The organism is Arthrobacter sp. QXT-31 (genome assembly GCF_001969265.1).
Classification (GTDB): Bacteria; Actinomycetota; Actinomycetes; order Actinomycetales; family Micrococcaceae; genus Arthrobacter.
Map to the genome: position 1 here is coordinate 4,895,447 of NZ_CP019304.1, position 57,272 is coordinate 4,952,718.

A 57,272-nucleotide genomic window follows, 5' to 3' on the forward strand; every position below is an offset into this window, starting at 1 on the left:
GCGTTCCGCTTGGCCATGCCCCGCACCGTCCTGCGCTACGCCGGCGGCCGCGAACTCACCCTCGGCGACCTCGGCACGCGCGACGGCCTCCTCGGCGGCATCAATGCCGTGATCGTCGGCAACTACCTCACCACGTTGGGGCGCCCGGCGACAGCCGACCTGAACCTGCTGGTCGAGCTGAACATGCCCATCAAGGAACTCCAGAAGACGCTGTGATCCCCAACCGCCCCCTAACCTCGCAAGGCCCCACCGGCTCCCAGCCTTCGCAAGCTCAGGCCGGGGCCCTCGCCGGCGTGGGCCCACGGCCAGGGAACCCTGCGGTCGTGGCCCCAGGTTTCGCCGGCCCGGTCTTTTGCGGGCACTGCGGTGAGCCGTACGACGGCGGCGGCGGGCCGCCGTCGGACGCCCACCTCCAGTGCGGCGAACGGCTCGCCATGGAACCGCCCCGCTACTGCACCGGCTGCAGGCGCCGGATGAAGGTCCAGGTCACGCCGCTGGGCTGGTCCGCCGAATGTTCCCGGCACGGGGTGCTGGTCCCGTGAGGCAGGAGAGGGACCTCATCCGGCGGGACCGTGCACGGTTGTGGCACCCCTACGCTCCGGCGTCCCCGGACCTTCCGCTGTGGGAGGTGGAGGCGGCCGACGGCGTGCGGCTGCGGCTCCGGGGTGAAGACGGCAGCCGCCATGAGGTGATCGACGCAATGTCCTCGTGGTGGTCGGTGATCCACGGCTACCGCCACCCGGCCCTGGACGCCGCTGCCGCCGCGCAGCTGGCGAAGTTCAGCCACGTGATGTTCGGTGGCCTCACCCATGCCCCGGCCGTGGAACTGGCCGAGAGGCTGGCGGCCATGGCCCCTGCCGCCCCCGGCCGGCCAGGGTTGGAGCGGGTCTTCCTGGCGGACTCGGGCTCGGTCTCCGTCGAGGTGGCGCTCAAGCTGGCGGTGCAGTACCAGACCGCGGTCGGGCGGCCCCGGCGGCAGCGGTTCCTCAGCCTCCGCGGGGGCTACCACGGCGATACCTTCGCGGCCATGGGGGTCTGCGATCCGGTGGACGGCATGCACTCGGCCTTCCCGGGACTGCTGGCCGGCAACATTTTTGCGCCGCGCCCGCCGGCGGCGGCGTCGGCAACACCGGAAACGGTAAAGGCGTGGGCAGCCGGCGTGGCGGACCTCGCGGCCAAGCACTCCGCGGAACTGGCCGCGATCGTCGTCGAACCGGTGCTGCAGGGCGCGGGCGGCATGCACGCCTACCCGGCCGAATGCCTGGCCCTGCTCCGGGAAGTGGCGGACCGGCACGGGCTGCTGCTCATATTCGATGAGATCGCGACGGGCTTTGGCCGCACCGGCGAGCTGTTCGCGGCCGATCATGCCGGCGTCGTGCCTGACATCATGTGCGTGGGCAAGGCCCTGACCGGCGGCTACCTGACCCTCGCGGCCATGCTCTGCACGGCCGCGGTGGCCGCAGCCGTGTCCGGCGGCCAGGCCGGTGCCCTGCTGCATGGCCCCACGTTCATGGGCAATCCGCTGGCGTGTGCCGTGGCCAATGCCAGCCTCGGCATTCTTGAGGCCGGCCGGTGGCGGGACGATGTGGCCCGGATCGGCGCCGGGCTGGCGTCCGGGCTCGCTCCCGCCCTGGAACTGGAAGCTGTGCGGGATGTCCGCACCCTCGGCGCCGTCGGGGTCATCGAGCTGCACGACGCCGTCGACGTCACCGCTGTCACCGCCGCAGCCATCCGGCACGGCGTCTGGGTACGCCCGTTCCGGAACCTCGTCTACACGATGCCGCCGTACATCAGCACCCGGGCCGATATTGCACAAGTCACCGCCGGGATGGTGGCGGCGGTGGCCGAGGTTCATGAAGCCCGGGTCCTCAAAATGCGGGTCCACGAAACGCAGGTCCACGAACGGGTTCCGGCCCGCTCCGGAAGCAGCTCATGAGCGCCTCGATGACCCAGTGGCTTGAGCGCCAGGCCGCCGTCAGGGAACGCCGCGGCCAGGTCCGCCGCCCGCTCGCGCGCGCCGCGCATGAACAGTTCATCGACCTGGCCAGCAATGACTATCTGGGCCTTGCAACGGACCCGCGGGTTGCCGGGGCAGCGGCTGAGGCGGCTTCACAGTGGGGCGCGGGGGCCACCTCCTCGCGCCTGGTCGCCGGAACCACGCAGCTGCACCTGGACCTCGAGCAGGAGCTGGCCGCGCTGGCGGGGATGGAGACGGCGCTGGTCTTCTCCTCCGGCTATCTGGCCAACATCGGTGTGATCACGGCACTGGGCGGCCCCGGGACCCTGATCGTGGCGGACGAACACTGCCACGCCTCGATGATCGACGGCTTCCGGCTCAGCCGGTCCCGCACCGAATCGTTCACCCACAACAGCGTCGAGGAAGCCGGCCGCCTGCTCGCCGGCCGTAGCGAACCGCGGGCGCTGATCGCCGTCGAATCCGTCTACAGCGTCCTCGGCGACGAGGCACCCCTCGCCGGCCTGCTCGCCCTGGCCGGGCAGCATGACGCCATGCTCCTCATCGACGAGGCCCACAGCCTCGGCGTCACCGGCAGCGGAGTCTTCCAGGGCCGGGGCTCGGTGGCCGGAACCGCCCTTGCCGGGCATCCGAATGTGATCGTGACCGCCACGCTGTCCAAGGCGCTCGGCAGCCAGGGCGGTGCCGTCCTGGGGACACCGTTGCTGCGCGAGCACCTCCTCAACAGGGCCCGCAGTTTCATCTTCGACACAGGCCTGGCACCGGCCGCCGGCGCGGCAGCCCTCGCGGCGGTGCGGATCATCAGGGATGAACCGTGGCGGGCGGGCTCCGTCCGGGGCAACGCGGCTGCGCTGGCCGCCGGGCTTGCCCCCGCCCTTGCGAGGCTCGGCGCCACCCCTGACCGGACCGCCGGCGCCGTGCAGTCGCTCCCCATGCCCTCCGCGGAAGCTGCCCTGGCCGCCGCCGAGTCCGCACGCAGGCAGGGCGTCCGGGTGGGCTGCTTCCGGCCGCCGTCGGTTCCGGACGGGATCCCGCGGCTGCGGCTCACCGCCCGTGCCACCCTCACGTCCGAAGAAATCGAAGACAGCTGCGCAGTGCTGCGCGGCATCCTGGAGGAACTTCCATGAGCCTGTCCCCCGTCGTTCTGGTCACCGGAACGGACACCGGCGTCGGAAAAACCATCACGACGGCGGCACTCGCCGCCGTCCTCAGCGGCATGGGCCGCAGCGTGGCGGTTTACAAGCCATGCCAGTCGGGCGCCGCCGACGGCGACTCCGACGCCGCGGAGGTTGTCCGGCTCGCCGGCGCCATAACCGCTGAGGCCGGGGTCGTCCTCCAGGAGCCAATGGCGCCAGTCGCGGCTGCCGCCATCGACGGGACACGGCTGCCCGCGGTGACTGCGCATGCAGAGCGGATCCGTGATCTCGCGGCAAGGCACGACCACGTCCTGGTGGAGGGCGCCGGCGGTCTCCTTGTGGAGCTGGACTCCGACGGCGGCACGCTGGCGGACCTCGGAGCGCTGCTGCGCGCAGTCTTTGTGATTGTCGCCCGGCCCGGCCTCGGCACGTTGAACCACACGGCCCTCACGCTCGAGGCGCTGTCCACCCGCGGACTGGACGTGCTCGGCGTCGTACTGGGAAGCTGGCCCGTCAGCCCCGGCGCCGTCCACCACAGCAACCGGCGGGCCCTCGGTTCCCTGCGGGTTCCGCTGCTTGGTGCCCTTCCGGAGCAGGCCGCCGCGCTGTCACCCGCTGATTTCCGTGCAGGCGCAGCGGCCTGGCTGAACGGAGTGCCGGCATGATGCCGCTGCCCGGCGGAGCTCTGGCGCCAATGGCCGGGGCTGAAGCTCCCGACGCGTCCGCGTGCCCATACCTCGTGGTCCGTGATCCGGAGTCTGTCCGGGATGTCCTGCACCGGCCTGCCGACTTCAGCCCGGCCAACGCGCTGGTGGCGGTGACACCGCTGGAGGGGCCGGCGTTGCGCGTGCTGCAGCGCGTGGGCTTTGCGTTGCCTCCGGTACTGGCCAGCAACGACACCGGCACGCACGGCGGCATCCGCAAGGTGGTGGCGGGCTTCTTTACTCCTGCGACCGTCGCCGCCATGGAGCCGCGCATCCGGGAACTGGCCCGGGAGGCTGCGGCGCAAGCCGGGGAGCAACTCGCCGAGGCCGGCTTGACGGACCTGGTGCAGACGGTGGCGGCGTTTCCGCCCGCCGTCGTGATGCTTGAACTCCTCGGGCTGCCCGCGCGGGACCTTGAGGACCTCAAGCGGTGGGGGCTGGACTCCATGGAGCTGTTCTGGGGCTGGCCCGACGCGGACCGGCAGCTGGAGCTGGCCCGGAGCGCGGCTGAGTTCTACGTATGGTTGCGCCGGCTAGTCGGCCAGTCCATGGCGGCGCCCGGGCGCAATCTGTTCAAATCATTGTCCGCCCATGGCCTGTCCAGGACAGAGCTGTGTTCGCTTGGCTACTTCCTGCTGATCGCCGGACAGGAAACCACCACGCAACTGATCAGCACCATCATGTTCAGGCTGCTGGAGCGAACCGGGCCGGTGGGCTGGAAGGAAGCCGGCACGGATGAGGGCGCCCGGGCAGCGGTGCGGCATGTGCTCGCCACTGAATCGTCCGTTCCCACCTGGCGGCGCGTCGCGGCGCACGATGCGCGACTCGGCGGTCACCTCATCCCGGCCGGAACCGAGATACTCCTTGAGCTGTCCGGCAACCGGATCACCGCGGGCGCGGGACCTGATACGCCGCCGCTCCGGGACTCTGCACGCGGCGCATCAACCGGCCTCGTCTTCGGTTCGGGCATCCACCGCTGCCTCGGCGCAAAGCTCTCCGAACTGGAGGCCGCCGTCATGCTCCAAGAGGTCGCAACGGCGCTGCCCACCGTCCAACTGCAGGACCGTGAGCCGGACTGGATCCGGTTCCTGTCCTTCCAGGCACCCCGCACGGTCAGCGTGGCGAACGGGCCGGGCTAACGGGAACCGGCCGGCTGGTCCGCGGCTGGGCGGGCTGACTTGGAGCGCCAGTAAGCCGTCCGGCGCCCGGCACAAAAAAGCCCTGCCTCCAGCCGTAGCGGTGCTGTGCCGCCAACCTGCCCCCAGCCGCTGGCGGGGGCTAGGCGCGCAGGTGCGCCGGTGCCTGGGTGGCCTTCTCTATGTCGCCCGCAGTGACCTCGATCAGCTGATGCGCCAGGTCAGCCAGCGCGCGGGCGGTCGCCAGTTCGTCCCCAATCTCGGGGACGTCGGAATCTGCCGGATTCAGCCTGGCCATCCCGACGCCTTCCAGTGCGGGCCGGCCTCCGGCCTGCAGCCGCGCGGTGGCCCGCGTCTGGCCATCATGTTCGTCGAGGGCGATGTTCACCGACCAGCTTTTCTCTTGCATTTTGGTCGCCTCCTCCATCCAAAATCCACGATGCCAAGCCCGGGTCAGGCCGTCAAGGGTCGAAAAGTTCGCTCGCGGAAGTGGCTCCACAGTAGTGGCGGGGTGGCGCGCTCAGCTGTTCCGGGCCGCCGGCGGGACGCGCAGGCTCCCGTACCGTTCCATGCGGTGCCAGCGCAGGTGCACGCCTGCCAGTGCCGTGACGACCGACTGGATGACCACCAGGTACATCAGCTGGCGGTAGACGAACTGCTGGAGCGGGAGCGTCCACAGCGGGCCCAGGCGTTCCTTGTCGAGCCGGAACGCGTAGGCGGCCATCAGCACCTGAACCACCAGGAAGACCAGCCACAGGAGGGCGATGCGCACCGGGTCGAGGAAGATCAGCCCGTAGAGGGCGAAGACGTCCACGACCGGCGCGAACAGCGGAAGAAGCACCTGGAGCACGAGGAGGTAGCCAAGTCCCCGGCGCCCGAGCTTGCCGGCCTGTCCTCCCTGCACGATCGCGCCGCGGTGCTTCCACATGGCCTGCAGTGTCCCGTAGCACCAGCGGTACCGCTGCTTCCACAGTGCGCCGAGCGTCGCTGGAGCCTCGGTCCAGGCCCGGGCGTCGTCCTGGTACACGACGCGCCAGCCGTCGCGGCAGAGCGCCATGGTCAGGTCCGTGTCCTCGGCGAGGGTGTCATCGCTTACGCCACCGACGCGGAGCAGCGCGTCGCGGCGGAAGCCGCCGATGGCCCCCGGCACGGTAGGCATGCATTCGGCGACGTCGAACAGGCGGCGGTCCAGGTTGAAGCCCACCACATATTCAATGTGCTGCCATGCCCCGAGAATCCCGCCGCGGTTGGCCACTTTCGTGTTCCCCGAGATTGCGCCCACCCTGGGATCGGCAAACGGCTGAATGAGCGCCCGGACGGAGTCGGGCTCAAAAACAGTATCGCCGTCCACCATGACAACGAGGTCGTGGGTAGCGGCCTGCAGCCCGGCATTAAGCGCCGACGGCTTGCCGCCGTTTTCCTTGCGGATGAGCGTCACGCCTGGGAGTCCAAGGGCCTCAACGATGTCCGCGGTGCCGTCCGTTGAGCCATCGTCCACGACAATGATCTCCACGGGATGGGTCGAGGCGGCGATGGACCGCACGGCGGCCTCGATCCCTGCCGCTTCGTTGTAAGCCGGAACGATGACCGTCACGGGCTCCGTGATTGCCGTGCCACCAGGGGCGCGGCTGGCCGCCTGCTTGCCCCGTGCCTGGCGCCGGTGCCGCACTGCGGCGCCCATGACGAGGACGGCCCGGATGAAGGTCACAACCCCGCTTGCCACCAGCGCCCACGAAATTGCGGTCACCAGCCAATCACTGAGCCGGATGCCCCAGACGAAGGCAGTTCCGCTGGCTTGTTCGACGGGTGTGGCCTCCCGGGTACTGGACACGCCAATGGCTTTGCCGACCGTGGTCACCCGGTAGCCCTGCGCGTCCATCCGGGAGAGAAATGAATCCAGTGCCGTGACAGTCTGGCTGCGGTCACCGCCGCTGTCGTGCATGAGCAGCACCTGGCCCCGGTTTCCCGAGAGAGCAAGGTTCCGCTCAATGGACGCAGCCCCTGGCTGCTTCCAGTCCTGACTGTCCTTCGTGCTCAGGACGGTGAGATATCCCTCGTCAGCAGCAGCACGGATAGAGGACCAGGTCGAGTCATTGACGGCGGTGTTTCCGGAACTGAACGGCGGGCGCAGCAGAGACGCTGCCTGCCCGGTCACGCCCATGATCACCTGCTGGGCCCCCTGCAGTTCCAGTTGGCGGCGCCAGTCCGGTGAACTGCCAAGGTCAGCGTGCGTGAGGGTATGGACCCCGATCTCGTGGCCTTCATCGACAATGCGGCGGGCAAGGTCCGGGTTCTCGACCGCTGCCGAGCCGACCATGAAAAACGTGGCCTGCACCTTGTGCTTCTTCAGGACATCGAGGATCTGCGGGGTCCAAACCGGGTCCGGGCCGTCGTCGAACGTCAGCGCCAGCGTGCGGTCCTGCGGAGCCACGGTACGGACGTTCCCGCCGCGGGCGTCTATGACCGGTCCCCCGCTGGAAACGGAGGCGGGCACTCGGGCAGCTGAACCGGAGACCGGAACGGAGTCATCACCGATGCCGCCGAGGTGATGCATATACCCCTGCACCACCAAAGCGAATGAAATGGCGAAGAGAACGGCGGAAAGAACCAGCCAGTGCGCGCGTACCGCGGCGGCGTCCCTTAGTTGACGGTGCCGGCTCACGGGTGCGAGGGCGGAGTCGGACGGGCTGTCTGCCCCGGAGCTGCGTCGGATTTCCCGGGCTCGGTCGAAGTCTGTTGGCCCTGGCCCTGAGCCGCGGGTGCCGGCGCCGCGGCGGCGTTGCCCTGGACTGTGTTGCCGGCCGTTGTGGGGGTCTGGGCACTGGAGCCGGGTGCGGCGGGAGTTGCAGGCGCTACCGCAGCCGCTGGTTCTGCAGGCACTGGGGGATTGCCCGGTACCGCTGGCTCGGCCGGAATTGCTCCTGCACCGGGGACGGTGCCGGGCTTGGCGGCGCCTTCCGCAGGGGGCTGGGTGGAGGCCGGCGGATCAGTTGGTGCGGGCTTCTCGGCGTGAGGCGCCGCCGCCGGAGGCTTTGGAAGATACGGCGCCACGATGTCGGGGCCGCCGAAAAAGGCCACGAAGAAAAGGACGACATATCCGGCCACGAGAGCGAGAGCCACGAGTCCGGCAGCGCGCGCATGGCGCAGTCTCCGCCCCGAAGTGTCAAGGAAAACCGGGCCGGGTGCAGGCACCGCGGACCGCTTGGAGGTACTTGTGAAAGGCGCCATAACGGTAAACATCGTAGGCGAGCGGCCAAACGTATCCCAAACCTGCAGGCGGGACAGGTGGCAGGGATTACTGCCGATCGATTTAGCCGGGACCTGCGCCCGGCGGGCCGTTGAGCACGGTGGGGATGTACTCGAGCAGCTGGAGCCGGCCATCGAAGGTCCGGCTGTCCACCATGTCGAGAGAGACGTCGGGATAGCCGTCATAGATCCGTTCCCGGCCCGTGCGGCCGGTGATCACCGGGAAGACGACCAGCCGGAACCGGTCCACGAGGCCGGCGGTCAGCAGTGACCGGCAAAGGCTGAGGCTGCCCAGGGTGCTCAAGGGCCGGGTACCGGTCCGCTTCATCTCCCTCACGGCTTCGACGGCGTCCCCGGTGACCAGTTCCGAGTTCGGCCAGGTGAGGGGTGCCTGCAGGGTGGACGAGAAGACCACCTTCGGCACGGCGTCGAGTCCGGTCAGGGCGGCTCCCTCATCCTTGGAGAACCCCGAGTCCCCGGCCGCGGCTTCCCCTGACATGCTGGACATCAGCCGGTAGGTGTTCGCCCCGAGAAGGAACGTGTAGCCCTTCTCCCCTTCCTGTTCGAGCCAGGCCAGGTATTCGGGCCCTTCCAGGCCCCACCAGCCGGGCCACCCTTCCGCCGAGGCATACCCGTCCAGGGAGATGATGAGGTCCACCATCAGGTCAGCTGAATTCCCGGAAGTTGTTTTGGTCATGACCGTCTCCTCGTTCTGATCGACGCTGGTGGCCGCCGGGACACTGCGCCTTCGACGGCGGTGCGCGCAATGCTATCCGTGCGGCGACGGCCGGTTCAAGGGCCCGCACATCGTGCCCGGCCCTGCGGAAAGCGCTCTGGAATCTGCCGCCGGAAGGTGCCAAGGTGAAGCCGTGGAGTGAACCGTCCGGCACTCAAGCAACGGAGGATGTCATGAATCCCGACGATCTGGTCTTCCACCCCTGGACCGTGCAGGGGCCGCGCGATGTGCCGACGTTGATCGGCGGCTCAGGGAGCCACGTCGTCGACGTCGACGGGCGGCGCTACCTGGACTTCAGCTCGCAGCTGGTGTTCACCAACCTCGGCCACCAGCATCCGCGTATTGTCGCTGCGATCAAGGAGCAGGCTGACCGCCTGTGCACACTCGCACCCGGCCATGCGTCCGATGTGCGGGGCGAAGCAGCCCGCCTGATTGTGGAGGTCGCGCCGGAGCACCTCGGGCACGTGCTGTTCACCACCGGCGGGACCGAGGCCATCGAGCATGCGGTGCGGATGGCACGTCTGTATACGGGACGGCACAAGGTGCTCGCCGCCTACCGCTCCTATCACGGATCAACGACCACCTCGATCCACCTGACGGGCGATCCCCGCCGCTGGGCCTCGGACACGGGAACGGCAGGCGCCGTCCATTTCTTTGGTCCATTCCTGTACCGCTCTGCCTTCGGCTCTGCAACCCCCGAGGAAGAGTCCGAGCGGGCGCTGGCCCATCTCGAGCAGGTGATCCTCCTGGAGGGCCCGTCGACGATCGCCGGCCTGGTCCTGGAATCCGTCGTCGGGAGTTCGGGGGTCATCGTGCCGCCACCCGGCTACCTGCGCGGAGTCCGCGAGTTGTGCAGCCGCCACGGCATCGTCTACATCGCCGATGAGGTGATGGTCGGCTTCTGCCGCACGGGTGCCTGGTTCGGCGTGGACCACGATGGTGTGTCACCCGACCTGATGGCTTTCGCCAAAGGCGTTAACTCCGGGTACGTTCCGCTCGGCGGCGTGCTGATCAGCGACCCCATTTACGAAATGTTCACCAAACGCCCCTATCCGGCGGGCCTGACCTACAGCGGCCACCCTCTCGCCTGCGCAGCAGCCGTTGGCGCCATCAATGCAATGCACGAGGAAGGCACCGCGGCGGCTGCTGCCCGCCTCGGCACCGATGTCCTTGAGCCAGGACTCAGGAAGCTTGCCGGAAAGCACGAGTCCGTCGGGGATGTGCGGGGCATCGGCGGCCTCTGGTGCCTGGAACTGGTCCGCAACCGGCTGACGAAGGAGCCGCTGGTGCCCGCCGGGGCCAAGGGCGCCGATAACGCGCCGGTGGCCGCAGTCGCCAGGGCGTGCCTGGACAGGGGGCTATTGCCGCTGGTCCAGGGCAACCGCGTCAATGTCGCTCCGCCCCTCAACGTGACTGACCCAGATGCGGCAGCGGGGCTGGCAATCCTGGACGAGGCATTGTCCGTGGCCGACACATACCTGAGCTGACCCGTATGCATTCAGTACGCCGGCCGCGGCCGGTTCAGGACAACACGCGGTAGGTCACGTGCGTGACCAGGCTCGCTGCCCGTGAGCTGATCTGTTCGAGTTTCAGCGGCGGGACGCCGTCGAACAGCCGCGTGCCTGCGCCGAACGTGAGCGGCGCTATATGCACGCGCAGCTCGTCGATCAGCCCGGCGGCGAGGTACTGGTTGATGGTGGCGGCGCCACCGCTGATTGCGACATCACCGTCCCCGGCCGCTGCGCGTGCCTGCGCCAGTGCCGCCTCGATGCCGTCGGTGATGAAGTAGAACGTGGTGCCGCCAGCCATCGGCTGTGGCTCGCGCGCGTGGTGCGTCAGCACGAAGACCGGCGCGTGGAACGGCGGATCGTCGCCCCACCAGCCGTTCCACTGACGGTCCCATTGGCCGCGCACAGGACCAAACATGTTGCGCCCCATGATGAAAGCTTTGGCGCCAACAATTTTCTCGATCTCGGCCCGGTTCTCGTCGGGCGTCTTGAACATCCAGGCGTGCAGCACGTCACCGGTGCCGTCGCCGCCGTCATCGCCGAACGGGCGCTGCTCAGTCTGGTTGAGCCCGGCAGAGTACCCGTCGGCCGTGACCGTGATGTCACAGACGACCCTGCCCATACGTTCTGTCATTGCTCTCTCCTCCTCGCAGCGATCGTACCTGCGCATGAGAAGACCCTCACAGGGTTCTCATGGCTGTCTCAGGTGCCCCAGTCACCATGGAGGTGTCGAAGGCGATGAAGTCATCCGGGCCTTCCCCAGGCCCGGGCATCGGGACAGTCGGGACAAGAAAATGCTGAAAGCTCTGGAGAAAGCCACCCACCAAGCCGATTCGCCCGCGCCACCGTTCCTGATCGACCAGGTGGCTGCGCTGCTGTGTTACGACCCCAGCGTGCGCTCCGGCGAACAGAACGCCTCGAGCGCCATGAGCGCCGCCGCGGGCCGGGTCTGGTCAGTCCTCGGTGACCGCAGGCTGTTCGACAGGAGTGCGGTGGACCAGCTCCGCCTGGAGCTGACGTGGCTCACCGAAGCCCTGGGTCCGCTCAGCCACTCCGCCCCTGTGCGCGGACAGCCGCAATCCAATGAGCGCGCGTATGAAGCGGCATACGATACGGCGCTGACGGCCCTCGAGTCCGAGCGGTACTTCCGGCTGGTGGCCGATCTTCAGCAGTTCTGCTCCACTCCCCCGGTCAGGCAGCCGCGGCTCCGGCATCTCTATTGGGGATGACCCCCTCAGCCGGCAAAGCATCAAATCCCGCCAGGCAGCACGTATGATTCTTCCCCGGTGGGTTTCTCCTTCCCGGAACGGCCCGGAGCAGGGCTGACCCGAGGGAAGGAAACAGTGATGAGCAAATGACCGCAAAGCTTCCTCTGGGCGGCGCGGTGCGGCGCGACGATGTCCTGCTTCGCATCGGGCGCTGGCTGGGAGATGAGTCCGGGGACCGTACCCGGCCGGTCATCCTGGCGGTCGTGCTGGTTCTTGCAGCGCTCGGCCTGATCGAGGTTGCTTCGGCCTCGTCGGTGGAGTCAGTGGCGGCCGGAAAGAATCCGTACGACCTCCCGCTGAAGCAGGCGATGTGGACGGCAGCCGGGGTGGGCATCATGTTTGGCCTGGCCCGCCTCAGGACGCGGCACATCCGGTGGCTTGCCTGGCCGCTCCTGGGGGCCGCCGTCGTAGCCCTCGGCCTGGTGTTCACGCCCCTGGGCATGACGGTGAACGGCAACCGGAACTGGCTAAGCTTTGGCGGGTTCACGGTCCAGCCGTCCGAGTTCGCCAAGCTCGCCCTCATTGTTTGGGCGGCGGCCGTCCTGTCCCGCAAGCAGGGTTTGCTGCACGAGTCGAAGCACGCTGTGGTCCCGCTGCTCGTGCCCGGCGGCTTGATCATCATCGGGTTTGTGGCGCTTGGCCATGACCTCGGCACCAGCATGATCATCATGATGATCCTTGCCGCCGTCATGTTCTACGGCGGTGTGCGGATGAAGGTTTTCGGCGTCGCCGGCATTCTTGCCGCAGTGGGAGCCCTGATCCTGGCAGCCACCAGCGGTAACCGGGTGTCCCGCATTTCGTCGTGGCTCGGCGCTGGCTCGGCGGACGATTCCCAGGGAGTGGGCTACCAGGCGCTGCACGGCCAGTACGCCCTGGCTTCGGGCGGTTGGTTCGGAGTGGGGCTGGGGCAGAGCCGGCAGAAATGGAACTGGATCCCCGAGGCCCACAACGACTTCATCTTCACGATCCTCGGTGAAGAACTCGGCCTGGCCGGAACGCTCATGGTGCTGGGGCTGTTCACGGTCCTGGCAGTCGCTGTTTTCAAGGTTATTGCGCGAACCGAGGACACGTTCGCCCGCATTGTCTCCTCGAGCGTGATCACCTGGATCATCGGCCAGGCTGTGGTGAACATCGCCATGGTCACCAGCCTGCTCCCCGTCATTGGCGTGCCCCTGCCGTTCATCTCCTACGGTGGCTCTGCGATGGTCTCATCGCTGGCCGGCATCGGCGTGATCCTGGCGGTCACCCGCCCCCAGCCCGTCCACACTCGGTCGAAGAAGCCGCGCCTGGCGGCGTCGCGGGGCTGACAACCACGGGGCGCTGGTGGATGTCAGCGGGGGCCGGACTTTTCGGTATACCCCCAGAAAATACCGAAAATCCGGCCCCCGCTGCCGTGGCGGGAAACTCACCACGTGCAACCTAGTCAGACCCGCGGCGTGCGCAGTGCCTGACCAGGTACGGTCAGGCGTTGAAGATGACGAAGAACTTGCGGATCCGCTCCTGGATGTCCCAGGTTCCCTGCCAACCGATCGGGAAGAAGCCGGCAGTGCCAGCTTCCAGGGTGACCGGTTCGCCTCCGTCTTCGGTGACCACCATGCGTCCCTCGAGGACGTGAATCACCTCTCCGCGCTCCAGGAATTCCCACCGCGACAGGCCCGGTTCCGCTTCCCAGACTCCGGAGAGGATTCGGGAGTCCTCGCTGGTAAAGGGAATGCCAATGCGCGTGGGAATCTCGTCACCAAGCACCTCGGCCAGCGGAGGGCCGAGCGGGGCCTCGTCCAGTTTCCCCCTGAAGAGTTCTGTGGGCTGGAAGGTTTTGCTCATTGGATGTACCTTTCTACTGCTACTCGCCGCTATTGGAATGCACTTCCCTCCCCCAAAGGGTGGGCCTGACATCCATCGTCCTGTTTTTTCCAACGGCGCAAAACACTCATTCGGGACAGTTTTAACTACCCTTTTGGGTTGGTAAGGTACTCAGCGTCAGACTTTCGCTTCAGCGGCCATGCTGAGCAGATCCACTCCGTGCATGGCGTCGGCGGCCCGGACGAGTGCCAGATGTGAGAACGCCTGCGGGAAGTTGCCGGCCATCCTCATCGCCTTCGTGGCGTACTCCTCACTGAGCAGCCCCAGTTCATTGGCGAAGCCCACGAGTTTGTCCATGAGGTCCTTCGCCTCGGACATGCGGCCGGTGCGCGCATACTGCTCAACAAGCCAAAAGGAACATGCGAGAAAGGGGTGTTCGCCGGGGTCCAGTCCGTCAACGCCGGTCTCGGTGCGGTACCGCAGCAACAGTCCGTCTTCGGTGAGGAGTTCCTCCTCCAGCCGGGCAACGGTTCCCAGCATGCGCTCATCGTTGTACGGAAGAAACCCCACCTGGGGCATGACCAGCAAGGCCGCATCGGTTTGCTGCCCGCCATAGGTCTGCGTGAAGGAATTAAGGTTCTGGTCGAATCCCTCACGGATGATTTCCCCGCGCAGCCTCTCGCGCAGCTGTTCCCAGTGGTCAGCGGGTCCGTCCAGGCCATGGTTCCGGACCGCTCGGATGCCGCAGTCGAAGGCAGCCCACATCATCACCCGCGAGTGCGTGAAGAACTGCGGGTCCCCGCGCATCTCCCAGAGTCCAAAGTCCTTGTCCTCGATGTGTTTTTCAACAAAACCGAGCAGGATCTGCTGAAGCGTCCAGGAGAAGTGGTCCTCCTTGCCTCCTGCCATGCGGAGTCTTTCCAGCGCCACCATCACTTCGCCCACGACGTCGGCCTGGAACTGTGCCACGGCAGCATTTCCGATGCGGACGGGCCGTGAGTCCAGATAACCGGGAAGATGGTCGAGGACGCGCTCCGGCAACTCACGTTCCCCGCCGATGCCGTACATGATCTGCAGATCCTCGGGGTCGCCGGCGAGGGCCCGGAGGAGCCAGTTGCGCCACTGCAGCGCCTCAGTTTCGTAGCCGTGGGTAAGCATGGATTCCAGGGTCAAAGCCGCGTCGCGCAGCCAGCAGAACCGGTAGTCCCAGTTCCGGGGGCCGCCGAACTCCTCCGGCAAAGACGTGGTCGGGGCTGCAACGATGCCACCGGTTTCATAGTTGGTCAGCGCCCTGAGCACCAGCAGTGAACGCTTCACCGCTCCTCCGTAGGGACCATCCGAACGGCAGTGGCTGCCCCAGCGCGTCCAATAATCGATCGCCTGTTCGAGTGCGGCGTCGATGTCCACCGCCGGAGGGACGGGCCGGTGCGAAGGGAACCACGTCAGCTCAAAGTCGAAAACCTGTCCCCGCTCCACGGCAAATTCCCCTGAGTGCCCGTGCGCGTGGGCCTCCGGCAAGTGCGGTCCACGCAGCGCAACAGCGTCCGGTCCCGCCATGGCCAGAAGCACTGTTCCACCCGGAGGGGCGCCATCCTGGATCCGCCTGCTCCAGGGCACAACCGTGCCATACCCCAGGCGGATGATGAGCTCCTGGTACATCTCGACGCGCCCCTCCAGTCCGGTGACCCGGCGCAGAATTGACGAACCCGTATGCGCCACCGGCATGAAGTCCGTGACCTGGACCTGCCCCGTCGGCGTCTTCCAGACTGTTTCCAGCACAAAGGTTGACTCGACGTAGCGCCACCCCACCACCTCCGCCTCGGATTGCCGCGGCGCCAGCAGCCAGCGGCCGTGGTTCTCTATCCCGAGCAGGGAACTGAACAACGACGGCGAGTCGAACCGCGGGAAGCAGAGCCAGTCGATGCTGCCGGATCGGGAGATGAGGGGCCCGGATTGGAGATCCGACAGCAGTGCGTAGTCCTCAATGGGAGCGGCCATGGATTTACTAAAGCACAACTGGCTTCTTCGCGTCAGACTGCGCGGGAAATCGTCCCGGGTCTGTGACTTCGCTGGTCAGCGAGATGCACTCGGTCGGGTTTCCCAATAGTCTGGCGGGGTGGATACAAGCACCGTGAACTCCGGCGAACAGCTTGGCAGGCAATCGCGCATTCTTGAAGCCGTGCTGGAACTGCTGTCGCGCCACGGCATTTCCGGTGTCAACATGCGCGCCGTGGCGCGGGAGGCCGGCGTCGCCCTGGGGCTGGTGAACTACTACTACGAAGACAAGTCCAGCCTGATCCGCGCCGCGCTGCACCGGATGGACGAGCACGACCTCATGCTCGTCGCGCCCGACCCCAGCTCACCCCCGGACCAACACCTCCGCAAGGCCCTGAAACGCGTAGCCGCCGCCGACCTCCTGACCACGCGCTACCTGTCGCTGCGCCTCCATCTTTGGGCGCTCGCGCAAGCCGACCAGGATTTCGGGCAGATCAACGCGGCCGCGTTCGACCGGTACCTCGACGGGCTTGCCGCGCTGATCGGGAACGCAAAGCCCGAGCTGCCCTGGGATGAATGCAGGCGGCGCGCAGACGATATCGTCGTCATACAAAACGGCATGTGGCTGACTGCGCTCCTTGGCATCGACAACACAGCCATCCAAAGAAGTATCGCCCGCACGGAGCAGATCGCCTTCGCCCCTGCCGAGTAGGTCATTACCACCGCCAGTACGTCACCAGCGCAGTAAGCCCGCCCCCGCCCGGGGCAGCGGCCGCCGCCCCTGCGTCAGCCCGTTCCAATCTCTTCGGAGCCCTCTGCCGCAGCAGTCTTAAATGCAATCTTGAACATTTGTTCATGCGAACCCTTGAACAGTTGTTCAACTTCTACTAATCTGCATTTATGACCTACGCCACACCAGCCCGGTGCAGTGTGGCCATTCCATCCGTCGCAGGCGTCCCGCCCAATGCCGAGCGGGAACCCGACTGCAAGCCCGTCGCCGTACTACCAGAGGAGACACTATGACCGATTCCGCATCCACCCTGTTCATCAACGGCTCGTGGGAGCCGGCCAGGTCCGGCGCGGTGCGCCAGATACGCAACCCGGCCGACGGCGAACTCGTCGCCACAGTGTCCGAGGCCGGGCGGGAAGATGCCGAACGTGCCATCGCTGCGGCCCGCGCGGCCTTCGACTCCGGCGTCTGGGCCGCGGTCCCGGCACCCGAGCGAGGCGCCTTCCTGCTCAGGGTCGCCGCGGAACTGCGCGAACGCCGCGAGAAGTTCGCCCGCGCCGAGTCGCTGGACACCGGAAAACGGATCATCGAAAGCCGGATCGACATGGACGACGTCGCCGCCTGCTTCGAATATTTCGGAAGGCTCGCCGGCCAGCAGGCGGGCCGCATGGTCGACGCCGGGGATCCCGCCGTCGTCAGCAGGATCGCCTACGAACCGGTGGGCGTCTGCGGCCTGATTACGCCGTGGAACTATCCGCTGCTCCAGGCAGCGTGGAAGATCGCACCGGCGCTGGCCGCCGGCTGCACGTTCGTCCTCAAGCCGTCCGAGCTGACCCCGTCCACCGCCATCCTGACCATGCAGCTGCTGCAGGATCTGGGCCTGCCGGACGGGGTCGCCAACCTGGTGACCGGTCCCGGCGCGGAGGCGGGCGCACCGCTCTCGGAGCACCCCGCCGTCGACCTTGTCTCTTTCACCGGCGGGCTGGAGACCGGCAAGCGCATCGCCGCCGCCGCGGCCGGCACCGTGAAAAAGGTGGCGCTGGAGCTGGGCGGCAAGAACCCCAACGTCGTGTTCGCCGACGCCGACTTCGACGCCGCCGTCGACAATGCGCTGAACGGTGCGTTCGTCCATTCCGGGCAGGTCTGCTCTGCCGGGGCGCGGCTGGTGGTTGAGGAATCGATCGCCGAACGCTTTGTTGACGAGCTGGTCCGCCGCGCGCAGGACATCCGCCTTGGCGGTCCGTTCGACGAGGGCGCCGAAACCGGGCCGCTGATCTCCGCGGCCCACCGCGAGAAGGTCCACGCCTACGTGCAGCGCGGCGTGGAGGAGGGCGCGCGGCTGCGGTGCGGCGGCGCCGCACCCACTGAAAAGAAGTACGACGCCGGTTTTTACTACCAGCCCACCGTCCTGGACCGCGTGCGCAAGGGAATGTCCGTCGTCGTGGACGAAGCGTTTGGGCCGGTGGTAACGGTCGAGACGTTCCGCACCGAGGATGAGGCCGTGGCCACCGCCAACGACACGATCTACGGGCTGGCCGGCGCCGTCTGGACCCAGGACGCCGGAAAGGCGCAGCGCGTTGCAGGCCGGCTGCGGCACGGCACCGTCTGGATCAACGACTACCACCCTTACCTCCCCCAGGCCGAGTGGGGCGGCTTCGGCCAGTCCGGCGTCGGCCGCGAACTCGGCCCCAGCGGCCTGGCCGAGTACCAGGAAGCCAAGCACATCTACCAGAACACCAGCCCCCAGGTGACCGGCTGGTTCGCTGACCACAGCAAGGAGAACTAGATGCATACCGACAACATCGAGAACCTCAACGACCGGGAATTCGACTACATCGTCATCGGCGGCGGATCCGCCGGCGCAGCAGTCGCCGCGAGGCTGAGCGAGGATCCGGCCGTGACTGTCGCCCTCGTGGAAGCCGGCCCGGACGACCGCAACCTGCCCGAGATCCTCCAGCTCGACCGCTGGATGGAACTGCTGGAATCCGGCTACGACTGGGACTACCCGATCGAACCGCAGGAGAACGGCAACTCCTTCATGCGGCACGCCCGCGCAAAAGTCATGGGCGGCTGCTCGAGCCACAACTCCTGCATCGCCTTCTGGGCCCCACGCGAGGACCTGGATGAGTGGGAATCCAAGTACGGCGCCACCGGCTGGAACGCTGAGGCCGCGTGGCCGCTGTACCAGCGCCTGGAGACCAACGAGGACGCCGGGCCGGACGCGCCACACCACGGCGACTCGGGCCCCGTGCACCTGATGAACGTGCCCCCGGCGGACCCCGCCGGCGTCGCACTCCTGGACGCCTGTGAACAGGCGGGCATTCCGCGCGCGAAGTTCAACGACGGCACCACCGTCATCAACGGCGCCAACTTTTTCCAAATCAACCGACGCGCGGATGGCACCCGCTCCTCCAGCTCGGTCTCGTACATCCACCCGATCATGGAGCGCCCTAACTTCACTCTGCTGACCGGCCTCCGCGCCCGGCAGCTGGTGTTCGACGCAGACAAGCGCTGCACCGGCGCCGATGTTGTGGACTCGGCATTCGGCAGGACTCACCGGCTCTCCGCGCGCTGCGAAGTTGTCCTGTCCACCGGCGCCATCGATTCGCCCAAGCTGCTCATGCTCTCCGGCATCGGCCCGGCCGCGCACCTGGCGGAGCATGGCATCGAGGTCCTGGTCGACTCCCCCGGCGTCGGCGAGCACCTGCAGGACCACCCCGAAGGCGTGGTGCAGTTCGAGGCCAGGCAGCCGATGGTGGAGACGTCGACGCAGTGGTGGGAGATCGGCATCTTCACCCCCACCGAGGACGGCCTGGACCGCCCCGACCTGATGATGCACTACGGGTCCGTCCCGTTCGACATGAACACTCTGCGGCATGGCTACCCCACCACGGAGAACGGCTTCAGCCTCACCCCCAACGTCACGCACGCGCGTTCCCGCGGCACCGTCCGGCTGCGCAGCCGCGACTTCCGCGACAAGCCCATGGTTGACCCGCGGTACTTCACCGATCCCGAGGGCCACGACATGCGCGTCATGGTCGCCGGCATCCGCAAGGCACGGGAGATCGCCGCCCAGCCCGCCATGGCTGAATGGACCGGCCGCGAACTCTCCCCCGGCATCGAGGCGCAGACCGACGAGGAACTCCAGGACTACATCCGCAAGACGCACAACACGGTGTACCACCCCGTCGGTACCGTGCGGATGGGGCCCGACGACGACGTCATGTCGCCGCTCGACGCCGAACTGCAGGTCAAGGGCGTCACCGGCCTGCGCGTTGCCGACGCCTCCGTCATGCCGGAGCACGTCACGGTCAACCCCAATATCACCGTCATGATGATCGGCGAACGCTGTGCGGACCTCATCCGCGCGAGCCGGAGCGGCGAATCAGCGACGGCGGAGGCGGAGCTCAGCGCAGCCCTCGCCTGACCGGGAGCTTCATGCGCCGGCAGCAGGCGTAACGAGCACTGAACACTTGTTCATAACAGCTCTTGAACACATGTTCAGCATCGACTAACCTGCTCAGTATGATCCACGCCACACACAATGGAGTCCGGCGGCGTGTGTCCATAACTTTCAGCAGCTAGTCACCAGCAATTGGGGGAAGACGGCCGGGCGCTGCAGCGCGGTGCCCGGCCCGTCGATTTCAGCAGTGTGATTTAATCTGCGTCCAATGGAGGCCGCGGGTAATCACCAACGTGCTTTTCTGACTTAGGAGTTCAGATGTTGGAACCCAGCAAGAGTACTGATTCAAGCGGTATGGACGAATTCGGCTATGCCCAGACCCTGGACCGGAGCATCGGCAAGTTCGCCAGCTTCGCCGCCGGGGTCAGCTACATCTCCATCCTCACCGGTGTTTTTCAACTGTTCTACTTTGGTTTCTCCATGGCCGGCCCGGCGTACGCCTGGTCCTGGCCCATCGTTTTCGTCGGCCAGCTGATGGTGGCGCTGTGCTTCGCCGAACTGGCAGGCCGCTACCCGGTGGCCGGTTCGGTCTACAACTGGGCCAAGCAACTTTCGTCAGGGACGTTCGCATGGCTGGCCGGCTGGCTGCTGCTGATCTCCTCCATGGTGGCGCTCGGCGCCGTCGCCCTGGCGCTGCAGCTCACCCTGCCCCAGATCTGGTCCGGTTTTCAGATCGTAGGTGACGGCACCGGCACCTACGACTTCGCCCTCAACGGCGTCCTGCTGGCGAGCATCATGATCACCATCTCCACCCTCATCAATGCTTTCGGCGTGAAGCTGATGACCAAAATCAACAGCATCGGCGTCTTCGTGGAGCTTGCCGCGGCCGTGCTGCTGATCCTTGCCCTCGGCTGGCATGTGGTCCGTGGCCCCGAGGTCCTCTTCGACACTGCCGGCTTCGGTGAGGGGCACGACCTCGGGTTCTTCGGAGTCTTCCTTATCGGCGCGATGGCTTCCGGCTACGTCATGTACGGCTTCGACACCGCCAGTTCCCTCGGTGAGGAGACCAAGGACCCGAAGAAGACCGCTCCCAAGGCGATCCTGCGGGCAATCACGGCGTCCTTCATCCTCGGCGGCCTGATCCTGCTGTTCGGCATCCTTGCGGCTCCGGACCTTAGCGACCCCAAGCTCGGCTCTGCAGACGGCGGCCTGCAGTACATCGTGCTGTCGGTCCTGGGCGGGCCGTTTGGCAAGGCCTTCCTGGCCTGCATCGTTGTTGCGGTGTTCGTCTGCACCCTCGCAGTCCACGCCGCCGCTATCCGGATGATGTTCGCCATGGCCCGGGACAACAACCTGCCCTTCAGCCGGCAGCTCAGCAAAGTCCATCCCGAGCGTAAGACGCCGACCGTGGCGGCCATCACCATTGGAGTCATCGCCATTGTTCCGCTGATCGTCAACGTCTCCCAGCCTGCGATCTTCACGATCCTGTCCAGCATCAGCATCGTGCTCATCTACCTGTCCTACCTGCTGGTTACCGTGCCCCTGCTGCGGCGGCGCTTCCTGAAGAAATGGCCGCTGTCCGACGAAACCCACGGAAAGGCCGGGTTCAGCCTCGGCCGGTGGGGCCTGCCCGTGAACATCCTCGCGGTCCTGTGGGGCGGCGCCATGACGATGAACCTGATCTGGCCGCGCCAGGAAATCTACAACTCCGTGCCGCCGTTCGAGTGGTACCTGCAGTGGGGCGGAGTCATCTTCGTCGCCGCCGTCACCGCAGGCGGGGCCCTGCTGTACCGCCTGAAGATCAGGCACCAGACCGGCGTCCTCGCCGAGCACGCAGCGGCCGCCGCAACAGATCCCTCGCCGGACTCTGTCGAGGCTGTCGAGGTGGCAGCTCAGTCGACCACGCAGGAGCCAGCCAAAATAATGGGCACGGTATAACCGCAGCCGCAGCCCCGGAGCGCATCCCTTTGCCGGTAGCAACCGGCGAAGGGATGCGCTCCGGCGTCTGTCCGGCCTCTGCCGGGCCCCTTGGGTGGCCATGAAGTGGCAAGACCCGAGCACTGAAGACATCCGTGCCCTGTTGCACCGGTGCCAGGCAGGGTATGTTGCACGAATGGACGATACATATCAGGTCATCGTGGTCGGCGGAGGGTTTGCCGGCATGACCGCGGCCGAGCACCTGGGCCGCAAGGGCATCCGTGTACTCCTCATCGACGCTAACAACTATCACCAGTTCCAGCCCCTCCTCTACCAGGTGGCGGCGTCGCAGATCGGGGTGTCAGCCGTGGCCCGGCCCTTGCGCTCGGTTTTCCGCGGCTCGAAAGGCGTCCGTGTGCTCACGGCAGAAGTGACGGCGATCGATTCCGCCACCCGCACTGTCACCACGGTCGACGGGACCCGCTACCAGGCGCAGATCCTCGTCATTGCCGCAGGCGCGGTGCCGAACTTCTTCAACACTCCGGGCGCCGAAGAACATGCCTACCCGCTGTATTCCGTGGCCGACGCCACGCGGCTGAGCGCTGCCCTCACTGCTGTGCTGGATGAGACAGACCGCGCACATTCAGGCAATGCCGACGTGGTGGTTGTCGGCGGTGGCCCGACTGGCGTTGAGACCGCGGGCGCACTCGCCGAGAACATCAAGTACCTCGTGCCGAAGTACTTTTCGCCGGACCTTGCGGCCCGGTGCCGAGTCCACCTCGTGGATATGGTGCCGAACGTGCTGATGGCGTTCTCTGAGAAATCACAGGAGTACACGCGCGACCGGCTGGTGAAGCTCGGGGTCCAGCTGCACATGGGCCAGGGTGTTACCGAGGTCCGCGACGACGGCGTGACACTGGCGGACGGGACGGTCATTCCCGCGCAGATCGTGGTGTGGGCCGGCGGCCTGAAGGCCGGGAAAGTTGTCGCCGAATCGGGACTGCCGCAGGGGAAGGGCGGACGCATCGACGTGCTGCCGGACCTGACCGCGCCCGGCGCCGAAGGCGTCTACGTGCTCGGTGACGCAGCCAACATCACCGATGCCAGCGGCGCCAAACTCCCCCAGCTCGGCTCGGTTGCCGAGCAGTCCGGCAAATGGGCCGCCCGCAACATTCACGCCGACCTGACCGGCGGCACACGGCAGCCCTTCGCCTACTGGGACAAAGGCTACATGGCCATGGTCGGCCGCGGGGCCGCCGTCGCCGAACTGGGCCGCAAGCGGATCCAACTGCAAGGGCCGCTGGCGTTCCTCTCATGGCTCGGTGTCCACCTCGCCTTGCTCCCCGGCACCCAGCAGAAAATCCGCGCGCTCTCCTCCTGGGTTACCGGCTACGTTACGCACAGCCCGTCCCACGTCGTCGTCGGCCGGCCGGATTAGAAGGTTCAAAACCGCCGTCGACATCAGCGCTGGCCCCGGCGTAGGCTGACAGCATCGGCGCATGTGCCCGGTGACCCTGCGTCGATACCTCAATCGATGAAGGAGGACCAATGAGTGCTGTACGTGAATTCATGACTACGGATGCGCAGTGTATTAAGGAGAACCAGTCTCTCGTAGATGCTGCACGGATGATGCTGGATCTGGACTGCGGATCGTTGCCGATCTGTGGTGACGACGGCAAGTTGAAGGGCATGATCACTGACCGTGACATCACGCTGAAGTGTGTGGCCACTGGCCGCGATCCACGTGAGATGCTGGCCCGTGACCTCGCCATGGGCAGGCCCCACTGGATTGAAGCCGATGCCAACGTTGACGCCGCCATCGAAATGATGGAGAAGTACCAGGTCCGTAGGCTCCCCGTCATTGCTGACCACAAATTGGTAGGCATCATCAGCCAGGGTGACATCGCGCGCAACTACACAGAGCAGCGCGTGGGCGAACTGGTGGAGCACATTTCGGAACGCAGCCGAATGCAGACGAGCAGTTCCTAAGTCAGGCAATTCCTTGGCAAACAGCGCCGCGGAGATACTCTCCGTGGCGCTAATTTTTCTGCAGGCTTTGGACCTGGTCCCGGCACCTGCCCCGCTGAGGAGATTCGCCTAGGCTGGCTCCATGAGTATCGAGTCTTTGACCGCCCAGTTGCGCCACTTTGCCCAGGACCGCGATTGGGAACAGTTCCACACGCCCAAGAACCTGGCCATGGCCCTGAGCGGCGAGGCCGGCGAGCTGCTGGCGCTCTTCCAGTGGCTACGGGACGAGCAGGTCAGTGAATGGTTCGAGGACCCGGCCAACAGGACCGCCGTGGAACATGAGATGGCCGATGTCTTTGGTTACCTCCTGCGGCTCGCCGACGTCCTGGACATCGACCTCGAATCATCCCTCCGGGCCAAAATCGGTATCAACGCGCAGAAGTACCCCGTCGAACTCGCCCGCGGCAATGCGCTGAAGTATACGGCGCTGGCTGCCATGCGGCCAGCGGACAGCTAGGTGTATTGACCACGGACGTTAGTGACGCTCGGCGTGGTTCGGTGACATGAAGAAGACCTCCGGGTGGAGTGGGGCTTGTCTAGAGTCCAATTCCACGCACGGAGGTCTTCATGTCCCACCCTAACGCTCTTCTGACGCCCCGTGGCCGGCTGCAGCTCGCGCAGTGTGTCGTTGACCAATGTTGGAGTCTGCGCCGGGCCGCGGAACGGTTCCAGGTCTCGGTCCCGACCGCTGCGCGCTGGGCTGAGCGCTACCGCGAGCATGGACCGGAAGCAATGGAGGACCGCTCCAGCCGCCCGCACTCTTCGCCTCGGCGGACTGCCACGCGTACCGAGCGGCGGATCATCGCCCTCCGTGTGAACCGCCGGTGGGGCCCTGCCAGGATCGGTTATCTGCTGGGCATCCACCCCTCCACCGTCCATCGTGTGCTGTCCCGCTACCGGCTCGCGAAACTGGCCTGGCTCGATCGCGGCACCGGCAGGGTGATCCGCCGCTACGAACACGACAAGCCCGGGGACCTGGTCCACGTCGACATCAAAAAGCTCGGCCGTATCCCCAATGGCGGCGGACACCGGGTCCTGGGCAGGACCGCCGGGTGGAAGAACAAGACCGGCACCACGGCCAACCGCCGGCCCGGCTATCACTACCTCCACAACGCCGTCGATGACCACTCACGTCTTGCCTACAGCGAGATCCTCACCGACGAGAAAAAGGAAACAGCAGCAGCCTTCTGGTCCCGGGCCAATGCCTGGTTCAACGCCCACGGAATCACCGTCCAGCGCGTCCTGACCGATAACGGGAACTGCTACCGGTCCCGCGCTTTCGCTGAAGCCCTGGGCCCGGACATCAAGCACAAACGCACCCGCCCCTACCGGCCACAAACCAACGGCAAGGTCGAACGCTTCAACCGGACCATGCTCGAGGAATGGGCCTACATCCGCCCGTACCGCTCAGAGGCCGAGCGTGTCGCCGCTTTCCCCGACTGGCTCCATGCCTACAATCACCACCGAGCCCACACCGCCCTCAAAGGTCAGACACCGGTCAGCCGCGTCACCAACCTCTCAGGTCAATACAGCTAGGCTCGCCTGCACCCGCGGTGGTAAATAGTTCGTCCCGGCAGGTGCCGGCAGGTCCGGCAAAAATTTTCCGCCCCAAAACAGGGCGTGTCTGATATATTAGTTTCGTCCTCTGATATATATTAGTTCCACATGGGATCTGAAGTTCTCGGAGGATCAATCGTCAACTCGATGAGGAGTGGAACAGCATGCAGCAACTCGCGCACCGGCTCGAACGCCTAGGCACCGAAACCGCCTTCAGCGTCGCGCAAGCCGCCGCGGCCTGGAAGGCGAAGGGGAACCTGGTGTACCCCTTCCACCTGGGCGACATCAACATCCCCACCGCGCCGAACATCGTGGAAGCGATGAACCGGGCGATCGCAGATGGCTACACGGGCTACTGCCCCGGCCCCGGCATCCCGCAGCTGCGTGAAGCCCTGGCTGACGACATCGGCTCGCGACGCGGTATCGAATTCTCCCCCGAGAATGTGGTGGTCATGACCGGCGGCAAGCCCGTCATCACGAAGTTCCTGCAGGCGGTCATGAACCCCGGCCAGGAAGTGCTCTACCCCAACCCCGGCTTCCCGATCTATGAATCGCAGATCGAGTACCTCGGCGGCACGGCCGTACCGTACCGCTACGTGCCCACCAGCACGGGCTTCGCGATCGACCTGGAGCAGATCCGCGCCTCGATCACCCCGAACACGGTCGCCATCATCTACAACGACCTGCAGAACCCCATTTCGGCGGAGTCAACGGCGGCCGAGCGCGAGGCCATTGCGCAGCTCGCCATCGAACACGACCTCTGGGTCCTCTCCGACGAGGCCTACTTCGAAACCCGCTATGAGGGAGTCTCGAGCTCGATCACCTCGATTCCCGGCATGGCCGAGCGCACCGTGATCCTCTACACCTTCAGCAAGAAGTTCGCCATGACCGGCTCACGCCTCGGCTGCGCCGTCGCCCCGCGCGAGATCGCCCAGGTGCTCAGCACGCTCAACACCAACGACGAGTCCTGCACCACGCACTACGTGCAGTGGGCCGGCATCGAAGCACTCCGCGGCCCCCAGGATTCCGTGCAGCAGATGCTCGACATCCTCCAGACGCGCCGCGATACCGCGTGCGAGCTCGTGAACTCCATCCCCGGCATGCACGTCGCCGTGCCGCAGTCCACGTTCTACCTGTTCCCGGACGTCACCGAGGTCATGGAGCGCCTGGGCTACACGGCAGTGGGCGACTTCGCCAGCGATGCCCTGTACAAGACCGGAGTCTCCTTCTGCACCCGCGAGCACTTCGGACGTCGCCTGCCCGGCGAGGACCGGCAGTACATCCGGCTCGCCTACTCGGGCATCGAAGCGGCAGATATCCGCGAGGGTCTGGGACGCCTGCGCGAATGGATCGAGACCGCATGAGCCGCGTAGTCGTCACAGGACGGATTCCTGACGCCGCCCTCGAAAAGATCCGCGCTGAGCACGAGGTCGATGCCTGGGCCGGCCCGGAGTCCATCAGCCGCGAGGAGCTCCTGCGCCGCGTCGCCGGCGCCGACGCCATCGTGAGCCTGCTCACCGAGCGCGTCGACGGCGACCTGCTGGACGCCGCGGGCCCCCAGCTCAAGGTTGTCTCCAACGTCGCCGTCGGCTACGACAACATCGACGTGCCGGCATGCACCTCCCGTGGCGTCGTCGCCACCAACACCCCCGGCGTGCTCACCGAGGCCACCGCCGACATCGCGTTCGGGCTCATCCTCATGGCAACCCGCCGGCTGGGTGAGGGCGAACGGCTCATCCGCGCCGGCCAGCCCTGGAAGTGGGGCATGTTCTTCCTGCTCGGCTCCAGCCTGCAGGGCAAGACTCTCGGCGTCGTCGGCATGGGCGGCATCGGCCAGGCCACGGCACGCCGCGCCAAGGCCTTCGGCATGGAGATTGTCTACCAGTCCCGCAGCGAGATCGACCCCGCGATCGCCGCGGAACTGGGTGCCCGCCGGGTCGACCTTGACGAGCTGCTGACTGTCTCCGACGTCGTTTCGCTGCACTGCCCCTACGGCCCGAACACGCACCACCTGATCGGCGCGGAGCAGCTCGCTGCGATGAAGAGCTCGACCTACCTCGTCAACACCGCACGCGGACCGATCGTCGACGAAGCGGCACTCGCTGCCGCGCTGCGCGACGGCGTTATTGCCGGTGCCGGGCTCGACGTCTTCGAAAAGGAACCGCAGGTCCACCCTGACCTGCTGGACCTGGAGAACGTGACATTGGTGCCGCACCTCGGCTCGGCCACCGTCGAGACGCGCACGGCTATGGCTGTGCTCGCCGCCGACAACACACTCGCCGTGCTCCGTGGCGAGCAGCCGCCCACACCAATCAGTTAGTCAGCGGCACCGCCAACGCATAAACGAGTATGAGCCCCGTCCCCCAAAGGACGGGGCTCATACTCGTTCCCGGGGTGACCGCCTCATGGCGAATCTCACAGGTCCCCCATGCCGTCTTTAGCATGGACGGCTGGCAAAATTGAAGAGAGGAGTTCAACCCAGCGATGGCCATACTGAACGGCCGCGGCGCACCTGTCACCCGGTACCTGAGGTCACAACCTGCAGTTCAGTACGGATTCCGTCGCGGCGCCCGGATGTCCAGGCGCTTCCCTTGACCAGTGTGGTGAACGTGAGATCCGGTCATCAATCGTCAGTTAGGAACCGAAATGCTTAAAGAAACACTCTACTGCGACGTCTGCTGGACGAATCCTAACCACGCCCACATCCGGGACTTGCCCATCTGCTCTTCCTGCATTGAAGAGTTCAACATGACCGGCCTGCACCGTCTGGTGTACCTAGATAAGGAACCGTACGAGACGCCGGACGGGAAGCGGATGACCGACGCCGAGGCGAAAGAGAGCAGCGAACCCGCGCTCTTCACGCCGCGCAACAGCGAAGAGCTCGTTGCTGCCCGCTTTGAAGCCCTCATAGCAGCATTCTGACCTAACCGCAGCCGGGTCGTCGCCGCCTATGACTGGGCCGCACCCAGGCCCCGTCCTTTTTCAGGCGTGGTTAGAGTAGCAGCGTGAAGACCCTGGGCATTGACCTGGCTGCTGATCCAAAGAGAACTGCTGCTGCCGTCATTGAATGGCGTGACGGGCAGGCCCGGCTTGTCCACTTGGTGCTCGGCGTAGGTGACGAACCCGTCGTCGAGCTTTTCGGAGCATCAGACGTTACCGGGATCGACTGCCCTCTTGGCTGGCCCCGGCCCTTCCTTTCATTCCTGCTGGGTCATTTCCGGGAGGATCCGGATGCGGTGCTTCGTCATGACGGGTTGGCCGGACGCCGGGAGCTTGCCTACCGGGCCACCGACCGGTTTGTCACGCAGCAAACGGGCATGATCCCGCTGAGCGTCTCGGCCGACCGGCTGGCGCATCCGGCCATGCGCTGCGCAGTCATTCAGGCCAAGATCGCTCGCGTCTGGGGCGTTCAACGCCGGGACGGGACGGGGCGTCTTGTCGAGGTCTACCCCGCAGCGTCGCTCCGGATTTGGGGTATTTCTGCCCGGAGGTACAAGGGGCGCGGTACGCCGGAATCCGTAGTCCGGGCAGGCATTCTTGGCCAGCTCGCCGCCGCCGCGCCCTGGCTGGACTTTGAGGCCTACCGCGACCAACTGACCGCCTCGGATGATCTGCTCGACTCGGTCATCGCATCCCTGACAGCCCGCGCTGCGGCCCGTCGGGCAACCCTGCTTCCTGGCCCCGATCAGGATCTTGCAGCCCGTGAGGAGGGCTGGATCCACCTGCCAACAGGATCACTCACCGGGCTGAACACATAGGGACCAGCCGGCCCGAGACATCCAGCAGTCCGTCATGAACGGAGACCTGCCCGTTCCAGGGTCCTGGAGAGCTTGTCAGCCAGCATCGCTCCGGAGCGTGCGTCGTGACCACGAAGATGTTCGAGGGCCGCCAGCGCCGTGAGCGCAACATCCAGCAGCTCCTCCTCAACATCGCTGGCCGTATGCGTGACGCCTTTTCGAGGGTTCTGCCCCGTCGCGCCGATATAGGCAGCGACAACTTCGCCCGCCTCTTCCGTGATTTTCGAAAGCCGCGCCCAGGTCGCGGCTTCGGGATGCCTGCCAACGTTTCCCTGATCGATCCATGAGCTTAAGGCAGCCACTCCCTGGGAGAAGTTGTCGAGCCCTGCTGTCCCTGTTTCCTGGCGTTCTTTCATACGGTCACACTCTTCTCTTCCACTGTCGTCAGCGACACAATACCGCCCTGTAGAAGAAGCTCGTGCGGGCACTCCCCTGCTCGACGCATTCCCAGCACATCACGATAAACTGGACCGGTCATGATGGGTGTCCAGCTCCGTCTTCTGGCCTGGTTCGTCAGCCTGGCGACCCTCCTCTCGGGTTGCGTACCCGCCACGAGACTGGATGAGGTCGCCACCGATCGACCGGCCCAGAGCTCCTCCGCCCCGGCAGCTGCACGCGACAATGTCCCCGCTCCGCACCGGACAGCCTCCCCCACTCCGACATCGGTTGCCACGCCGCCCCCGGCGTCAAAGCCGGCCCCGGCGCCAAAGCCGGCCCCGGCGCCCAAGGCGTTCGCCCTGAACCTGTACCAGGAGGGGGACTTCGTTCCGCAGTACACGTTTGAGTGGTGCGTGGCGGCGAGCATCCAAATCATGCACAACCTCATCGACGATACGGGGACCGGGAAGTGGGCCGATCGTGTTCAGCAGGGCGAGCTGTGGGAGATGGCACGGGCACGGTCGTTCAACTCGTTCAACGGTGCCAACCCCCTGGGATGGGCGAAGGTGCTGAACGAGGTCGGAATGGGGCCGTATACCGTGGTCAGCATCGCCGACTATGAGGAAGCGCTGCGGACTGCTGCGCGTGCCATCGCCGACACCGGCCGGCCGGTGGGGCTAGTCATGTGGCGTGGCCGCCACGTGTGGGTGATGAGCGGCTTCCAGTCGCTCGGCGATCCCGCCAAGTTCCCGAAGTTCTCGGTCACCGGCATCCGCGTGCAGGATCCGCTCTATCCCTACGGCGATCAGCGCTGGGGACCGTCGCCCGCGCCCAACGCCCTGCTCACCCCCGAGCAGTTGGCCACGCAGCTCGTCGTACGTGAGCCGCGGCGTTGGAGCAGCAATATGCCGGCCGGCTACATGCTGGTACTGCCGCGCGGCAAGGCCTGACCGGACCTTTGTGCTAATCGCCGGGCACAGCATGGAAACGCACGTCCCCGAGGTCTGTGGCGTGCGAGAATACCGCATGACCTACGAACCGCAGTCCACCGCCAATCCGGCGCTACATGCAGCGCATGACCTCGCTTTCGAAGCCGCCTTCAAAGCCGCCCAGAAGAGCTTCAACGAAGGCGGTATCCCTATCGGAGCCGCTCTAGCCCGTGGCGGCGAGGTCATGGCGAGCGGACACAACGAACGAGTTCAAAACGGCGACCCCATTGCGCACGGGGAAATGTCCGCACTTCGCGCGGCCGGCCGGCAAAAGACCTACCGGGACACCACGCTCTACACCACCCTCGCCCCGTGTGCCATGTGCACCGGAACCATCATCCAGTTCAAGATTCCCCGCGTGGTGGTCGGTGAAGCACGCACGTTCGACGGCGAGTTCGAACTTCTGCGATCACGCGGCGTTGAGGTGGTGGTCTTGGATGACCAGCGGTGCGTGGACATGATGCGCACCTTCCAGGACAACAACCCGGACTTGTGGGCGGAGGACATCGCCGACTAGGACCAGGTTATGCGTGGGCTCCGCCTTGCGGCTTCAGAGCCGGGCCCTCAAGGCATTATGAAGATTGACGTGGATTTCCAGCCGCTCCAAAGCGGAAGTATCGATGAGGGACCTTCCAGGTGGCGGGCCTGGTGAAAGACCTCTTCAGAGCCCGATTCTGTGTTAATGGGAGGGCGGACATTGTGAAGGGTCACGGCTTGGCCTGCGCCTAAGAAGAAACTTTTATAGGAATCCCGGATGAGCTGATTAGGTCCGGGTACGTCCACCTCCCAGATCCTGTGCTGGACTGTCAGGGACCGAGCCTTCGTGCAATAGACCCTCACGGGGTAATCCGTAAGCTTCTGGCCACTCGAGCTGAAGCCGGCGAAGGTGGGTTTCAACGGCGTGACGCTGCAGGCAAAAATCGACGGGACGGCGGCTTGGGCAGGACCGGCCAGGGTGACAGGAACTGCCGCCATAGCAAGCGCGGCAGCAGCGAGCACGGCGGCCCTTTTGGCTGAGGTTGTGGACTTGAACATCGGATCTCCTGTAGACGTCCGGCAAAAGAGTGCCGGCGGTTGTACGGCAAAGGCGCACCCGCAGGGTGGCACGATATGGGGCTGGCCTTTGGCGGCCGCTCCTGAATGTGATTCGTACGCTCCATATTCGGGCCATGCCCAGGCTCAGCGCTTCCGTGCTACCACCGTTATCGCGCAGCTTTAGGGTCTGCGCCGCCCGCAGCGCGCCGCCGTCGGGCACTCCACCCTTTCCGTCAACGCGGCGCATGCTAAGTGTGCTTAGTATGTTGGGGTGACCTGTCCGAAACGACGACCGGAGGATTCCGGTGGGAAGAGGTAACCATGGCCACGATTCCAGTTGTAAAGCCGAAGAGGGCGGGGGAAGCATGGGTTCCGTAGTGATTTTTGCCCCGTCACCCGTCCTGACCGTCACCGTTGAGGACGTTGCAGGCACCGCAGACATCCACCTCCACGCCGGGGGCCAGGGCGTTTGGCAGGCCCGCATGCTGAAGGTGCTCGGAGCCGAAGTGACGATGTGCGCGGTCTTTTCCGGCGAAACCGGAAGCGTCCTGCAGCACCTGATCGATGACGAAGGCGTAAAGCTGTTGCCGGTGTCCGGCGAAGGCAGCAGCGGCGCCTACCTGCACGACCGCCGCGGCGGTGAACGCGACGTGGTGGCGGAGTCGCCCGGCCACCGGCTCACACGCCATGAACTGGACGAACTGTACGGGCTGACGCTGCAGGCCGGAATGAAAGCGGGGACGGTGATCCTCAGCGGCACCGGCCGGGAGGATTCAGTGCCGCCGGACATGTACCGGAGGCTGACCGCCGACCTGCGCACCGCCGGATGCACTGTTGTCGTGGATCTGGCCGGCGAGCGGCTGAACGGCGTCCTGGAGGGCAAACCGTCGCTGGTCAAGATGTCCGACTCTGAAGTCGTGGACAGCGGCCGCGCCGAAGCGTCGGAAACGGGCCTCCTTGTTGAGGCCATGCATACCCTCAACAAGGAGGGTGCGGACGCCGTCATCATCACCCGGGCGCACGAATCATCCCTCTTCCTGAGCGACGGGGAAATCAGCGAAATCCACGTCCCCCAGTTCGAAACGGTGGAAACCAGCGGAGCAGGTGACTCCCTCACCGCCGGGGTGGCTGCAGTTCTGGCCGATGGCGGCACCCTTCACGACGCCGTTGTCCTGGGCACGGCAGCCGGGGCCCACAACGTGACGCGCCACGGGCTGGGCTCGGGTGAGTCCGCGGTCATCCACGAAGTGGCCAAGCTGGTCAAGATTGTTCCACTGGACACCAGTTCAGCGGAACCGGCGCAGCAGGTGAGCCCGGACGAGCTGGCACGGAAGGTCAGGACACCATGAACCAACGTATTCGCGTCCTCATTACCAACGACGACGGCATCGCCTCCCCAGGCCTGCACGCCTTGGCCGCCGCCGCCGTCAGGGCGGGACTGGATGTTGTGGTGGCGGCCCCGGCCTCGGAAGCCAGCGGCAGCAGCTCGTCGATCACCGCGGTGGAAGAGGACGGCAGGATTTCGGTGGAAGAGCGCGAGCTGGAGGAACTGGACGGGGTGAAGGCCTTCGCCGTCCACGGCGCACCGGCGTTCATCACGATGATCGCCACCCACGGCGCCTTCGGCACCCCGCCGGACCTGGTCCTGTCCGGCGTGAACCGCGGGGCGAACGTGGGCCGGGCAATCCTGCACTCCGGCACGGTCGGCGCGGCGCTGACAGCCGGCGTCAACGACGGCCGCGGTATGGCGGTCTCCCTGGACACCGGCCTCAAGCCGGACACGATCCATTGGGACACCGCCGCGCAGCTGGCCACCGGGCTACTGCCGTTCCTGATGGAACAGGAGCCGGGATGCGTGCTGAACCTGAATGTCCCGAACAGCGCCGGACTGCCCGAGTACCGGACGGCCACGCTGACACGGTTCGGCATCGTGCAGACCACCCTGGCGGAACGGGGGCAGCAGCACGTGCGGCTGGCCATCGCCGATACGGCCGAGAAGCCTGACCCTGACAGCGACGCCGCCCTATTGGCGGCAGGATACGCCACGGTGACCGCCCTGCAGCCGGTCACCGGAACGGCGCTGCCGTCCCTGGACGGTCTGCCGCGCGTCGTTTCCGGGGCTTAGGGCGGAAGGTTTACCAAACGGAAGCGGACGACGGCGGGACCTCCCGCCGTCGTCCGCTTTCCTGCCGCGCCGCTCCCCACGGCGGCCGTACCAACAGGAAGCACCCGCAAAGTCAACTCAATTCGGCTCCGGACTTCATTGATTATCAGTTTGCTTACTAATAGGTTGAGTGCATGCCGACGACCAGCAATGTTGAATGGGACCCGGGACTGGCGGCCTACAAGGGGCCGGACACCACGGCCTACGTGTCCGCCGCAGCGGCGGCCGCCACGGCATGCGCCTCCTGCCGAAAGCCCGTTTCAGCACAGGTCCCACTGTCCTTGGCGGTCGACGTTACCGGGGCCACAGATGAGGACGGCATTGAATATTTCGCCTTCGACGCTGAGATCTGCCACCGCGCCTGCCGGGAGCCCTCCCTGACCTTCACTCCTGGACACACCGCACCTGTGGAATTCACGCCCCGCGCGGCCCGGCTCGTCCTCGAGGACCGGGCGGTCCGCACCACCACAGCCGGTCTTGTCTTCACTTACCTGCCCATGCTTTCCTTCCGGGAACCCGGCGGGGAGCTGACCTCCGCACTGGTTACTGCCCTCCTTTCCCAGGGCTTTCAGTTGGCCATGAGCGCGGACGTCGGCGAAATACTGCGCGACTCCGGCCAGACCGCTGACGATTTCAACGGCGTGGTGACCGCCGAGGGACTGCTGACTCTTCATGCTGGCGAGGCAACAATGTACCGCGAACAGCTCGACCTGGCCGATCCGGAGGATGCAACCTGGCTGGACGTCGCCCGGAACGGCTCGCTGCTGGTGATCGGCGGCGACAACCTCATCTTCAATGGCACGGGCAGCCTGGACCTGAACACCGCCGCGCTGCTGGGCACACTCGTTGCGGGGAAGGTCGCGGTCAGCCTCCTCCAGGCAGAGCCGACCAGAGGGGAAAGCGGTCCTGCCCAATGCGCCGATGACGCACCTCGTTCTGCCGCGGAGGCCCATGGCGTGAAGTGGGAGAATCGGCCATGATCTGACTATGCGCCGCTCCGGTATGGCTCCCGCCTGGTGGGTCCCGCCGGCCCTGCGCGGCTACAGGACCGAGTGGCTGCGCCACGACTTGGTGGCAGGCGTTGCGCTGTTCGCGATCCTTGTTCCCGCGGGGATGGCATATGCCCAGGCCGCCGGCCTCCCGCCGGTCACGGGACTCTATGCAACGGTGGTGCCCCTGCTTGTCTATGCAGCAGTCGGGCCGTCGCGTGTGCTGGTGCTGGGGCCGGACTCCGCTCTCGCACCCATGATCGTGGCGGCCCTGGTTCCCCTGGCCGCGGATGACGACCGAAAATCCGTAGCCCTGGCAGGGCTGCTGGCCATACTGATTGGCGGCATTCTGCTCCTTGGGGCAGTGCTGCGTCTGGGCATCGTCACCGGGCTGTTGTCGAAGCCCATCAGGCTCGGATATCTCAACGGCATTGCGCTGCTGGTGGCCGTGTCCCAGATTCCCACCCTGTTGGGAATCTCCGTGGAGGACGGCACGCCCTGGGAAAAACTCTTTGCCGCCGCACCAAAGGTGCTTGCCGGCGAGACCAACATGACGGCCCTGCTGCTCGGCCTGCTGTCGCTGGTGCTCATCCTGGTTCCCCGCTGGCTGAAATGGAAGGTTCCCGGCGTGCTGGTCGCGGTCGTGGTGGCCTGCATCGCTGTGGCCCTGCTGGGGCTCCACGAGCGATTGAAGGTCACAGGCGCCCTGCCGCAGGGGCTCCCCGCACCGGCCCTGGCTGGGATCGGCTGGGCGGACGTTGTGGCACTGCTGCCTGCCGCCGCCGCGATTGCCCTCATCGTGTTCGTTGACACTGGAACCCTGTCGCAGTCCCTGGCGGCGGCCGAGGACGGCAGGGTTTCCGGAAACCATGAAATGGCAGCCCTCGGTGCGGCTAACGCCGCGACCGGGCTGCTGGGTGGCTTCCCCGTCTCGGCCAGCACGTCCCGGACCCCCGTGGCAGTACAGTCCGGTGCGAGAACCCAGCTCACGGGAGGAGTAGGCGCACTGCTGGTGCTCGGTTTCATGCTCCTTGCGCCCGGCGTCACGGAGTTCCTCCCGGCCACAACCCTTGCAGCCATTGTCATCGCCGCGGCTGCAGTAATCGCCGATCCGGCCGGCGTGCTGCGGCTCATCGGCATGAGCCGCAGCGAATCGCTGGTGATGCTCGCAGCGTTCCTGGGAGTCACCGTACTGGGGGTCCTTCCCGGCATCGCCGTCGCCATTGGCCTGGCCATCCTGGACTTCCTGCGGCGGGCCTGGGACCCGTACCGTGCCGAACTGGTGGATGTGCCGGGTATACCGGGGTACCACGATGTGAGCCGCCATCCGGAGGGTGAACGGATCCCCGGCCTGCTAATCCTGCGCTTCGACGCACCGCTGTTCTTCGGTAACGGAGCCTTGCTTGGGTCCTTTGTGCGCGACGAACTTGACCAGGCCGCGGACGGCACCAAACGCGTGGTGCTTGCGGCAGAACCCGTGACGGGAATCGACACGACCGCGCTGGACGAGTTGGTGCAGTTGGATGAGTGGCTCGACCGGCATGGCGTGGACCTGGTGTTTGCCGAACTCAAGGGGCCGGTCAAAGACCGGCTGCTCCGGTACGGCATGGGCGCCCGCTTTTCTCCGGACCATTTCTACCCCACGGTGAGCGCCGCCGTTAGGGCCTTCCAGGGTGAGCACGGCGAAGAGCAGCAGGGGCAACGGTAAGTCCCACCGTTTCCCCCTGCTGCAGTCCCGGGAACACACCGCCGCCCACGTTCCCGGAACAGGAAGTGGGCGGCGGAGGGTCCAGCTCTGTATGGAGTTAGTTCACTCAGGCGTTCGCGAGCTCCGGTTCCCGGGGCGGCGCCTCATCCCGCTGCCTGCGCGACTTGGCAAACCTCAGGTAGAGGGATGGCACCACGAAGAGGTTGAGCAGCGTGGATGTCACCAGCCCGCCGAGAATGACGGTCGCCATGGGATGCTCGATCTCGTGGCCGGGGATTTCGCCCAGGACCACGAGCGGAACCAGGGCAAGCCCGGTGGCGAGGGTGGTCATCAGGATCGGTGAAAGCCGCTCGCCAGCCCCTCGCAGCACCAGTTCGGGGCCGAACTTCATGCCCTCATATTTCTCCAGGTGCTGGCAGTGGTTGATGAGCAGAATGCCGTTCCTTGCTGCGATGCCCATGACTGTCAGGAAGCCAACGATCGAGCCCAATGACAGCACACCGCCTCCGAGCCAGGCGGCAAACACGCCGCCGACGAGGGCGATTGGCAGGGTGAGGATGACCAGCGTGGCCAGGCGCCAGCTCGCGAAGGCCACCTGCAGGAGCAGGTAAATCACCGCTAGCGCCACTACCGACAGGGTCAGCAGCGTGCTGGTTGCCTCTTGGCGTTCCTTGAATTCACCCAGAATCTCGGTGCGGAACCCCGCCGGCATCTCCACATTCTTCAGGCCTTCCTCCATGGCTGCGACCACTGTCGCCAGGGATCCTTCTGTCACGTTGGCCTCGATGTCGATCCGCCGCGAGTGTGCGTCACGTTCAATGACGTTCGGCGTGGGTTTCACCTCGACGCTTGCGACGGCGGACAGCGGGATTTTCTCGCCGCTGGGCGTATCAATGGGCAGGTTCCTGATGCTGGTCACGTCGGACCGGATTCCTACCGGGCTCCAGACCTGGACATCGTAGGCCTTGCCGCCCCGGTAGACGTCTCCGGCTTCCTCACCGGCCACCAGCCACGCCGCGGCCCGCCGCACATCGCCCGGCTTGAGCCCGTATTGTTGGGCCTTTTCCAGATCGACCTCGATGTTGAGCTGCGGGATGTCCTTTTGCAGCTCCGTGTGGACGTCGATGGCCCCCTCGGTCCCGTCAAAGATAGCCTGGATTTCGGCGGCCTTTGAGCGCAGGAGCGCCAGATCATCTCCGTACAGCCGGACGACGACGGCGTTGCTGGCGCCGGTCAGAACCTCGCGGATTCTTTCCTTCAGGTACGTCTGGACGTCGCGGACGATGCCGGGATAGCCCTCGACCACTTCATGGACTTTGGCCAGTGTCTTGTCATAGTCCACGGCCGGGTCGATGCTGATCCAGTTCTCACCGAAATACACACCCACCACTTCGTCGGCGTTGAATGCCTGCCCGATGTGGGCACCGCAGTTCCGGACCCCGGGAATGGTCATAAGCTCCGTGCAGGCTCTCTGGCTGATTCGGTATTCCTCCTGCACCGAGGTTCCCGGCTGGGTCAGCCAGTGCATCAGGAAATCGCGTTCCTTAAAGTCCGGCAACAGCGACTGCCCCAGCAGCGGTGCCGTGATGGCACCGATGGCTGCCATGGCCCCGAAGGTCGCGTACCCTGCCGCAGGACGACGGATGATCTTGCTCAGGACCTTGTGGTAGCCGCGCTTGAGCACCCGTACCAGTGGCGGCTCCTGTTCCTTGAGGGGAACCTTGCGCATGAAAATCAGCGCCAGGGCCGGGGTCACTGTCAGGGCCACGACCATCGATGCCAGCACCGCGAGGGTGTAGGAGATGGCCAGCGGTCTGAAGAAAGCACCCGTCAGCCCCTGCAGGAAGAAGATCGGCACGGCCGCGGTGATGATAATCAACGTGGCGTAGACGATCGGGCCGCGGACCTCCAGGGAGGCCTCCAGCACCACCGAGGCGGTAGAACGGGTACCGCCCTCCGCCCGGTGCTGCCGGAGTCTTCGGATGATGTTTTCAATATCGATAATCGCATCATCCACCACCACCCCGACGGCAATAACCAGCCCGGCCAGGACCATAGTGTTCACCGCCGTGCCGGTCAGATACAGGACGGACGCCGCCGTCACCAGCGAGAGCGGGATGGCAATGAGGCTGATCAGCGCCGTACGCCACTGGAAGAGGAACGCGCCCAGCACCAGCACCACCAGGATGCAGCCAAGTAGCAGCGCCCGGCTGAGGTTATCGAGGGACTCCTCAATAAAGGTCGCCGGCCGGAAAATCTCCGTATCAATGGTGATGCCGCTGAGTCCCGGCTTCATCTGCTCCAGCGCTGCCTCCACGCCCTTGGTGACTTCAAGGGTGTTGCCCCACGGAAGTTTCTCCACAATGAGCATCAGCCCAGGGCCCTGATTGATCACAGCGTCACCAATGAGCGGCTGATGGTCTTCGACCACATTCGCAACATCGCCCAGCCGGAGCGGCTTCCCGTTCCGTTCCTCGATGACCACTTCCGCAAGATCCTTCGGAGTGGCGATTGGCAGCACATGCTGGATGCTCAGACGCTGGTTAGGCGTCTCAATGTGGCCGCCGGTGCCAATAACGGCGCCGGGAGTGTACTGCAGCAGGCCCGCGTCCAGAGCGTTGGCGGTGACATCCATGACCTGGTTCAGGCTGACGTTCTGGGCCTTCAGCTTCTCCGGCACTGCCTGCACCTGAAGCATCTGCAGGCGCTCACCCCAAATGGCGATGTTGGCCACACCGGGAACCCGCAGCAGGTGCTGCCGTATCTTCCAGTAGGAGATCATCGACATTTCGATGAGCGAACGTTCTTCCGATGTCAGGCCAATTTTCATAACCCGGCTGGTGGAGGACAGCGGCTGCAGCATCATTGGCGGTGACGCCCAGGTGGGCAGTGACGGAGTGACGTTGGCGATGCGCTCCGAGACCAGCTGGCGGGCCTTGAGCAGGTCTGCCCCCGGGGCGAAAATCAGCACGATCGAGGACAACTGCTCCACCGATTTGGAGCGGATCTCGGCCAGCCCCTCGACGCCGTTGAGGGCGTCTTCAAGCGGAACGCTTACCAACTGCTCCACCTCGGCTGCGGTGAGGCCAATGGCGATGGTCTGGATCTCTACCTTCGGCGGTGCGAACTCGGGAAAGACGTCTACTGAGGCTGTGCTGAGCTGGACGCCGCCGAACGCCATCATTGCCACCGCAAGGGCCACCACCAAAGCGCGGAATTTCAGGCTGAATCCGACAATTCGGCGCATGTCAGTGACCCTTCGTGCCGAATTCCGTGCCAAAGAGTTCCGCAGCACCCACGGTGACTACCTCGGTTCCGGCTTTCGGGCCGGAGCTGAGCTGCACCTTATCGCCGGTGATCTTGTCCACCGTCACCGCGGCCCGGATAAAGGTCCGTGGCTCCGGAGCGGTGTAGACCCAGGTCTTGCCGGCACCGTCGTAAACCAAAGAGGCGTATGGAATTTCCAGACCGCCTTTGCCATTGGCCACTTTCTCGGTGGTAAGCGCCAACCTTTCCACGGCTTTGTCTGTCAGCGTGATCCTGTTCAAATCGGACCCCGCCTTCTCGATGCTGGCCGGAGCATCGCCGACAGGCGCAGACGCAGATTTCACGGCCGCACAGCCACCGAGCCCCATTGACACTGCGCAGGCCAGCACGAGAACAGAACGCCAGCCCCCAAACCCTCGATTGTTTTTCATGACAATTCCGACCTCTCTGCCAGAACCGGTCCGTTGTTGATCACCAATGAGCTCCCCCAGTCCGTGTTGGCAGCGGGACCAAAACGCAGGAAGAGGATCGGCAGGATAAATAGGGTCAGCAGGGCGGACGTAACCAGGCCGCCCCATAGGATGAGCGCCAACGGCAGCAGCATGGCCGTCGCGACGGGCCCACCCAGCAGCACCAGCGGCACCAGCGCCAGGGCGGTGATGATGGCGGTCAGCACTGTCGGCCGCAGCCGCTCCGATACCGCCCCCTTCATCAGCTCCCCCGGGGCCGCCGTCGGATCCTGGGCCTGCAGGGACTGATAGGTACCCATCAGCATGACTGCGTCACGGACTGCGACGGCGAGCACCGCTGCCAGTGCTACAAGCACATACAGGGAACCGAAGCCGCCGCTCAGCCAGGCTGCAATAACACCGCCCAGCAACGCCACAGGCAACAGGACAAATACCAGCGCGGCAAGCCGCCAGCTGCCGAGGACAGTCAGCAGCAGCACCAGGATGCCCGCCGCCGCTGCAGCCGCCAGCCAGATCATCAGGTCCCCGGCCGCCTGTTGCTCGCCGAACTTCTTCGGGATCTCGGCGTGATACTCAACCGGGAACTGCATGCTCTGGATCGCTTTTTGTATGTCTGCGGTCACGTCACCGAGGCTCCGGCCTTCGATGTCAGCGACAACGTCGATCCTCCTGGAGGTGTCGTCGTGGGTGATCACCGTCTGGTTTGGGCTCAACCTGACATCCGCAACGTCGCTGAGCCGGATCTGTCCGCCTCCGGGCTTGTCAATCAGCAGGTTCTGGACATTTGTCATGCTGTGACGCGTCTCGGGCGTGCCCTTGACGACGACCTGGAACACTTTCTGCTGCTCGAACAGGTATCCGACTTCGATGCCCTGAAGGACAGTGGCAGCGGCACGCCGCACGTCACCAGGTTTGACACCTTCCTGCTGTGCCTTAGCGAGGTCCACTTCAATTTCGGCAACCGGCTGGGAAGGCGTGGCCTCCACCGCTGGGTTAACTACGCCAGCCGTGCGCGACAGGATGTCACGGATCTCGTTGGCCTTCTCCTGCAGGATCGGCAGTTCGATGCCGTACACGCGCACCCTGAACTGTTGGTCATCGATGGCGCTGGCCGCAGCGACCTGCTGTTCAGGATAGGTAGTGACCTTGGCTGTCACTCCCGGGTAACCCTGCACGATCGACTGGGCCTCGGCCCGGACCGCCGCAATACTGGCGCTGTCTTCCATCGTGATCCAGAGTTCCCCGGAGTTCACATCGGAGGACAGGTCGGAGGTAATGGCCCGCCCTACGTGGCCGCCGACGCGTGCTACACCTTCAACTTGTGTCAGCTCTTCCCCCGCTTTGGTCATGAGCCGATTCATGACGTCCGAGCCTGTTCCGCCGGACGACTCCAACTCAACGAGGAGGGTGCGGTCAGGAACGGCGCTCACGATCGGCAGTTCCCTCGTCAGCCCCGGCACCAGAGCCACGGCCACTATCGCCAGCGCAGCTGCGACGGATGCGACCAGAACGGCGGCGCCCTTGGTGAAGGATGAGGTTGACCTGCGGTAGCGCTCTCCCAGCTTGTGGAAGAAGGACGGCTTCGTCTGCGGCCGCTGCCGGCCGCGCAGCAGCAGGCTTCCCAAAGCCGGCGTCACGGTCAGGGCCACCAGCATCGCCACCGCGGTGGCCAGCAGATAGCTCAGCACCAGCGGCTTCAGGAATGCCCCGTCCACACCCGGCACAAACAGCGCAGGAGCAAGCGCAAGGAGCGCCACGAGGCCTGCGAACAGGACGGGAACACGCGAACGCTGCAGGCCGTGGGCAAGCAGAGCCTCCCGGGACAGCCCTTCATTCGCGGCGTCCTTCCGGAAGCTGTGCAGGTCCAGGATGATGTCGCCGACCACAACGATGAGCGCCAACGTGAGCCCGGCGAATGCCATCGTATTAAGCACCGCTCCCTGAAACTGCAGGACCAGGGCAGCACCCATTGCGGCCACGGAAAGGGCGACAAGTGCCAGCAGTGCATACCGCCAGGACCGGAAGGCCAACCCGACAGCCGCCGTCACGACCAGCAGGCTCACGAGCAACGCCATACCAAGACCCTTCGCGGCAGTCTCGAGGAACGACGCCGGACGGAAGACAGTCGAGTCGAGCGTGATCCCAAACAAGCCCGGACGCAGGCCATCCAGAATTTCTTCAACGCCTGCTGTTACCGCAGCGACGTTGGCGTCGGGGAACTTCTCAATCACCAGAAGCAGGCCGGGATGCTTTCCGGTCACCGCATCACCGATCAGCGGTTGGTGGTCCTCCACCAAGGTCGTGACATCGGACAACGTCAGGGACTTGTTCGTGCTCCCCTCAATGCTGACCTTGCCAAGATCCTCCGGAGTACGGATGGGGAGAACGTGTTGGATGCCGATCCGCTGGTTCGCTGACTCCAGGAACCCACCGGTACCCGGGGTGGACGCCTCAAGGAAGCTCAGCGGTGACACCCAGACAGCGTTGCCGGCCGTCTCCACCACCTGGTTCAGTGTGACGTCCTGCGCCCGGAGCTTTGCCGGGTCGACCTGGACCTGCAGCTGCTGTTCGCGCTGGCCGAAGATCGCGACGTTGGCTACCCCGGGAACGCCCATCAGTGCGGGCTTGATGTCCCAGCGGGCAAGCACCGACATGTCAATTGGCGAAACCTCCTCGGAGGTCATTTCGACCATCATGACCCGGCTTGTCGAGGAGAGCGGCTGCATGAGCACCGGAGGTGACGAGACCTGCGGGAGGGCGAATGCCTGCGTCAGGCGCTCGGCCACCAGTTGCCGTGCACGCAAAACGTCCGTTCCAGGCTCAAAAACCATCTCAATGGATGACAGGCCAGGAACGGAGACAGAACGGATTTCATCAAGCCAGGCCACCCCGTTCAGCAGGTCTGCCTCCATAGGAGAGGTGATGAGCTGCTCGACTTCAACGGCAGACAGGCCCAACGCCTCGGTTTGGATTTCCACATGTGGTGGAGAAAATTCAGGAAGATTATCCATTGGCATGGAGGGCAGGCTGGTTAGCCCGAACCCCAGAATGCCGGCCGCAACGGCCAAAACGATCAAACGAAACTTAAGACTCCAGCGGACAAGCCAACCGGTCATATCCTCAGCCCCCATCGATATCGGTAGAGGCTACATTGCCGGTACCGATTTCTGATGCGCCTATTCAAGGTTCACCAGCAGCGGCGTTGCTGCCGGTGAGTGCCGAGCTGCCTCCCTACAACCCTGCCGCCCCCGGCTTCCGGGGGCGTACTGGCTGTGCCGGTGATGGATCGGTCGCGGCCAGACGAATAGCCTCAATTCCACGAAGACCGCCGTGTTTGGGACAAGCGAAACCATGCTCATTCTGGCACAGAGAATCGGCTGCATCAAGGAATAACGAACTGGTCAAACCCGAACTTTTGGCAACGGGCATTGATTTATCGTTACATCATGATCAAGCTTCCGAAGGCTTTTATCGAAGCTGTGAACGTCCGGGTATCGGCGCGCAGGGAGATACGCGATGTGAACGCAATAGCGCATGGTGTTCAGCGCTTTTTCACGGGCCCTCCTTGGGAGCAAAAGAATCAAATAGTAAAATGCCTGAGTAACAACCAGGGGGCGCAGTAAACTGCTTCGAGATGAGCGTGATAACTCAAAAGCAAAAAAACTGGACCATCCCGGCATGGCGGATACTTTAATAAGGTCCGATTCCCGCAATTTGCGCACTCTCTTCAGAATCAGATCCGAGGATAAACGCCTCACTTGGGACGATTTCTACACCTGATTGTTGGAGAGCCGTCCCCTAATGCAGGCGACAGCACGTAAGAGTGATTGATCAATCATCCCGTGTAGCGCCTTCAAGCCATCGGCAGCAGCTGCTTCTATCAGTTGCTCCTGGTTCAGTGACCGAGACGAACGTGCAGATGTCCGATCACACAAGAGTCATCCCGGATTCTCTCCTCTGAGACATGAGATGAAATCCTCCACGGCGGGAGAACTGCCCGGGCCGCGGGCAACGTGGAGTTCGGTTTGCGGCCGGCCGACAAAGGGTCGGGTGGTGATTCCCGGCATGTGAAACCGCTCCACCGATTGCGGCAGAACTGAGACCCCGAGCCCGGCTGCCACGAGTCCAAGCACCGTTTCCTGATGAATGGCCTGCTGGGCGACGACGGGCGGCGTGGCCAAGTGGTCGAACAGCTGAAGGACGCGTGAGACGAACCCCGGCATCAGGCGGTATGGAAACAGGATCATGGGTTCGCCCTCGAGCAGTTCGGGCTCAACTTCCTCAACGGCAGCCAGGGGATGCGACTCGGGAAGCACCACCACCAGGTCCTCCGCGCTGAGCAGCTCGAGCCTGAGCCCGGGCACCGCGCCGGGGTCCCGCACCAGGCCCAGATCGAGCTCACCGTCAAGCAGTTGCTCGATCTGCTCACCGCTGGTGAGCGGAGCCAGCACCAGGTCCACCCTTGGGCGCTGTTCGCGGAAAGACCGGATGGCTTCGGGCACCGTGGTGTAGCTGGCCGAACTGACGAACCCCACCCTGATCTTTCCGCTCTTGCCCGCGGCAACCTCGGCCACATCACCGGCCGCCTCATCAAGTTCGCCAAGGGCCGCCCCGACCTTCTCCCGAAATGCCTTCCCGGCAGGTGTCAGCGTCACCCTGCGCGTCGTCCGCTCGAACAGCGGGACGCCCAGCTCGTGCTCCAGCCGCTTCACGGCAACGGTCAGCGGCGGCTGGGTGATGTGCAGGCGTTCCGCGGCACGGCCAAAGTGCAGCTCGTCCGCCACGACCAGGAAGTATCTGAGCTGTCGAAGTTCCATCGCGATTCTTTCGATCGACGCTAATAATTACTAGTCAAATAATATTGGACGAGCGGCGAGTGGGAATGAGTAACTGGATCCAGCAAAGCAGCACATGCTGCCCCCACCACCCCGCCTTAGGAGCCATCCATGGAATCGACCGAATACGCCGTCGTCGGCGCCGGGCTGTCCGGAGCTGCCACCGCCTGGCATCTCGCCGCCCGCGGCCACTCAGTTGCCCTGCTCGAACGCTCAACCCCGGCCAACGATGCGGGCAGCTCCCACGGCTCCGCGCGGATCTTCCGCTACGCCTACCCTGACGAGTTCTACACCGGCCTCGTCCAGGAGGCGAAAGCCGGGTGGGACGAACTCGCCCGCCTGAGCGGCAAACAGCTCATCACCCCAGCCGGCGCCGTGGACTACGGTGCCATCCGCCAGCCCGAACGCCTCGCCGCCGTCCTGCAGGCCCGCGGCATTGACCACGAACTCCTCAGCGCCGAGGAAGCCCGCCGCCGCTGGCCGCAGATCGCCTTCGACACCCAGGTGCTGTGGCACCCGGACGCCGGCGTGATCGACGCCCACGATTCCGTCGCCTCCATGGTCGACCAAGCTGTAACACACGGCGCAGCGCTTCACCCCAACTGGGCCGTCACCGCGATCACCGCTTCCAACGGCGGCTACCTGCTGACCTCCGCCGACGGCCGCACCCTGCAGGCGGCCAACATTATCGTTGCCGCCGGCGGCTGGCTTCCCCAGCTGCTGCGATCACTGGCACTGCCCTCATCTTTCCTGGCCTCGGTGCCCCCGCTTGAGGTCCGGCAGGAACAGGCCTACCACTTCCCCTATGCGGACGGCACGGACCACGACGCCTCACCCTGGCCGACGTTCATCCACAAGCGAGAAGGCTGGCAGGCCTACGGCCTGCCCGGCGGCCGCGACGCCGGCTTCCGGGGACAAAAGATCGCCCAGTACAACGGCGGAAAGATCCTGCCCTCAGCAGCGGACCAGGACGGACAGATCAACCCGGACAACCGCCGTCGGGTCATCGAGTACGTGGAACAGTACTTGCCGGGACTGGTGCCCGAACCCTATGCGGAAACGACCTGCCTCTTCACCAACACGTCCACCGAAGACTTCATCCTCGACAGCGTGGACGGCATCACCATCCTCTCCCCCTGCTCGGGACACGGCGCCAAGTTCGCACCGCTGATCGGGCAGCTCGCCGCCGACCTGGCAACCGGCGCCGGAACCGTCCCGGACCAGTTCCGGCTCGCTTTCCAGGCAGGTTCTGCGGCTGTGGGGGCACACGCACGACCCCCGGCACGGAAGCCACTTCCCGGGCAGTGTTGACCGCCACGGTTACCGGTCTGATGTCCGACTGGTCACGGGGAGCCCCCTCGACTCGGTGCCTGGCGGCGGCGCGTTCGACGGCCCCGCTCGGCGTCGCCTCCGCCCTGGTCGCCGTCGACATCCTCAAAGCCCGGATGGACAGTCCAACCGGTCCACTCGCCGTCGTTGTCTTCCCCGAAGAGGAAGGATCACGGTTCGGTGTGGCACGCCTGGGCTGAAGGCTGATCACTGGCGCCATCGACCCGGACAAAGCCCGAAACCTCCGTGACCCGGACGGCTCAACCTTTGGCGCTGCCCCAGGCCCCCGTCCTGGACACCGGTGCCGGCCGGTGGATGACTGCGCAGAAGAAACCGTGCTGGCACGGAAGCGCCTCGGCCCGGCCCGCGGCGAATATGGGGAGTGACGGTTGAGGGCATCCGATCTGGGAGGGCGGGTTCGTGCATCAGCCGGTCACATCACCCGCCCGTACCAGGAGACTTTCCTATGTTCATGAACACCTTGCGGCAACGGACTGGCCGGTCTGCCACAGCCGCCCTGATCACCGTGATGCTTGCTGCTTTCGCTTTCGTATTTGTCGGGAGCACGCTCACGGCGGCGCCAGCCCACGCCCTGTGTAGCGGCTCCAGTCCCGCGACCGGAACCTGGAAGAACATCGACCCCAACACCAGATCCGTCACCAAGGTAGTCCTCGACTGGGGCTGCGCGGATCAGGCCCTGTGCGACACGAGTGGCCATTGCGTCTATCCCGCGGGCACGATCCGGGTGTTCGGCAAGTGCCATCCGACCGACTGCGATTGGGGGAACCGGCGGACGTACGCCGAGAAGGGCGGATGGGAGAGTGCCACGTACAAGTACAGCTGGGCAACCAAAAACGTGTGGGTCAGGCCCTACCAGTACTATGGCCGCACCTACCTGCGCGTCTGGGTCCATACTGATTTCACTCCGGCGGATGGACGGCAGGACTACACCACCGACGAGTGGATGCTGAAGTAATCCTGCCGACAACCGGGTCGTCGAGTGTGGCTGCCGGATGCTGGTGGCCACACTCGCCGTGCGAAACCTCAGCCGGTAATTGCAACTGATCTGCCGCGAGTAGTCCCGTTCATAGTCCGGCTGCTTGGCCGGCCCCGGAAAACAAATGACACCGCTAGGCTGCGCCGAAACCAGGCCGCCCTTAATGACGAAGGAAACACGATGCCCGAACTGATCAACCAGAAAATCCTCGTTTTACGCGCTCCCGCCCTGCGGGCAACCCGCGACCCCTTCGACGGACCCGGAGCCCGGGGCCTCGAAACCTCTCCCGAGAACATCGCGGAACGGGCCGTGGGTATGACAGTTGAGACGGACGACAACCCCTCAAGCGCAACGATCAATGCCCTGCAGAGCGATCCCACGGTCCTCGGCTTCGCCCCTGCCATGCCCATGAAACTCATAGAACCACTTGACGCCGATGCTGCTCCGGCGGCTGCCGAAACGTGGGGCGTCAAAGCTGTGGGCGCAGATGCGTCCCCCTTCACGGGCGCCGGGGTGACCGTTGCGGTCCTGGACACCGGTATCGACGCCGACCATCCCGCGTTCGCCGGCGTCAACCTTGTCACCAAGGACTTCACGGGCGCCGGCAGCGCCGAAGACGATCACGGCCACGGCACGCACTGCGCCGGAACGATCTTCGGCCGCGACCTCAACGGCCAGCGGATCGGCGTCGCCCGCGGCGTCCAGAAAGCCCTCATCGGAAAGGTCCTCGGAGGCCCCAACGGCGGCGGCAGCGACACGCTTGCCACGGCAATGCTCTGGGCTGCCGACAATGGCGCCCACGTCATCTCCATGTCGCTGGGCATGGACTTCCCCGGCTGGGTAGACGAATTGGTCAACGTGAATGGTCTTTCCATTCCGGCCGCCACCTCAATCGCACTGGAAGGCTACCGCGCCAACGTCAGGCTCTTCGAACAGCTGGCCAACCTTCTCAACGCCCGCGCCTCCGTCGCCCAGACCACGATCGTCATCGCAGCCGCCGGCAACGAAAGCAAACGCACCGGCAACCCCGCCTACGAGATAAACGTTGCCCCGCCCGCCGCTGCTTACGGGATCACGTCCGTTGCTGCCCTGGCCGACGGCGGCGGCGGCCTCACCGTGGCACCGTTCTCAAATACGATGGCAACTGTGGCCGGTCCCGGAGTGGGCGTTTTCAGCGCCTGGCTCAACGGCGGCACCAAAACGATCAGCGGAACCAGCATGGCAACCCCGCATGTGGCCGGCGTGGCCGCGCTTTGGGCGGAACGCCTTCTAGCGCAGGGACCACTGAGTCCGGTACTCCTGCAGGCCAAACTGATCGCTTCCGGAACATTCAAGCCGCTCAAGAATGGCACAGATCCCTCGGACGTGGGTGCGGGCCTGGTTCAAGCACCCAACCATGCGAACTGACTTCATCGATGAAGCCAGGACCAACTCGTGAGCCAAGCCTCACCGGAGGCGGCGGAATCATTCGCCGCTGATTACATGGCCCTCCTCCCCCGGTTCGTTGAACCGATCGTGCGCGCAGTTGGCGCCCGGGACGGGGATCTGGCGCTGGATGCCTCCCTGAACTTGAAGACGAAGTCCTGGCTGGCGGGAGCGCTGAGAATGAACCAGCTCTGCAGTGAACTTGAGCTGGCCCTGGCACTGGCTGACTGGGCGGCTGCCAAAGCGGTTGCGCGGGACATTGAAGTCCACGTTCCGCGCCTGCAGAAAGCCCTCACCGGCGCCCCTGACGACGCATTTCGCCCCCTGCGGCCGAGGACACTCCAGACCGCCATCGCGTCCTGACCCTCAGGCGAATGACGAACTTGGAAGCACCTTGAGGCCACCCCTCAAAGAGGGGGTAAAAACGAACTTCGCCTCTCAGGTGGACCCCGGATTTCACAATGTGCGGACAGCACACTGGTCTTGTCGCTGAAGCACAGGTAGCCGCGAACCGCAGCTTCAGATCGCCGGGCCCGGAACGCATTCCCCCCTTGCACAACGGGCCCGGCGGACAACCTCCGTGAGGTGTTCATCACGGCGAGGACCCCTCGATGGCTGCCGAGACGTTCAGGCAGCCGAAAGCAATCGGAAAGTCAGCCCAATTCGACTGGGGACTTCATTGATTATCAGCTTGCTTACTATTAGGTTGGGGAGATGGTAGGCACAAGCAACGTCGAATGGGACCCGGGTCTGGAGTCCTTCAAGGGGCGGTCCACCACGACGTACGCGGCCGCCGCGGCGGCCGCCGCCACTGAATGCGCATCATGTCATATGCCCATAACAGCGCGGACTCCCCTGTCCCTGTCTGTCGACGTTACAGGCGGCACGCACCGGGACGGCACCGAATACTTCAGCTTCGAGACACGGATCTGCCACCGCGTCTGCCGCCCACCCGCCCTGACGTTCACCGCGGGACACAGCTCCCCGGTCGAGTTCACGCCACAGGCGGCAAGGCTCATCCTTCAAAACCGGGCGGCCGGCACAGCCACGGCCATCTTGGTCTTCACCTATCGGCCGATGTTCTCCTTCCGGGAACCCGGAGGGGAGCTGACCTCCGCGCTGGTTACCGCACTACTCGTCAAAGGCTTTCAGTTGGCCATGAGCGCCGACATTGGCGAGATACTGCGCGACTCCGGCCCGGCTGCCGACGACGTCGCCTGCCCACTGACAGACGAGGGCCTGCTGACACTCCAAGCCGGCCAGGCCACGATGTACCACGAACAGCTCGACCCGGCCGACCCGGATGACGCCGCATGGCTGAGTGCAGCCCGCAGCGGTAGGGTTCTCGTGATCGGCGGCGACAACCTTACCTTCACCAGTGCGGGGCCAGACCTGGACACCGCCGCCCAGCTCGGCACGCTCGCCGCGGGGATGATCCCCGTCGCCGCCTCCCGAGAGGACCGATCCGACAGTGCCACCATTCGGCCCTACACCGCCGACAGTCCCCCGGTCACCGAGTAGCTGACTTAACTGGAAGGGTTGCCGGTGCCTACAGCTCGGCTAGTGAGGCGAGGCGTGATGAAACGTCCAATCCGGAGTGATCCTGACGGGCACCAGTCCGGCGACTAACGCCCCCCTGTTCCCCAGCCAGCGGCAGTCAGCCGGTAACGACGTCGTAGATGAGTTGGTCCCCCGCCGCCCGCACGCCACCGGTTGGCTGATGGTTCGTCAGCCGGCCAGCCGGCATCAGGTGCACCGGTTTCGCTCCGTCGAGGAGCAGGGCGTGGTCAGCGATCAGCCGCCGGTGGCAGCGCCACCATACGGTTTCACTGCACATGATGGCCGTGCGCCGTTCCGCTGCTTCCGCCAGCACCCCGGCCAGCGCAGCGGCAAAGGCCGGCGCGCGCATGTAGGCCGCGTAGGCCCGGAAGGACTCATTGCGCAGGGCAGTGTCGGGCGAGTCCGGCGGTAACTTGCGGAAGCCGCCAAGCCGCTGCTCCCAGCGGTAGGCGATCCCGGCCGCCGGCAGCCATTCTTCCAGCCGATCTTTACCGAAGTGCGGATGCTTCCGGCTGCCCGGCCCGATCCGCACATCGACCACGGAAGCAACTTCCGCCGCCCGCAGCAGGTTCCGGAAGTCCTCCTCGCTGGAGGCACCGTGGCCCACGGTGAACAGGATCGTTGGTTCGGACCTCATGCTTTCGAGCCTACTGCCGTGGGTGCCTTCTTCATTGTGGTCCCAGCTTGTCTTGAGCTACTTGCCTGCCGACCATGGAAGTGTGGGAACGAGGAAAAGGCAGGACCTGCTGGCGTCTGCCCTGTGCCTGCTGATCCCGTTAAGCGGAACGGCGGCGTGCGTCTATGAATACCCCGAGGCTGCGCAAACTCCGACAACGGCCCCCGAGGCCATGCCCGCGTCAACATCTGCCCCGGCGACGATAGCAGGCACCCCGGGGCCATACAGCGATTGGAAGGTCCTGGCCCGGGAAGCTAAGAACTACGCTGAGCTGGGAGCACTCCTTAGGGCACCGCCGGAGCCGGTCCTCCTTTTGGAGCAGGGACCACTCGATGGCCCTCTTAGGGGCTTTGGTACGACGGCGAAGGTACCGTTAGCCGGGCAGTACGCCGTCACTGCCGCCTGCGTTGGTGCTTCCGGCATGAAGGTCGCCGTCGGACAGGAGCATCCAGGCGCCCCCTTCCGGCCACTCGAGCTCTCGCTTGATTGTGCCGGGGTCACTTCGCAGGTCATTGCACTCCAGGAGGGGTACGTTTTCGCGCATCTGCTGCTGCCCGGCCCGGGCGATGCGCCGTGGACGGGGGCGGTGGGCGGCGTGACTGTGACCGGGACGGGTTCGGGCGCCACGCCTACTGCACGCCTGCATCCGCCTCGTCAGTGAGCGCGGCCGCGGGAATGCGTCCGTTGTTCCCGGGACGAAGCGCCCGTTCAGTTGGCGCCCAAGATCTGCGGGTACCCGGCAGAGTCCCGGGTGCGTAGTAGGCCGCCAGCCGTGCCAGTCCTTGGTCCAGGGAGATAGCAGGCCTCCAGTTGAGGAGTTCCTGGGTATCCCGCTGATCGAACCAGTGTGCGGTGGAGAGCTGCTCGGCGAGGAACCTCGTCATCGGCGGCTCCTCTTCCCGCCCCGCCCAGGTCCAGAGCTTCTCCACTACCGCTCCCGCCACCCGCGCCACCCTGCCGGGGACGGCCCACGACGGGGCCGGGACGCCTCCCGCGGCGCATATGCCCGCGATCAGTTCACCGACCGGACGCGGCTCGCCGTTGCTCACCACCAAGGCTTTGCCGTGGACGTGATCCATCCGGTGCAGCGCGGCGACGATGGCCGAGGCGGCGTTGTCCACATAGGTGGTGTCGATCAGGGCCGCGCCGGCGTCGAGGAGCGGAAGGCGGTTGCGCCGCGCACGCGCCAGGACCCGTTCCACCAGTTGTGTGTCGCCGGGACCCCAGACGATATGGGGGCGCACCGCGGCCACCCTGAATTCGGGGGCGTCCGCTGCCAGCGCCAGCAGCTCGGCTTCTGCCTTGGTGCGGGAGTAGTCTCCGTGTGCGCGCTCCGGATCAGCGGGTTCCGCGCCCAGCCCGGTGATGGCGGTGCCGGAGTTTGCCACCGACGGCGAGGATACGAACACCAGGTCCCGTACCCCGGCCGCCCTGGCGAGCCGAAGCAGCCGGCGGGTCCCTTCGACGTTGACCTCGTCGAACTCCGCTGCGCGGCCGGTAAACGAAACCTTCGCTGCCAGGTGGATGATTCCTTCTGCCCCGCCGACGGCTCCTTTGACCCCTTCATCATCTGTGAGGGACCCGCAGCGGTCCGTCACGCCGTCGACACCTGACGGACGGCGCTGGAACGTGGCCACGTCATGGCCTTGGCGGACCAGGAGCCGGGCCACTTCCCGTCCGAGCAGCCCGCTCGCGCCGGTGACGAGGATCCTCATGGCTTTCCCGGCCGGCCACCCGCCAGCACCCGTGAGGCCCAGCGGGATAGGCGGGTCCTGTCGATCTTGGCGTTGTGCCGTATGTCGGTGGGCTGTTCAGGGACGGTAAGCACAGCGGAGACATGAACGCCAGCCTCCAGGGCCGCGCTGCGGACACGCCCGGCAAGCTGAGGTGCGGCAGGCCCGGCCTTACGGGCGGGAGGTTCGGTCTCGACGACGGCGACCACGGCTTGCGTCCCTGCCGGTCCGACTCCCGTGATGGCGGCCAGGCGGACGCCGTCCAGGCGTTCGATGGCCTGTTCCGCACCGACGGGGGTCACCACGGCATTGGGGACTGTCACGACATGGGCGAGACGGCCCTCCACCCAAAGCCGGCCGGCGGCGTCGAAATGCCCTATGTCGCCCGTGCGGTGCCAGCCGGGCAGGCTGGCACTCTCCTGCTGGATCAGCCAGAGCCTGTCGTAGGCTTCCTTGACATGGGCGGCGCTCACCAGGATTTCGCCGGTCACGCCGGCATCCGTCACGGGCTGGGATCCGTTTGCTGTGCCATTGGCCGCCAACGGCATGACGGCGACGCGGGCGCCATGCACGGGGTTCCCTACGCACACGCCGTTACCTGCTCCGGCCACAATGCCTGCAGCAGCGTCGCCGTCGGCGACCTGGATTTGCTCAAGGCTGATGTCGGTAACGGGCAGCGCCTCTGTCATCCCGTATGGGGTGTGCAGCGACGCCCGGGGCAGCAGCCGCTGCACCTCCGCCAGGAGCGGTTCCGGGACGGGCGCGCCGGCAGACAACAGGAGCTCGACACCGTCCAGGGCTTCATGCCCTGCCCCGCTTACGCCAGCCCTGGTGGCAAGGACGTTCCGCAGCGCTGCCGGCGAGGCGAAGACCACGTTGGCATTTATCGCAGCGGCGGCATCCGCCAGAGCGCCGGCAGTCAGGGTCCGTGGCGCGGTGACGTCCATGGCGGGCGTCACCGACACCGCTCCGAGCGCCGGCCCCAGCAAGGCGAAGGGGGCGAAGCCTGCCACCAGCCGGGAACCGGAACGGATCCCGAAAGTCTCTGCCACCGTATCCCGCATGGCGGCCAGCTGCCGGTGGGTATAGAGCACGCCTTTGGCGGGGCCGGTGGAACCGGACGTGAAGAGTATGGCGGCGGGGGCAGCTGGTTCCAAAGCGGGCATTGACCGGTCCTTGACCACGGCACCGTGCCGGGCGAGGGCATCAAGGGAGGTCTCGGCGCCCAGTATTCGACGGCGGGCGGCCGGGAGGTCCCGCACGCTGATCCGGCGCCCCGGCCAGCCAAGCACCGAGGCAGCAGCCAGCGCCTTGTCGATTCCGATGATGAAATCGGGCGTGGCACCGTTAACGGCGCGGCTTAGCCCTCTGGTTCCCAGACCGGCATCGGCCACCACCACCACTGCGCCCACCCTCAGGCAAGCGTAGAGGGCCACTGTCAGGTCCACCCCGGGAGGAACCATCAGGCTAACCCGGCTGCCGCACCGCACCCCGGCTTCCCGTAGCCCGGCGGCCAGGTCAAGGATATTCCGGTCCAGTTGCTGCCAGCTGAGCGAGCGGCTGATGCTGCCGTCCGGCGACATTTCCGCAACGGCCGTATCTTCTCCCGCCGGACCCCTCGCCTGCTGGCAGAGCAGGTCCCAGAGGGGACGGAATTCCGCCGGTTCCGGCTCCGCCGCCCCGGGCACCCCCTGGCCACTGGTAAGTGCCGCTTCCGCCGGCAGGCGGTCGCCCTTGCCGTCGCCGCCGTGCACGGCGAGCCACTGGAAAACCGGTGCGGCGATGTTCCGGTCTTCCGCCACGAGATGGCCGGCGCCTTCGAAGCGGTGCACTTCCGCGTGCGGCAGCCTGCGGACGAGGTCCTTGAGGTACCGGTCCGAGAAGATGGGGTCCCGGGGGCCCCAGAGCATCAGGGCCGGGACGTTCAGCCCGCGCACTCCTTCAGCTACGCGGCTTAGGGCCGGAAAGCTGGGATGGGAAGCGTCCACCGGGATATCAGCAACAAAGTTCCCCACCCCAGAGCGGCGGTACGCTCCGCGGTAGGGCGCCATGTACGCCTTACGGACGTCGGCGGGCAGCGGCGGGCTAGCCAGCGAGTGTGTCACCCGCAAAAAGGCGTCCGACGTCGTCGTACCCCACCGGTGCACGGCCTGGTGCAGGGCCAGGCGCAGGGCGGGCGGAATCCCCGAGCCGGAGGGCTGGTGAACGGCTGTGTTGGTCAGCACCACCCCGGTGACGTGCTGCGGGTGTGCCACCGCCCATCCCAGGCTGATGACGCCGCCCCAGTCGTGGCCCACCGTAACGACCGGCCCGTCGATGCCCAGCGCGTCCGTGAGGTCGCCCAGATCGTTAATCCGGTCCGCCAGCCGCCGGAACATGCCCGTGCGCTCCGAATAACCCATGTCCAGCTGGTCTACCGCAACAACACGCCACGGATGTGCCGGATCGGATCCGGCCGCCAGCAGCGTCCGCCATAGGTACGACCAGGTTGGGTTGCCATGAACACACAACAGCGTACCGGCGGGTGTAAGGCCAAGGCGCGAGAGCTGGGCACCGTTGTCCAACAGGTGCCACCTGCGCACTGTCCCTGGCGCGTCTGTGGCCGATGTGGATCTTACGTCCGCAGTGCGGGACCACTCCGGGTCCACCCCCGGCCATTGGGCTACCAAACGATTTCCACCATTCCCGTGTTCAGGCCGGAACCAACGCCCATGCACAAGACCCGGTCCCCGGTGCTAAGTGACTGCGCCTCCGCTGCAAGTGTCATAGGGAGCGAGGCAGGACCGACGTTCCCCCAGTGCGGGAACGTGATCGGAACCTTCTCCGGGTCCAGGTCAATGGCCCTGATGATTGCTTGGGTGTAGGCATTGCTGACTTGATGCGTGACATAACGGTCCATGGCGGCCCAATCCCACTCGGCCCCGGCTTCGTGCCAGGCGTCGACGACGAGCTGAAGGCCGCCGTCGAGCAGGCCCTTCGTGTCGGTGGCCATGCCGTCGATGCCGCCCACGCACAGTTCATGATGTTCAGTACCGGCACGCATTACGCCTCCGACGAGGCGGTGTCCCCCGGGGTGCCCGTCCGCTGGGCCCAGGACCGCCGCGGCAGCCCCGGACCCAAGGGTGAGCGTGGCGAACTCCCGGCTGAAGTCTTCACGCGTGGTCTCCGGCCGCTGCAGTCGTGCCAGGGTGGCCTCCTGGGTGGCCTGGGAGTCCTCGCCGTTGACGATCACCGCGTACCTGATCTGGCCGGAGTCAATCATGTTCCCGGCCAGGATCAGGCCGTTCACAAATCCAAGGCATGCATTCGCAAGATCGAAGTTCATGGCCGACGACGGCAGGCCGAGTCCGTGGTGGATTTTCACAGCGACGGAGGGCTCGAGGTTGCGCCGCGTGACCGAGGTGTTGATCAGCAGACCGATTTCGGACGCTTCCACGCCGGCCTCGGCCAACGCCTTGGCGCCGGCCTCGACTGCAGCATCATCGAACGAAGTCCCGGCAGCCCACCAGCGGCGATGGGTTATGCCGGAAACGCGCTCAAGCAACCGTGGCGGGAACTTCAGCCGCTGCAGGGTCGAAGCCAGCCTGCGGTCGAAATCCGTGGAACTCACGATTCTCGGAGCCTCGATGCCGCTCACTGAAAGCAGCGCAGTGTTGCTGTGCCGGAACGTTGCATTCCCTGTCAAATCAAGCCCCTGTTCGTTTCCGTCCAGCATTCATGCGGTGACTGTACCCACAAATGCCGGTCCAGACGCTTAACTATGCCGGACTGGTCACGGTTCCTGCCCATTTCCGCCTTTGGCACCGCGTCATCCCGCAACGCCCTACTTCGAAAATGGCTCACATCGTGCGACCCCAGGCTCGCGGACTCTCAGATCCAGTCGTCTGGTACGCCCGGGACTGTGCCGTCCCGGTGGACTGCGATCATCTGGGCTGCACTCATCCCCCTCAAGTACCCCTCGGCTGCCTGCGCGGCGGTGACCCCGGCGTCGACGAGCCTCATCAGGTCGTGCTCGTTCGGCAAGGCTGACATCCTGCCCGCCCTTGAGGCCCCGGCCAAGACCTGCGCCCCGAACATGATCAGGCGGCGCTCGACGTCGAGACCGCGCTTCTCGCCAGCGGCTGCATCCGAGAGGGCGGTGGCAATCCTCATGGTGCGGGCATCGCGTGGGATCTGCGCGGCGAAGTCGCCACCGTGCCGTACAGCGAGCCGGTAAACGCCTGTCTTGACCTCGTTCGGGGCCGCCGGGCCGATCCCGAAACGCTCGATCCAGCCACTGACGTCCTCTGCCCGGACAGGGTGGTCTTCGCCCGACTTCAGGCCGGCCAGCAGCCCACACAGGGTACCTTCATCGTCCTCGGCGTCGAGGAACCGCGAGATACCGATCTGGAGGATGTCCCGCAGATCGATCCTGCGCTCCTGCACGGCGGCCCAGACCGTCTTGTTGCTCCGGAGCTTGCCGAGCAGGTCCTCGCCCAGCTTCTCCCCGAAGCCCTCCGGGTCCTCATAGAAGGACAGCGGGGAGTGCTGGAAGCGTTCCAGCACCTCCGAAGGCATCGCCGCACAACGGAGCGCGGCCTCCGCGGCGTCATGGTTGTCCTCGACGAGATCGTCAAGCCCGTGCCCTTCCAGGAACGCGACGGCCTCGTCCGCCGTGGTTATCCCAGCGTCGAGCAGGGCCACGGCAGTCTCCGGGGACGCCACGGAAAGGACCTCGCAGAAGTTGTATGGCGTGGCCGTGAACTCGAACTCGGCCTTGCGCCCCCCGCGGCCCGTTC

Annotated in this window: 49 protein-coding genes and 1 pseudogene (2 of these 50 running past the window's edge); 33 read left to right on the forward strand and 17 right to left on the reverse strand. The window is 65.6% G+C overall.

The features are described from left to right. The 6 genes from bioB to BWQ92_RS22380 all read left to right on the forward strand — a co-directional run. Positions 1-216: the end of a biotin synthase BioB gene (bioB, locus tag BWQ92_RS22355; protein ID WP_076803312.1), read on the forward strand. 834 nt of this gene lie to the left of the window's left edge; only the last 216 of its 1,050 coding nucleotides appear in the window; the start codon falls outside the window, past its left edge; its stop codon occupies positions 214-216. Positions 217-323: 107 nt separating this feature from the next. Further along, positions 324-542, forward strand: coding sequence for a biotin synthase auxiliary protein BsaP (bsaP, locus tag BWQ92_RS22360; RefSeq protein ID WP_076803313.1), 219 nt, complete (start codon positions 324-326; stop codon positions 540-542). Then, a complete protein-coding gene (locus tag BWQ92_RS22365; RefSeq protein ID WP_076803314.1) occupies positions 512-1,936 on the forward strand; it encodes an adenosylmethionine--8-amino-7-oxononanoate transaminase in 1,425 nt (474 codons plus the stop codon). Before bsaP ends, BWQ92_RS22365 begins: the two co-directional genes overlap by 31 nt. An 8-nt stretch (positions 1,937-1,944) precedes the next feature. Next, positions 1,945-3,102, forward strand: a complete 1,158-nt coding sequence (locus BWQ92_RS22370) for an 8-amino-7-oxononanoate synthase (protein ID WP_076803894.1) — start codon at positions 1,945-1,947, stop codon at positions 3,100-3,102. After that, positions 3,099-3,776: a dethiobiotin synthase gene (gene bioD / locus BWQ92_RS22375; protein ID WP_076803315.1), complete on the forward strand. Its 678-nt coding sequence runs from the start codon at positions 3,099-3,101 to the stop codon at positions 3,774-3,776. The genes BWQ92_RS22370 and bioD overlap by 4 nt, the downstream gene beginning before the upstream one ends. After that, complete coding sequence (locus tag BWQ92_RS22380) at positions 3,773-4,954, forward strand: cytochrome P450 (RefSeq protein ID WP_076803316.1); 1,182 nt, start codon at positions 3,773-3,775, stop codon at positions 4,952-4,954. Before bioD ends, BWQ92_RS22380 begins: the two co-directional genes overlap by 4 nt. A 139-nt stretch (positions 4,955-5,093) precedes the next feature. Here the strand turns inward: BWQ92_RS22380 and BWQ92_RS22385 are convergent, their stop codons facing one another. The 3 genes from BWQ92_RS22385 to BWQ92_RS22395 all read right to left on the reverse strand — a co-directional run bounded on the left by BWQ92_RS22385 (position 5,094) and on the right by BWQ92_RS22395 (position 8,894). After that, the gene (locus tag BWQ92_RS22385) at positions 5,094-5,360 is read right to left on the reverse strand and encodes a DUF1876 domain-containing protein (protein ID WP_076803895.1); all 267 of its coding nucleotides are present in this window, start codon (positions 5,358-5,360) and stop codon (positions 5,094-5,096) included. A 111-nt stretch (positions 5,361-5,471) separates the two neighbouring features. Further along, positions 5,472-7,613, reverse strand: coding sequence for a bifunctional polysaccharide deacetylase/glycosyltransferase family 2 protein (locus BWQ92_RS22390; protein ID WP_076803317.1), 2,142 nt, complete (start codon positions 7,611-7,613; stop codon positions 5,472-5,474). Between the two features lie 648 nt (positions 7,614-8,261). Then, a complete protein-coding gene (locus BWQ92_RS22395) occupies positions 8,262-8,894 on the reverse strand; it encodes a dihydrofolate reductase family protein (RefSeq protein WP_076803318.1) in 633 nt (210 codons plus the stop codon). Between the two features lie 212 nt (positions 8,895-9,106). On the opposite strand from BWQ92_RS22395, the gene BWQ92_RS22400 reads away from it, so the two are divergent. Then, entirely contained in the window at positions 9,107-10,420 is a 1,314-nt protein-coding gene (locus BWQ92_RS22400) for an aspartate aminotransferase family protein (RefSeq protein ID WP_076803319.1), read from the forward strand. A 34-nt stretch (positions 10,421-10,454) separates the two neighbouring features. Here the strand turns inward: BWQ92_RS22400 and BWQ92_RS22405 are convergent, their stop codons facing one another. After that, complete coding sequence (locus BWQ92_RS22405; RefSeq protein WP_087872468.1) at positions 10,455-11,075, reverse strand: dihydrofolate reductase family protein; 621 nt, start codon at positions 11,073-11,075, stop codon at positions 10,455-10,457. A gap of 160 nt (positions 11,076-11,235) precedes the next feature. On the opposite strand from BWQ92_RS22405, the gene BWQ92_RS22410 reads away from it, so the two are divergent. Both BWQ92_RS22410 and ftsW read left to right on the forward strand, forming a co-directional pair. After that, complete coding sequence (locus BWQ92_RS22410; protein ID WP_076803321.1) at positions 11,236-11,670, forward strand: CHAD domain-containing protein; 435 nt, start codon at positions 11,236-11,238, stop codon at positions 11,668-11,670. 125 nt (positions 11,671-11,795) lie between these two features. Beyond that, positions 11,796-13,016: a putative lipid II flippase FtsW gene (ftsW, locus tag BWQ92_RS22415; RefSeq protein WP_076803322.1), complete on the forward strand. Its 1,221-nt coding sequence runs from the start codon at positions 11,796-11,798 to the stop codon at positions 13,014-13,016. A 154-nt stretch (positions 13,017-13,170) separates the two neighbouring features. On the opposite strand, the gene BWQ92_RS22420 is transcribed toward ftsW, so the two are convergent. Further along, positions 13,171-13,533: a cupin domain-containing protein gene (locus BWQ92_RS22420; protein WP_076803323.1), complete on the reverse strand. Its 363-nt coding sequence runs from the start codon at positions 13,531-13,533 to the stop codon at positions 13,171-13,173. A gap of 156 nt (positions 13,534-13,689) precedes the next feature. Continuing rightward, complete coding sequence (locus BWQ92_RS22425; RefSeq protein WP_076803324.1) at positions 13,690-15,510, reverse strand: glycoside hydrolase family 15 protein; 1,821 nt, start codon at positions 15,508-15,510, stop codon at positions 13,690-13,692. Between the two features lie 118 nt (positions 15,511-15,628). Here BWQ92_RS22425 and BWQ92_RS22430 point away from each other — a divergent pair, with 118 nt between their 5' ends. From BWQ92_RS22430 to BWQ92_RS22485, 12 genes are all read left to right on the forward strand, one after another. After that, on the forward strand, positions 15,629-16,219 hold the full coding sequence (locus BWQ92_RS22430) for a TetR/AcrR family transcriptional regulator (RefSeq protein ID WP_076803325.1): 591 nt from the start codon (positions 15,629-15,631) through the stop codon (positions 16,217-16,219). Positions 16,220-16,526: 307 nt separating this feature from the next. Continuing rightward, entirely contained in the window at positions 16,527-18,023 is a 1,497-nt protein-coding gene (locus tag BWQ92_RS22435; RefSeq protein ID WP_076803326.1) for an aldehyde dehydrogenase family protein, read from the forward strand. Further along, the gene (locus BWQ92_RS22440) at positions 18,024-19,664 is read left to right on the forward strand and encodes a GMC family oxidoreductase (RefSeq protein WP_076803327.1); all 1,641 of its coding nucleotides are present in this window, start codon (positions 18,024-18,026) and stop codon (positions 19,662-19,664) included. It begins immediately after the preceding gene. A 294-nt stretch (positions 19,665-19,958) separates the two neighbouring features. Next, entirely contained in the window at positions 19,959-21,578 is a 1,620-nt protein-coding gene (locus tag BWQ92_RS22445; protein WP_076803328.1) for an APC family permease, read from the forward strand. A gap of 175 nt (positions 21,579-21,753) precedes the next feature. Next, positions 21,754-22,995 (forward strand): NAD(P)/FAD-dependent oxidoreductase, encoded by a 1,242-nt coding sequence (locus BWQ92_RS22450; RefSeq protein WP_076803329.1) that lies wholly within the window; start codon positions 21,754-21,756, stop codon positions 22,993-22,995. A 110-nt stretch (positions 22,996-23,105) separates the two neighbouring features. Continuing rightward, positions 23,106-23,546: a CBS domain-containing protein gene (locus BWQ92_RS22455; protein ID WP_076803330.1), complete on the forward strand. Its 441-nt coding sequence runs from the start codon at positions 23,106-23,108 to the stop codon at positions 23,544-23,546. Positions 23,547-23,667: 121 nt separating this feature from the next. After that, a complete protein-coding gene (locus BWQ92_RS22460) occupies positions 23,668-24,042 on the forward strand; it encodes a nucleotide pyrophosphohydrolase (RefSeq protein ID WP_076803331.1) in 375 nt (124 codons plus the stop codon). 110 nt (positions 24,043-24,152) lie between these two features. Beyond that, a complete protein-coding gene (locus BWQ92_RS22465; protein ID WP_076797945.1) occupies positions 24,153-25,121 on the forward strand; it encodes an IS481 family transposase in 969 nt (322 codons plus the stop codon). Positions 25,122-25,306: 185 nt separating this feature from the next. Beyond that, positions 25,307-26,506 carry a pyridoxal phosphate-dependent aminotransferase gene (locus tag BWQ92_RS22470; RefSeq protein ID WP_076803332.1) on the forward strand — a complete coding sequence of 400 codons (1,200 nt, stop codon included), beginning with the start codon at positions 25,307-25,309 and terminating at the stop codon, positions 26,504-26,506. After that, complete coding sequence (locus BWQ92_RS22475) at positions 26,503-27,462, forward strand: 2-hydroxyacid dehydrogenase (protein ID WP_076803333.1); 960 nt, start codon at positions 26,503-26,505, stop codon at positions 27,460-27,462. The genes BWQ92_RS22470 and BWQ92_RS22475 overlap by 4 nt, the downstream gene beginning before the upstream one ends. Before the next feature lie 326 nt (positions 27,463-27,788). Next, complete coding sequence (locus tag BWQ92_RS22480) at positions 27,789-28,064, forward strand: hypothetical protein (protein ID WP_076803334.1); 276 nt, start codon at positions 27,789-27,791, stop codon at positions 28,062-28,064. Positions 28,065-28,147: 83 nt separating this feature from the next. Next, complete coding sequence (locus BWQ92_RS22485) at positions 28,148-28,900, forward strand: DUF429 domain-containing protein (protein WP_076803335.1); 753 nt, start codon at positions 28,148-28,150, stop codon at positions 28,898-28,900. Positions 28,901-28,932: 32 nt separating this feature from the next. On the opposite strand, the gene BWQ92_RS22490 is transcribed toward BWQ92_RS22485, so the two are convergent. Continuing rightward, a complete protein-coding gene (locus BWQ92_RS22490) occupies positions 28,933-29,295 on the reverse strand; it encodes a MazG-like family protein (RefSeq protein WP_076803336.1) in 363 nt (120 codons plus the stop codon). A 120-nt stretch (positions 29,296-29,415) separates the two neighbouring features. Between BWQ92_RS22490 and BWQ92_RS22495 the strand changes: the two genes are divergently transcribed. The 6 genes from BWQ92_RS22495 to BWQ92_RS22525 all read left to right on the forward strand — a co-directional run bounded on the left by BWQ92_RS22495 (position 29,416) and on the right by BWQ92_RS22525 (position 36,202). Next, the gene (locus BWQ92_RS22495) at positions 29,416-30,267 is read left to right on the forward strand and encodes a hypothetical protein (RefSeq protein ID WP_076803337.1); all 852 of its coding nucleotides are present in this window, start codon (positions 29,416-29,418) and stop codon (positions 30,265-30,267) included. A gap of 76 nt (positions 30,268-30,343) precedes the next feature. Continuing rightward, on the forward strand, positions 30,344-30,823 hold the full coding sequence (locus tag BWQ92_RS22500; RefSeq protein WP_076803338.1) for a nucleoside deaminase: 480 nt from the start codon (positions 30,344-30,346) through the stop codon (positions 30,821-30,823). A gap of 883 nt (positions 30,824-31,706) precedes the next feature. Continuing rightward, on the forward strand, positions 31,707-32,690 hold the full coding sequence (locus BWQ92_RS22510; protein ID WP_076803340.1) for a PfkB family carbohydrate kinase: 984 nt from the start codon (positions 31,707-31,709) through the stop codon (positions 32,688-32,690). Continuing rightward, a complete protein-coding gene (gene surE / locus BWQ92_RS22515) occupies positions 32,687-33,466 on the forward strand; it encodes a 5'/3'-nucleotidase SurE (RefSeq protein ID WP_076803341.1) in 780 nt (259 codons plus the stop codon). Before BWQ92_RS22510 ends, surE begins: the two co-directional genes overlap by 4 nt. A 173-nt stretch (positions 33,467-33,639) precedes the next feature. Continuing rightward, positions 33,640-34,485 carry a hypothetical protein gene (locus BWQ92_RS22520; RefSeq protein WP_076803342.1) on the forward strand — a complete coding sequence of 282 codons (846 nt, stop codon included), beginning with the start codon at positions 33,640-33,642 and terminating at the stop codon, positions 34,483-34,485. Between the two features lie 7 nt (positions 34,486-34,492). Further along, complete coding sequence (locus BWQ92_RS22525; RefSeq protein ID WP_076803343.1) at positions 34,493-36,202, forward strand: SulP family inorganic anion transporter; 1,710 nt, start codon at positions 34,493-34,495, stop codon at positions 36,200-36,202. Positions 36,203-36,308: 106 nt separating this feature from the next. On the opposite strand, the gene BWQ92_RS22530 is transcribed toward BWQ92_RS22525, so the two are convergent. The 4 genes from BWQ92_RS22530 to BWQ92_RS22545 all read right to left on the reverse strand — a co-directional run bounded on the left by BWQ92_RS22530 (position 36,309) and on the right by BWQ92_RS22545 (position 44,756). Continuing rightward, a complete protein-coding gene (locus tag BWQ92_RS22530) occupies positions 36,309-39,449 on the reverse strand; it encodes an efflux RND transporter permease subunit (protein ID WP_076803344.1) in 3,141 nt (1,046 codons plus the stop codon). 1 nt (position 39,450) lies between these two features. Beyond that, entirely contained in the window at positions 39,451-39,900 is a 450-nt protein-coding gene (locus BWQ92_RS22535) for a hypothetical protein (RefSeq protein WP_076803345.1), read from the reverse strand. Beyond that, positions 39,897-43,070: an efflux RND transporter permease subunit gene (locus BWQ92_RS22540; protein WP_335633081.1), complete on the reverse strand. Its 3,174-nt coding sequence runs from the start codon at positions 43,068-43,070 to the stop codon at positions 39,897-39,899. The genes BWQ92_RS22535 and BWQ92_RS22540 overlap by 4 nt, the downstream gene beginning before the upstream one ends. 807 nt (positions 43,071-43,877) lie before the next feature. Continuing rightward, the gene (locus BWQ92_RS22545) at positions 43,878-44,756 is read right to left on the reverse strand and encodes a LysR substrate-binding domain-containing protein (protein ID WP_076803347.1); all 879 of its coding nucleotides are present in this window, start codon (positions 44,754-44,756) and stop codon (positions 43,878-43,880) included. 129 nt (positions 44,757-44,885) lie between these two features. On the opposite strand from BWQ92_RS22545, the gene BWQ92_RS22550 reads away from it, so the two are divergent. The 6 genes and pseudogenes from BWQ92_RS22550 to BWQ92_RS22575 all read left to right on the forward strand — a co-directional run bounded on the left by BWQ92_RS22550 (position 44,886) and on the right by BWQ92_RS22575 (position 50,046). After that, positions 44,886-46,085: an FAD-dependent oxidoreductase gene (locus BWQ92_RS22550; protein WP_076803348.1), complete on the forward strand. Its 1,200-nt coding sequence runs from the start codon at positions 44,886-44,888 to the stop codon at positions 46,083-46,085. 19 nt (positions 46,086-46,104) lie between these two features. Then, positions 46,105-46,372 (forward strand): annotated as a pseudogene (locus BWQ92_RS22555) (allantoate amidohydrolase); the annotation flags it as partial. Between the two features lie 197 nt (positions 46,373-46,569). Then, the gene (locus BWQ92_RS22560; RefSeq protein ID WP_076803349.1) at positions 46,570-47,079 is read left to right on the forward strand and encodes a hypothetical protein; all 510 of its coding nucleotides are present in this window, start codon (positions 46,570-46,572) and stop codon (positions 47,077-47,079) included. A 201-nt stretch (positions 47,080-47,280) separates the two neighbouring features. Further along, the gene (locus BWQ92_RS22565) at positions 47,281-48,507 is read left to right on the forward strand and encodes a S8 family peptidase (protein WP_076803350.1); all 1,227 of its coding nucleotides are present in this window, start codon (positions 47,281-47,283) and stop codon (positions 48,505-48,507) included. Between the two features lie 27 nt (positions 48,508-48,534). Next, a complete protein-coding gene (locus tag BWQ92_RS22570) occupies positions 48,535-48,888 on the forward strand; it encodes a hypothetical protein (protein WP_076803351.1) in 354 nt (117 codons plus the stop codon). 351 nt (positions 48,889-49,239) lie between these two features. Further along, positions 49,240-50,046 (forward strand): hypothetical protein, encoded by an 807-nt coding sequence (locus tag BWQ92_RS22575; protein WP_076803352.1) that lies wholly within the window; start codon positions 49,240-49,242, stop codon positions 50,044-50,046. A 136-nt stretch (positions 50,047-50,182) separates the two neighbouring features. Here BWQ92_RS22575 and BWQ92_RS22580 read toward each other — a convergent pair whose 3' ends face one another. From BWQ92_RS22580 to BWQ92_RS22605, 6 genes are all read right to left on the reverse strand, one after another. After that, on the reverse strand, positions 50,183-50,722 hold the full coding sequence (locus BWQ92_RS22580; RefSeq protein WP_076803353.1) for a DUF488 domain-containing protein: 540 nt from the start codon (positions 50,720-50,722) through the stop codon (positions 50,183-50,185). Positions 50,723-51,134: 412 nt separating this feature from the next. Next, a complete protein-coding gene (locus BWQ92_RS23730; protein WP_157365243.1) occupies positions 51,135-51,305 on the reverse strand; it encodes a hypothetical protein in 171 nt (56 codons plus the stop codon). Positions 51,306-51,390: 85 nt separating this feature from the next. Continuing rightward, positions 51,391-52,476, reverse strand: coding sequence for an NAD-dependent epimerase/dehydratase family protein (locus BWQ92_RS22590; RefSeq protein ID WP_083706404.1), 1,086 nt, complete (start codon positions 52,474-52,476; stop codon positions 51,391-51,393). Then, positions 52,473-55,163, reverse strand: a complete 2,691-nt coding sequence (locus BWQ92_RS22595) for an alpha/beta fold hydrolase (RefSeq protein ID WP_076803355.1) — start codon at positions 55,161-55,163, stop codon at positions 52,473-52,475. The genes BWQ92_RS22590 and BWQ92_RS22595 overlap by 4 nt, the downstream gene beginning before the upstream one ends. Then, complete coding sequence (locus BWQ92_RS22600) at positions 55,157-56,209, reverse strand: 3-oxoacyl-ACP synthase III (protein WP_076803356.1); 1,053 nt, start codon at positions 56,207-56,209, stop codon at positions 55,157-55,159. The genes BWQ92_RS22595 and BWQ92_RS22600 overlap by 7 nt, the downstream gene beginning before the upstream one ends. Before the next feature lie 155 nt (positions 56,210-56,364). Continuing rightward, positions 56,365-57,272: the 3' portion of a hypothetical protein gene (locus BWQ92_RS22605; RefSeq protein ID WP_157365244.1), read on the reverse strand. Its footprint extends 130 nt past the window's final position; 908 of the gene's 1,038 nt are visible here — the last part of the coding sequence; its start codon lies beyond the right edge, outside the window — the gene reads right to left on this strand; its stop codon occupies positions 56,365-56,367.

Bases quoted from the DNA above. Each gene is read 5' to 3' on its own strand.
- BWQ92_RS22365 (WP_076803314.1), top strand. From the start codon at position 512: ATGTTCCCGGCACGGGGTGCTGGTCCCGTGAGGCAGGAGAGGGACCTC.
- BWQ92_RS22370 (WP_076803894.1), top strand. From the start codon at position 1,945: ATGACCCAGTGGCTTGAGCGCCAGGCCGCCGTCAGGGAACGCCGCGGC.
- bioD (WP_076803315.1), top strand. From the start codon at position 3,099: ATGAGCCTGTCCCCCGTCGTTCTGGTCACCGGAACGGACACCGGCGTC.
- BWQ92_RS22380 (WP_076803316.1), top strand. From the start codon at position 3,773: ATGATGCCGCTGCCCGGCGGAGCTCTGGCGCCAATGGCCGGGGCTGAA.
- BWQ92_RS22385 (WP_076803895.1), bottom strand. From the start codon at position 5,360: ATGCAAGAGAAAAGCTGGTCGGTGAACATCGCCCTCGACGAACATGAT.
- BWQ92_RS22395 (WP_076803318.1), bottom strand. From the start codon at position 8,894: ATGACCAAAACAACTTCCGGGAATTCAGCTGACCTGATGGTGGACCTC.
- BWQ92_RS22400 (WP_076803319.1), top strand. From the start codon at position 9,107: ATGAATCCCGACGATCTGGTCTTCCACCCCTGGACCGTGCAGGGGCCG.
- BWQ92_RS22405 (WP_087872468.1), bottom strand. From the start codon at position 11,075: ATGACAGAACGTATGGGCAGGGTCGTCTGTGACATCACGGTCACGGCC.
- BWQ92_RS22410 (WP_076803321.1), top strand. From the start codon at position 11,236: ATGCTGAAAGCTCTGGAGAAAGCCACCCACCAAGCCGATTCGCCCGCG.
- ftsW (WP_076803322.1), top strand. From the start codon at position 11,796: ATGACCGCAAAGCTTCCTCTGGGCGGCGCGGTGCGGCGCGACGATGTC.
- BWQ92_RS22420 (WP_076803323.1), bottom strand. From the start codon at position 13,533: ATGAGCAAAACCTTCCAGCCCACAGAACTCTTCAGGGGGAAACTGGAC.
- BWQ92_RS22425 (WP_076803324.1), bottom strand. From the start codon at position 15,510: ATGGCCGCTCCCATTGAGGACTACGCACTGCTGTCGGATCTCCAATCC.
- BWQ92_RS22435 (WP_076803326.1), top strand. From the start codon at position 16,527: ATGACCGATTCCGCATCCACCCTGTTCATCAACGGCTCGTGGGAGCCG.
- BWQ92_RS22440 (WP_076803327.1), top strand. From the start codon at position 18,024: ATGCATACCGACAACATCGAGAACCTCAACGACCGGGAATTCGACTAC.
- BWQ92_RS22445 (WP_076803328.1), top strand. From the start codon at position 19,959: ATGTTGGAACCCAGCAAGAGTACTGATTCAAGCGGTATGGACGAATTC.
- BWQ92_RS22450 (WP_076803329.1), top strand. From the start codon at position 21,754: ATGGACGATACATATCAGGTCATCGTGGTCGGCGGAGGGTTTGCCGGC.
- BWQ92_RS22455 (WP_076803330.1), top strand. From the start codon at position 23,106: ATGAGTGCTGTACGTGAATTCATGACTACGGATGCGCAGTGTATTAAG.
- BWQ92_RS22460 (WP_076803331.1), top strand. From the start codon at position 23,668: ATGAGTATCGAGTCTTTGACCGCCCAGTTGCGCCACTTTGCCCAGGAC.
- BWQ92_RS22465 (WP_076797945.1), top strand. From the start codon at position 24,153: ATGTCCCACCCTAACGCTCTTCTGACGCCCCGTGGCCGGCTGCAGCTC.
- BWQ92_RS22470 (WP_076803332.1), top strand. From the start codon at position 25,307: ATGCAGCAACTCGCGCACCGGCTCGAACGCCTAGGCACCGAAACCGCC.
- BWQ92_RS22475 (WP_076803333.1), top strand. From the start codon at position 26,503: ATGAGCCGCGTAGTCGTCACAGGACGGATTCCTGACGCCGCCCTCGAA.
- BWQ92_RS22480 (WP_076803334.1), top strand. From the start codon at position 27,789: ATGCTTAAAGAAACACTCTACTGCGACGTCTGCTGGACGAATCCTAAC.
- BWQ92_RS22490 (WP_076803336.1), bottom strand. From the start codon at position 29,295: ATGAAAGAACGCCAGGAAACAGGGACAGCAGGGCTCGACAACTTCTCC.
- BWQ92_RS22495 (WP_076803337.1), top strand. From the start codon at position 29,416: ATGATGGGTGTCCAGCTCCGTCTTCTGGCCTGGTTCGTCAGCCTGGCG.
- BWQ92_RS22500 (WP_076803338.1), top strand. From the start codon at position 30,344: ATGACCTACGAACCGCAGTCCACCGCCAATCCGGCGCTACATGCAGCG.
- BWQ92_RS22510 (WP_076803340.1), top strand. From the start codon at position 31,707: ATGGGTTCCGTAGTGATTTTTGCCCCGTCACCCGTCCTGACCGTCACC.
- surE (WP_076803341.1), top strand. From the start codon at position 32,687: ATGAACCAACGTATTCGCGTCCTCATTACCAACGACGACGGCATCGCC.
- BWQ92_RS22520 (WP_076803342.1), top strand. From the start codon at position 33,640: ATGCCGACGACCAGCAATGTTGAATGGGACCCGGGACTGGCGGCCTAC.
- BWQ92_RS22525 (WP_076803343.1), top strand. From the start codon at position 34,493: ATGCGCCGCTCCGGTATGGCTCCCGCCTGGTGGGTCCCGCCGGCCCTG.
- BWQ92_RS22530 (WP_076803344.1), bottom strand. From the start codon at position 39,449: ATGCGCCGAATTGTCGGATTCAGCCTGAAATTCCGCGCTTTGGTGGTG.
- BWQ92_RS22535 (WP_076803345.1), bottom strand. From the start codon at position 39,900: ATGAAAAACAATCGAGGGTTTGGGGGCTGGCGTTCTGTTCTCGTGCTG.
- BWQ92_RS22540 (WP_335633081.1), bottom strand. From the start codon at position 43,070: ATGGGGGCTGAGGATATGACCGGTTGGCTTGTCCGCTGGAGTCTTAAG.
- BWQ92_RS22545 (WP_076803347.1), bottom strand. From the start codon at position 44,756: ATGGAACTTCGACAGCTCAGATACTTCCTGGTCGTGGCGGACGAGCTG.
- BWQ92_RS22550 (WP_076803348.1), top strand. From the start codon at position 44,886: ATGGAATCGACCGAATACGCCGTCGTCGGCGCCGGGCTGTCCGGAGCT.
- BWQ92_RS22560 (WP_076803349.1), top strand. From the start codon at position 46,570: ATGTTCATGAACACCTTGCGGCAACGGACTGGCCGGTCTGCCACAGCC.
- BWQ92_RS22565 (WP_076803350.1), top strand. From the start codon at position 47,281: ATGCCCGAACTGATCAACCAGAAAATCCTCGTTTTACGCGCTCCCGCC.
- BWQ92_RS22575 (WP_076803352.1), top strand. From the start codon at position 49,240: ATGGTAGGCACAAGCAACGTCGAATGGGACCCGGGTCTGGAGTCCTTC.
- BWQ92_RS22580 (WP_076803353.1), bottom strand. From the start codon at position 50,722: ATGAGGTCCGAACCAACGATCCTGTTCACCGTGGGCCACGGTGCCTCC.
- BWQ92_RS23730 (WP_157365243.1), bottom strand. From the start codon at position 51,305: ATGCGCGAAAACGTACCCCTCCTGGAGTGCAATGACCTGCGAAGTGAC.
- BWQ92_RS22590 (WP_083706404.1), bottom strand. From the start codon at position 52,476: ATGAGGATCCTCGTCACCGGCGCGAGCGGGCTGCTCGGACGGGAAGTG.
- BWQ92_RS22600 (WP_076803356.1), bottom strand. From the start codon at position 56,209: ATGCTGGACGGAAACGAACAGGGGCTTGATTTGACAGGGAATGCAACG.